At 40.9% G+C, this 57,671-nt stretch carries 48 protein-coding genes (1 of these 48 running past the window's edge); 13 read left to right on the top strand and 35 right to left on the bottom strand.

Going from position 1 to position 57,671, the window contains the following annotated elements:
* From HMPREF9969_RS02865 to HMPREF9969_RS02815, 11 genes are all read right to left on the bottom strand, one after another.
* A protein-coding gene (locus tag HMPREF9969_RS02865) for a DUF3108 domain-containing protein (RefSeq protein ID WP_009434330.1) crosses the window boundary here: on the bottom strand, positions 1-28 show its start. The gene continues 782 nt to the left of window position 1, outside the view; only the first 28 of its 810 coding nucleotides appear in the window; it begins with the start codon at positions 26-28; its stop codon lies off the left edge, out of view.
* Positions 29-578: 550 nt separating this feature from the next.
* Positions 579-1,625, bottom strand: a complete 1,047-nt coding sequence (locus HMPREF9969_RS02860; RefSeq protein WP_009434359.1) for a ribonucleotide-diphosphate reductase subunit beta — start codon at positions 1,623-1,625, stop codon at positions 579-581.
* Positions 1,626-2,013: 388 nt separating this feature from the next.
* Positions 2,014-4,536, bottom strand: a complete 2,523-nt coding sequence (locus HMPREF9969_RS02855; protein WP_009434326.1) for a ribonucleoside-diphosphate reductase subunit alpha — start codon at positions 4,534-4,536, stop codon at positions 2,014-2,016.
* A gap of 635 nt (positions 4,537-5,171) precedes the next feature.
* Positions 5,172-6,014 (bottom strand): prolipoprotein diacylglyceryl transferase, encoded by an 843-nt coding sequence (lgt, locus tag HMPREF9969_RS02850; protein ID WP_009434387.1) that lies wholly within the window; start codon positions 6,012-6,014, stop codon positions 5,172-5,174.
* A gap of 18 nt (positions 6,015-6,032) precedes the next feature.
* Positions 6,033-7,136, bottom strand: a complete 1,104-nt coding sequence (gene ychF, locus HMPREF9969_RS02845; RefSeq protein ID WP_009434352.1) for a redox-regulated ATPase YchF — start codon at positions 7,134-7,136, stop codon at positions 6,033-6,035.
* 265 nt (positions 7,137-7,401) lie between these two features.
* The gene (locus HMPREF9969_RS02840; protein WP_009434376.1) at positions 7,402-7,869 is read right to left on the bottom strand and encodes an HU family DNA-binding protein; all 468 of its coding nucleotides are present in this window, start codon (positions 7,867-7,869) and stop codon (positions 7,402-7,404) included.
* A 205-nt stretch (positions 7,870-8,074) separates the two neighbouring features.
* The gene (locus tag HMPREF9969_RS02835) at positions 8,075-9,673 is read right to left on the bottom strand and encodes a hypothetical protein (RefSeq protein WP_009434372.1); all 1,599 of its coding nucleotides are present in this window, start codon (positions 9,671-9,673) and stop codon (positions 8,075-8,077) included.
* A 49-nt stretch (positions 9,674-9,722) separates the two neighbouring features.
* Positions 9,723-9,938, bottom strand: a complete 216-nt coding sequence (locus tag HMPREF9969_RS02830) for a hypothetical protein (RefSeq protein WP_036894786.1) — start codon at positions 9,936-9,938, stop codon at positions 9,723-9,725.
* 702 nt (positions 9,939-10,640) lie between these two features.
* Complete coding sequence (gene rnc, locus HMPREF9969_RS02825; protein ID WP_009434392.1) at positions 10,641-11,702, bottom strand: ribonuclease III; 1,062 nt, start codon at positions 11,700-11,702, stop codon at positions 10,641-10,643.
* Positions 11,692-12,954, bottom strand: coding sequence for a beta-ketoacyl-ACP synthase II (gene fabF / locus HMPREF9969_RS02820; RefSeq protein WP_009434334.1), 1,263 nt, complete (start codon positions 12,952-12,954; stop codon positions 11,692-11,694). The genes rnc and fabF overlap by 11 nt, the downstream gene beginning before the upstream one ends.
* 90 nt (positions 12,955-13,044) lie before the next feature.
* Positions 13,045-13,281, bottom strand: coding sequence for an acyl carrier protein (locus HMPREF9969_RS02815; RefSeq protein ID WP_004347843.1), 237 nt, complete (start codon positions 13,279-13,281; stop codon positions 13,045-13,047).
* A 931-nt stretch (positions 13,282-14,212) separates the two neighbouring features.
* Between HMPREF9969_RS02815 and HMPREF9969_RS02810 the strand changes: the two genes are divergently transcribed.
* A complete protein-coding gene (locus tag HMPREF9969_RS02810) occupies positions 14,213-14,818 on the top strand; it encodes a DUF4254 domain-containing protein (protein WP_009434364.1) in 606 nt (201 codons plus the stop codon).
* Positions 14,819-15,023: 205 nt separating this feature from the next.
* Here HMPREF9969_RS02810 and HMPREF9969_RS02805 read toward each other — a convergent pair whose 3' ends face one another.
* On the bottom strand, positions 15,024-16,004 hold the full coding sequence (locus HMPREF9969_RS02805; RefSeq protein WP_009434340.1) for a ketopantoate reductase family protein: 981 nt from the start codon (positions 16,002-16,004) through the stop codon (positions 15,024-15,026).
* A gap of 114 nt (positions 16,005-16,118) precedes the next feature.
* Here HMPREF9969_RS02805 and mutS point away from each other — a divergent pair, with 114 nt between their 5' ends.
* Complete coding sequence (gene mutS / locus HMPREF9969_RS02800) at positions 16,119-18,779, top strand: DNA mismatch repair protein MutS (protein WP_009434346.1); 2,661 nt, start codon at positions 16,119-16,121, stop codon at positions 18,777-18,779.
* Positions 18,780-19,823: 1,044 nt separating this feature from the next.
* Here the strand turns inward: mutS and HMPREF9969_RS02790 are convergent.
* The 11 genes from HMPREF9969_RS02790 to HMPREF9969_RS13265 form a co-directional block, all read right to left on the bottom strand.
* Positions 19,824-20,420 carry an aminotransferase class IV family protein gene (locus HMPREF9969_RS02790; protein WP_009434411.1) on the bottom strand — a complete coding sequence of 199 codons (597 nt, stop codon included), beginning with the start codon at positions 20,418-20,420 and terminating at the stop codon, positions 19,824-19,826.
* Entirely contained in the window at positions 20,404-21,393 is a 990-nt protein-coding gene (locus HMPREF9969_RS02785; protein WP_009434407.1) for an aminodeoxychorismate synthase component I, read from the bottom strand. The genes HMPREF9969_RS02790 and HMPREF9969_RS02785 overlap by 17 nt, the downstream gene beginning before the upstream one ends.
* A gap of 46 nt (positions 21,394-21,439) precedes the next feature.
* A complete protein-coding gene (locus tag HMPREF9969_RS02780; RefSeq protein ID WP_009434335.1) occupies positions 21,440-22,078 on the bottom strand; it encodes an NAD(P)H-binding protein in 639 nt (212 codons plus the stop codon).
* A 56-nt stretch (positions 22,079-22,134) separates the two neighbouring features.
* Entirely contained in the window at positions 22,135-23,199 is a 1,065-nt protein-coding gene (locus HMPREF9969_RS02775) for a sensor histidine kinase (protein ID WP_036894783.1), read from the bottom strand.
* A 183-nt stretch (positions 23,200-23,382) separates the two neighbouring features.
* Positions 23,383-25,317 carry a 4-hydroxy-3-methylbut-2-en-1-yl diphosphate synthase gene (locus HMPREF9969_RS02770; RefSeq protein ID WP_009434415.1) on the bottom strand — a complete coding sequence of 645 codons (1,935 nt, stop codon included), beginning with the start codon at positions 25,315-25,317 and terminating at the stop codon, positions 23,383-23,385.
* A gap of 125 nt (positions 25,318-25,442) precedes the next feature.
* Positions 25,443-25,949 carry a 5-(carboxyamino)imidazole ribonucleotide mutase gene (gene purE / locus HMPREF9969_RS02765; protein WP_004383071.1) on the bottom strand — a complete coding sequence of 169 codons (507 nt, stop codon included), beginning with the start codon at positions 25,947-25,949 and terminating at the stop codon, positions 25,443-25,445.
* Positions 25,950-25,992: 43 nt separating this feature from the next.
* Positions 25,993-26,610 (bottom strand): membrane protein, encoded by a 618-nt coding sequence (locus tag HMPREF9969_RS02760; RefSeq protein ID WP_036894795.1) that lies wholly within the window; start codon positions 26,608-26,610, stop codon positions 25,993-25,995.
* 29 nt (positions 26,611-26,639) lie between these two features.
* Positions 26,640-28,154 (bottom strand): RNA polymerase factor sigma-54, encoded by a 1,515-nt coding sequence (rpoN, locus tag HMPREF9969_RS02755; RefSeq protein WP_009434366.1) that lies wholly within the window; start codon positions 28,152-28,154, stop codon positions 26,640-26,642.
* 48 nt (positions 28,155-28,202) lie between these two features.
* Positions 28,203-28,850: a hypothetical protein gene (locus HMPREF9969_RS02750; protein ID WP_036894777.1), complete on the bottom strand. Its 648-nt coding sequence runs from the start codon at positions 28,848-28,850 to the stop codon at positions 28,203-28,205.
* 86 nt (positions 28,851-28,936) lie between these two features.
* On the bottom strand, positions 28,937-31,114 hold the full coding sequence (locus HMPREF9969_RS02745; protein ID WP_009434343.1) for a TonB-dependent receptor domain-containing protein: 2,178 nt from the start codon (positions 31,112-31,114) through the stop codon (positions 28,937-28,939).
* Positions 31,115-31,246: 132 nt separating this feature from the next.
* Positions 31,247-31,369, bottom strand: coding sequence for a hypothetical protein (locus tag HMPREF9969_RS13265; RefSeq protein ID WP_255346210.1), 123 nt, complete (start codon positions 31,367-31,369; stop codon positions 31,247-31,249).
* A gap of 208 nt (positions 31,370-31,577) precedes the next feature.
* On the opposite strand from HMPREF9969_RS13265, the gene HMPREF9969_RS02740 reads away from it, so the two are divergent.
* The 6 genes from HMPREF9969_RS02740 (at position 31,578) to HMPREF9969_RS02715 (ending at position 40,142) form a co-directional block, all read left to right on the top strand.
* A complete protein-coding gene (locus HMPREF9969_RS02740) occupies positions 31,578-34,490 on the top strand; it encodes a leucine--tRNA ligase (protein WP_009434362.1) in 2,913 nt (970 codons plus the stop codon).
* Positions 34,491-34,559: 69 nt separating this feature from the next.
* On the top strand, positions 34,560-35,546 hold the full coding sequence (locus HMPREF9969_RS02735; RefSeq protein WP_009434354.1) for a YitT family protein: 987 nt from the start codon (positions 34,560-34,562) through the stop codon (positions 35,544-35,546).
* A 13-nt stretch (positions 35,547-35,559) separates the two neighbouring features.
* A complete protein-coding gene (locus tag HMPREF9969_RS02730; protein WP_009434381.1) occupies positions 35,560-36,141 on the top strand; it encodes a non-canonical purine NTP diphosphatase in 582 nt (193 codons plus the stop codon).
* Positions 36,142-36,154: 13 nt separating this feature from the next.
* Entirely contained in the window at positions 36,155-37,051 is an 897-nt protein-coding gene (locus tag HMPREF9969_RS02725) for a glycosyltransferase family 2 protein (RefSeq protein ID WP_009434331.1), read from the top strand.
* A 24-nt stretch (positions 37,052-37,075) separates the two neighbouring features.
* The gene (locus HMPREF9969_RS02720) at positions 37,076-39,094 is read left to right on the top strand and encodes a hypothetical protein (RefSeq protein ID WP_009434379.1); all 2,019 of its coding nucleotides are present in this window, start codon (positions 37,076-37,078) and stop codon (positions 39,092-39,094) included.
* A 73-nt stretch (positions 39,095-39,167) separates the two neighbouring features.
* Positions 39,168-40,142, top strand: coding sequence for an acyltransferase family protein (locus HMPREF9969_RS02715; RefSeq protein WP_036894774.1), 975 nt, complete (start codon positions 39,168-39,170; stop codon positions 40,140-40,142).
* Positions 40,143-40,363: 221 nt separating this feature from the next.
* On the opposite strand, the gene HMPREF9969_RS02710 is transcribed toward HMPREF9969_RS02715, so the two are convergent.
* The 6 genes from HMPREF9969_RS02710 to polA all read right to left on the bottom strand — a co-directional run bounded on the left by HMPREF9969_RS02710 (position 40,364) and on the right by polA (position 48,122).
* A complete protein-coding gene (locus HMPREF9969_RS02710) occupies positions 40,364-42,364 on the bottom strand; it encodes an Ig-like domain-containing domain (protein ID WP_009434382.1) in 2,001 nt (666 codons plus the stop codon).
* Positions 42,365-42,443: 79 nt separating this feature from the next.
* Positions 42,444-43,955, bottom strand: a complete 1,512-nt coding sequence (locus HMPREF9969_RS02705; protein ID WP_009434396.1) for a GH3 auxin-responsive promoter family protein — start codon at positions 43,953-43,955, stop codon at positions 42,444-42,446.
* A gap of 382 nt (positions 43,956-44,337) precedes the next feature.
* A complete protein-coding gene (locus HMPREF9969_RS02700; RefSeq protein WP_036894771.1) occupies positions 44,338-44,556 on the bottom strand; it encodes a hypothetical protein in 219 nt (72 codons plus the stop codon).
* Positions 44,553-45,029, bottom strand: coding sequence for a DUF3990 domain-containing protein (locus HMPREF9969_RS02695; RefSeq protein ID WP_009434384.1), 477 nt, complete (start codon positions 45,027-45,029; stop codon positions 44,553-44,555). Before HMPREF9969_RS02695 ends, HMPREF9969_RS02700 begins: the two co-directional genes overlap by 4 nt.
* Entirely contained in the window at positions 45,026-45,253 is a 228-nt protein-coding gene (locus HMPREF9969_RS02690) for a DUF3791 domain-containing protein (protein WP_009434337.1), read from the bottom strand. Before HMPREF9969_RS02690 ends, HMPREF9969_RS02695 begins: the two co-directional genes overlap by 4 nt.
* Positions 45,254-45,359: 106 nt before the next feature.
* The gene (gene polA, locus HMPREF9969_RS02685) at positions 45,360-48,122 is read right to left on the bottom strand and encodes a DNA polymerase I (RefSeq protein ID WP_009434391.1); all 2,763 of its coding nucleotides are present in this window, start codon (positions 48,120-48,122) and stop codon (positions 45,360-45,362) included.
* A gap of 94 nt (positions 48,123-48,216) precedes the next feature.
* On the opposite strand from polA, the gene HMPREF9969_RS02680 reads away from it, so the two are divergent.
* A complete protein-coding gene (locus tag HMPREF9969_RS02680) occupies positions 48,217-49,197 on the top strand; it encodes a polyprenyl synthetase family protein (protein ID WP_009434367.1) in 981 nt (326 codons plus the stop codon).
* 389 nt (positions 49,198-49,586) lie between these two features.
* Here the strand turns inward: HMPREF9969_RS02680 and deoC are convergent, their stop codons facing one another.
* The 6 genes from deoC to mnmG all read right to left on the bottom strand — a co-directional run bounded on the left by deoC (position 49,587) and on the right by mnmG (position 55,987).
* Positions 49,587-50,534 (bottom strand): deoxyribose-phosphate aldolase, encoded by a 948-nt coding sequence (deoC, locus tag HMPREF9969_RS02675; protein ID WP_009434414.1) that lies wholly within the window; start codon positions 50,532-50,534, stop codon positions 49,587-49,589.
* 55 nt (positions 50,535-50,589) lie between these two features.
* On the bottom strand, positions 50,590-50,925 hold the full coding sequence (locus HMPREF9969_RS02670) for a nucleotide pyrophosphohydrolase (protein ID WP_009434394.1): 336 nt from the start codon (positions 50,923-50,925) through the stop codon (positions 50,590-50,592).
* Positions 50,925-51,377, bottom strand: a complete 453-nt coding sequence (gene dtd / locus HMPREF9969_RS02665; RefSeq protein ID WP_009434393.1) for a D-aminoacyl-tRNA deacylase — start codon at positions 51,375-51,377, stop codon at positions 50,925-50,927. The genes HMPREF9969_RS02670 and dtd overlap by 1 nt, the downstream gene beginning before the upstream one ends.
* A 34-nt stretch (positions 51,378-51,411) precedes the next feature.
* Positions 51,412-53,244, bottom strand: coding sequence for an excinuclease ABC subunit UvrC (uvrC, locus tag HMPREF9969_RS02660; RefSeq protein ID WP_009434408.1), 1,833 nt, complete (start codon positions 53,242-53,244; stop codon positions 51,412-51,414).
* Positions 53,245-53,467: 223 nt separating this feature from the next.
* Positions 53,468-53,998 carry an adenine phosphoribosyltransferase gene (locus HMPREF9969_RS02655; RefSeq protein WP_009434410.1) on the bottom strand — a complete coding sequence of 177 codons (531 nt, stop codon included), beginning with the start codon at positions 53,996-53,998 and terminating at the stop codon, positions 53,468-53,470.
* A gap of 117 nt (positions 53,999-54,115) precedes the next feature.
* Positions 54,116-55,987 (bottom strand): tRNA uridine-5-carboxymethylaminomethyl(34) synthesis enzyme MnmG, encoded by a 1,872-nt coding sequence (gene mnmG, locus HMPREF9969_RS02650; RefSeq protein ID WP_009434416.1) that lies wholly within the window; start codon positions 55,985-55,987, stop codon positions 54,116-54,118.
* A gap of 224 nt (positions 55,988-56,211) precedes the next feature.
* Here mnmG and HMPREF9969_RS02645 point away from each other — a divergent pair, with 224 nt between their 5' ends.
* The 4 genes from HMPREF9969_RS02645 (at position 56,212) to HMPREF9969_RS02630 (ending at position 57,637) form a co-directional block, all read left to right on the top strand.
* Positions 56,212-56,559: a type II toxin-antitoxin system RelE/ParE family toxin gene (locus HMPREF9969_RS02645; RefSeq protein WP_036894768.1), complete on the top strand. Its 348-nt coding sequence runs from the start codon at positions 56,212-56,214 to the stop codon at positions 56,557-56,559.
* On the top strand, positions 56,525-56,833 hold the full coding sequence (locus HMPREF9969_RS02640) for a helix-turn-helix domain-containing protein (protein ID WP_009434344.1): 309 nt from the start codon (positions 56,525-56,527) through the stop codon (positions 56,831-56,833). The genes HMPREF9969_RS02645 and HMPREF9969_RS02640 overlap by 35 nt, the downstream gene beginning before the upstream one ends.
* 235 nt (positions 56,834-57,068) lie before the next feature.
* Positions 57,069-57,260, top strand: a complete 192-nt coding sequence (locus tag HMPREF9969_RS13130; protein ID WP_009434406.1) for a hypothetical protein — start codon at positions 57,069-57,071, stop codon at positions 57,258-57,260.
* A 164-nt stretch (positions 57,261-57,424) separates the two neighbouring features.
* A complete protein-coding gene (locus tag HMPREF9969_RS02630; RefSeq protein WP_036894766.1) occupies positions 57,425-57,637 on the top strand; it encodes a hypothetical protein in 213 nt (70 codons plus the stop codon).
* Positions 57,638-57,671: the final 34 nt, after the last annotated feature.

Genomic DNA, 57,671 nt, shown 5'->3' with positions numbered 1-57,671 from the left:
AAACTATATAAATCTTAAAGTGTTTCATCTTAACCAGTTTAAAAGTTCAATTTATATTATATATATTCTTTATTTCTTTTATTGAAAGATAAAGAATGATTTAGTATGATGGGCTGTGGATTGGTGCAGAACTTATCTTCTCTTTTCTTGTTAGATTGCTTATCAACTTGAGAAAGATACTTATTAAAAAGTTATTCGTACTTCTTTTGATTGATACTCAACCTTTATTATGAGTTATCCACACTTTCCACAAGTGGTGCAAAGATAATAAGTTTATATCTTTTTACACTGATAACTTGTGTAAAACTTATCTAAAATGCCGTTAATAACTATGTGGATATCCACTAAGAAGGGGATCTCTACTGAGGGATGTGGATATCCACAGGGTTATAAAAGGGTTATGAAATGTGTTTTCAACATAGTTTTCAACAGTTTTGTGGATAACTTTTCCTACTTATGAGGATTGTGTTTTTAGAAAGATGAGATACGAGTGATTGCTTTTATATACAATCATTCGGGCAAATCAGAATAGCTGACTTGCCCGAACGATAGGTGTAATGAATAAATTAAATAGCTTTTTAAAGGTCGTCGATAAGGGCTGTACTCTTTGCATAAGCCGTACTTCTTGCTTCAAAGAAGTCGGTTTTCACCATATTAGCGTTAGAGTATTGCCCCACCCACTGCATGTTTTCTGGTTCTTTCTGATTGTCTGGATAGAGGAAACCAAAGCCCAATCCTGACCAACGAAGGTTACCGAGATAACGAATATAATCTGATACCATCTGCGAGTTTAGACCCTGCACTTCATTTCCAATAACGTATTGTCCCCATGCTATCTCTTGGCGTACTCCCTCGCGCATCATATCCTCGTAAATCTTTACCTTTTCTTCGGTGAACATATCAGGTTCCTCCTTCTTTAATTCGAGGATTATGCTTCTGAAGAGCCAGAGATGCGTGTTTTCGTCCCTATTGATGTATCGAATCTCTTGAGCAGACCCCGACATCTTACCATTTCTACTGAGATTATAGAAGAACATAAAGCCACTATAGAAGTAGATACCTTCGAGGATGAAGTTAGCAATTAAGGTCTTCATCAAGCTGAATTTATCGCGCTTCTCATGGAATTCATTGTAACAATCACCGATGAATTTATTGCGATTCAGCAAGTGTTCGTCCGTTTTCCACTGATAGAGAATGTCGTTTCTTTCCTCTGGAGAGCAGATAGTATCAAGCATATAACTATAACTCTGACTGTGTATGCACTCCTGAAATGCCTGTATATGCAAGCATAGATTCACCTCGTTGGCAGTAATATACTCACTAACAGTTGGCAAGTTATTACTTTGCAAAGAATCGAGGAATACCAAGAAACTAAGAATCTTATCGTATGCTGTTCGTTCGGCTTTATCCAATCGAGGATAATCCTTGAAGTCCTGCGAAAGATTAATCTCTTCGGGAATCCAAAAGTTATTCATTGCCTGACGATACCAATCACTAACCCACGAATACTTCATGTTGTTGAAGTCATTCAGATTGGTTGTATTACCGCCGATCATGCGTCTTAAACGCAAATCCACATCCCCTGAAGGGTTAAACAGGGTGTTTCGTTTTAGTTTATCTTCCATTGCTTTGAGAAGTTATGAATACTTCTTTTTTCTTTATCTATCATTAATAAATACATTTGTCTTCACTCCCTTTCATTCCTTTTCACTCCTGCTTACTCCTAAAATATGTAATACTTTTTCATTGATTGATTATACCTTTCAGATGAAACGAACGTACTTTTCATTAAAAACGGAGGTACATTTTACCAAAAACGGAGGTACGTTTTACTAAAAATGGATATACGTTTTATTAAAAACGAATATACGTTTTTTCTCGATCTATTATACTTTTCATAACACGTTAACTGTTAGATAGTTACAACTGATGGTTGTTGATGACATAAATGCTTGTTTTTATGATGAGAATCATCCGTTAGATACAAATAAAATGTAAGTTATTTTCGAAAAGTTAAGATGCACAACTCTCACATTCCTCCACCTCTAATGACTTACTTCGAACGTAATAAATCGTCTTTACTCCGTTCTTCCAAGCCAATAAGTACAGGTCGAGCACCTGTCGCATGGTGAAGTCGTTGGTGATATATAGGTTCATACTCTGCGCCTGGTCAATATGACGCTGGCGAACACCAGATGCCTTTATGCTCCACTTCTGGTTGATTAGATATGCACTCTTATACATCCAATAAGTTTCGTCAGATAGTTCCGGAGCAACGCGGGGGAGCATACTTCCTTTCTTTTCCTCTAAGAAGAATCGCTTCATAATAGGGTCTAATCCAGCCGTAGTTCCTGCAATTATACTAGTGCTACTGGTCGGTGCAACAGCCAATAGATAAGCATTGCGCATACCCTGTAAAGCCACTGTTTTGCGCACTTCTTTCCACTCATCACTATCGTAACCACGCTTGTCAAAGTATAGACCCGTTTGCCAGTCGCTACCCTCAAAGTACTGATAACTGCCCTTCTCTTTGGCTAGATTAGAGCTAGCAAGTATCGCCGAACGATTGATAGTTTCGAACACTTTGTCCATAAATTGTAGGTGTTCTTCACTCTCCCACTTTATTCTTCTCTTAGCCAAAGCATGGTGATAACCGCTAATGCCGAGCCCTATTGAGCGATATTTCTGATTAGTTATTTCTGCATAAGGAACGGGATAGAAGTTAAGACTGATCACATTGTCTAATGCGCGAACTATCGTTGCTACCTTCTCTCTCATCTGTTCTTCATCCTCCAAAGGAAGGCGTCCTAGAGAAAGACTGGCTAGATTACAAACGACGAACTCACCCGGTTTGGTAGTTGTGACAACAATCGTTTCTCCGTCCTTCGTTTCGATAGTCTTCGATACAGTCTCTATAGGTGCCATGTTCTGCGCAATCTCAGTGCAGAGGTTAGAACAGTATATCATGCCCTTGTGGTGATTAGGGTTTGCGCGGTTAACTGTATCTCGATTGAATGTGAATGGAGTACCAGTCTCGACTGCAGAACGTAGAACCAATCGGATGATATCCTTGATACTTATCACACGACGCGTGAGTCTTTGGTCGTTGACACAATCGAGATACTTGCGTTCCCACTCCTCTCCGTAACAATCTTCAAGGCAATATCCTTTGATGCGCATGATCTCATTTGGACAGAAAAGATACCAATTCTGATCCAAGTTCTCATCCGCCATCTTCCAGAAAAGGTCAGGATAACAAACGGCTGGGAAGATGTCATGTGCTTTCATGCGATCGTCTCCGTTATTCGTGCGAAGTTGTAAGAACTCTGGTAAGTCCTTATGCCATACATCCAAGTAAACCGCTACTGCACCTTGGCGCATACCCAACTGATCTACCGCAACTGCCGTATCGTTAACAAGTCTCATCCAACGAATTACACCACCAGCAACGCCTTTGAATCCTCTGATATTACCTCCTGTGGCACGCACCTTACCAAAGTACATACCCATACCACCGCCGAATTTGCTTACTTGTGAGAAGTTATCCAAACTGCGATAAATGCCATCAAGGCTATCAGGAACGGTGTCGATGAAGCAACTTGATAGCTGATGATTAGGCTTGCGAGCATTCGATAGTGTTGGAGTTGCCATAGTAACTTCTAATTTACTAAGCATGTCATAGATGCGATGAACCCACATAAGGCGGTTCTCTTTCTGCTCTGGCATGGCAAGATGAAGGGCTATACCGAGATACATCTCCTGTACTCTCTCTATGGCTTTACCCGCATAGTTCTTGATGACATAACGCTTTAGAAGAAGATCCAAACCCGAATAATTCAATAGTTTGTTACGCTCTTCTTTGATAAAGGTAGCCGCTTCATTGATTTCCTCTTCAGTATAGTTCTGTAGGATATATTCACCATATAGACCTTCGGAAGTCATGTATTTCAACTTATTGTAGAAACCATCTATTCCAATTTCATCTTCCTGTTTCTTTATCTTCTGTTCAGCCCTATATGATAAGATGCGAGCCGATATCATCTCCCATGCAGGAGCTTCAGGAGTGGTCAATTCTACGGCAGCTTTGATAAGAGTGTCTATAGCTTCTTTATGCGACATACCCGGTTTGCAAAGGTTAGCAAACTTCTCTTGAAGAGTCACCATACTATATACACGCTCTCTATACTCACGTGCCACGTCTTGCAGAACAGTGGTTAATTCCGTATCATCAGCCATTCGAGCGATGTCATTGATAGCCTTTCTCTGCTCGTTGCGCTGGTATCTAAAGAGGATGAAGTTCTTTGCTTCGTCATAATGACCGTGCATCATGAGATGCTTCTCCACCTGATTTTGAATCTCTTCAACGGTTCTTTGGTCTGGATTATCAATGATAATCTGCTCAACCTCAGCCACCATTGCGGCTATCTCTTCGTCCTTTATGGTCTTACCAGTGCTGATAAAACTCTTCTTAATGGCTATCGCTATCTTGTTGTTATTATATCTTTCCGATTCGCCATTACGCTTTATTATATCCATTGAATCTATTTATAAGTTTTCTATTTTAATCTACTTTTAATCGAATGAACAACGAGTATGTTCTTAATAAACAATTATTTATCAAATAGTTATAATTAATTTGCCATTTTGATATAGGCAAAGTTACCAAAAAAAAACGATAGCGTGTTGTCTATAATGTATAATTTTCAAGTCTTATAGAGTTTTAATAGTTATCTATTTTATGTGTTTCTCGATACTTAAAAAGTTGTTTTTTAAAGCCAATCTATAGCTTGTTTTTATCCTTTATATTGTTGCTTATTAAGGATGTAATTATTTGTTTCCTTTGAATAATGAGCTTCTTTTCTTTCTATTAATGCCTGTGTGTAATCGAGATAGAACTTCCCTAAATTGAAGAATACTTCTTCTTATGCTAATAAATAAACTAAAAGAAGAAAGAAAATAGGCAAGAAGAAATATAATAATAGATTAATTTATAGATTAAGAAAGGTTCTCCTCTACCCTATTCGAATATTTTTAATTGTAAAGAAGATTATTTCTTGTTTCATAGAATAGTGTTTGTTATAATAGAAAAAGGCATAAAAAAAGACTATTCCAAATATCAACTATGGTGTATTTAACCGATAGATTGATATTTAGAACAGTCTCTAAAAGTATTATACTTTGGTTGGTTTTGCTTTAACGGAGTGCCTGATAGCTCCTAAACCTATTATAATGAATGGAATACTAAGTATCTGTCCCATATCAATAGGAAGACCTGCTTCGAATGTTTCTTGCACCTCTTTGGTGTATTCAATGAAGAATCTAAAGGTGAAGATAAGCGTTAGGCAGAGACCAAAGAAGAGTCCTGTACCCACTTTCTCAGGGTGGCGTCTATATATAAAGTATATGATCGCGAAGAAACAAATGTATGCTATCGCCTCATAGAGTTGCCCCGGATGGCGTGGATAAGTATCAACTTTATAGAAAATAAACGCCCATGGCACATCAGTAACCTTACCGATTATCTCTGAATTCATAAGGTTTCCAAGACGAATAAACGTTGCTGTGAGCCCTGAAACAATCCCAAAGAAGTCGAGAACAACCCATGTTGGCATCTTCATACGGTGTATGTAAAGGGATAAACCAATGAGCATTCCAATGACACCACCGTGTGATGCGAGTCCTTGATAGCCTGAGAAAGTCCATGAACCATTAGCTAAATGCTTGATAGGGACAATCATTTCGATGACATGATCCCATGAAGTAAGGAAGTATTCAGGCTCATAAAAGAGGCAATGACCCAATCTTGCACCTGCAAGAACGCTTATGAACATGTAAAGGAAGAGTGGTTCAAACTTCTCATCAGGGTAATTATGGCGTTTATAGAGCCACTTCATCATGAAGAAGCCGAGTGCTAAACCAATCAACCAACACATTCCATACCATCGAATACCTGCTGAACCAATATGTATGAGATACTCGTCTGGTCTCCAAGCAATATAAAGTAACGTATTCATAGTGATGTGAGTTATTGCTTATACATTGAATCGGAAGTGCATGATATCACCATCTTGTACAACATATTCCTTACCTTCTATGCCTAGTTTACCTGCTTCGCGGATAGCTGCCTCAGAGCCATATTTAAGGTAATCTTCGTATTTGATGACCTCAGCACGTATGAATCCCTTTTCAAAGTCGGTGTGAATAACACCTGCACATTGTGGTGCTTTCCATCCTTTATGGAATGTCCATGCCTTCACCTCCATCTCACCTGCAGTGATGAAAGTCTGTAAGTTGAGGAGATGATAAGCCTTATTGATAAGACGATTCACACCACTCTCTTCCAAACCAAGCTCTTCGAGGAACATTTGCTTATCCTCATAACTATCGAGAGAAGCTATGTCTTCCTCTGTCTTAGCAGCTATAACCATTGCTTCAGCCCCCTCTTCAGCAGCAATCTTCTCAATCTGTTTGCTGTATTCATTGCCTATCTTTGCGCTAGACTCGTCTACATTGCAAACATAAAGGACTGGCTTAGTGGTTAAAAGGAAGAGATCGTGTGCTGCTTGTTGTTCTTCTTTGCTTTCGAACTCAACGCTACGTGCATTCTTACCCTGCTCTAGTACTTCCTTATAAGCTTTCAGTACAGATACAAGAATCTTAGCATCTTTATTGCCAGTAGCTGCTATCTTCTGTTGTTTTGCTAGTTGTGACTCTATCGTTTCAAGGTCTTTTAACTGCAACTCAGTATCAATAATTTCTTTATCTTCTATTGGATTAACAGCCATACCACCTTCTCTTACAACGTTATCATCCTCAAAACAACGAATAACATGTATGATGGCGTCACATTCACGGATGTTACCAAGGAACTTATTACCGAGTCCTTCACCCTTAGAAGCACCCTTTACAAGCCCTGCAATATCAACAATCTCGCATGTAGCAGGAACGATTCTTCCTGGATGAACAATCTCTGCTAACTTATTGAGGCGTTCGTCTGGAACGCTAATTACACCGAGATTCGGTTCGATAGTACAGAACGGGAAGTTAGCTGCCTGTGCTTTGGCACTGCTTAGACAGTTGAAAAGAGTAGACTTACCAACGTTTGGTAGTCCTACTATACCACATTTTAATGCCATGTTCTAATAAACGTTTATATCTTTGATGCAAAAGTACATAATTAATTCGAGACTAGCAAATAGGTAGTAATGATAGGTTTTTAATATAAAAAGCATAGGAACATACATGTTGTTACACATGTTACGTCCCTATGCTTCTGTCTTAAACGTATTCTGTCCTAATTGTCTAGAGCAATGTTTTTCATTAAGCACATCCCCTCCTAATGCTTCCCTCTCCATTCCTTCCCGTTAGGCACATCCCCTCCTTTGGCTTGGGGAGGCTTTCCTATCCTGCCACTGGTCCAGGGTTCTCTTTACTCCCCTCTCCATTCGGAGAGGGGGCGGGGGTGAGGCTCTTTTTCTTTCTTGCAGGATTATCCACATCAACTTCTATCTTCTTCAGCGCATCCGTAACGGCTGATTTCCAACGAACAAGGATGCGGGGACGCTTCAAGGATTCAGCGGAGACTTCCTTTACATCGTCAATCAACTTTGAAGGTATTGCAACTCGGAACGAGAATAAGTCACCAAGGTCTAGCGAACCACCAAGGCTAATCACCTCAATAGCAATATTACGCAGGGTGATAATCACGTTTCTTACATCTCCCTCACTCAACGAAGTTTCGCGAACAATACGGTTAACAAGCCAATCAGCTGAAAACTTCATCGGAGCTTTCGGCACAGCATTATACGCTTTCTGACCTTTTTTCGGACCAATCTTGTGAGTGGTCTCAACTACCTTGAATGAAATCATACAATAATAAATTTAAGTTTTAATAAATATGGAGCCTCCCCTTTCAGCAAGACTCCGTTAGTTATATTTTGCTTCGTCTTCTATTCATTATATCAAGACCTTCCTCTTCATTATATGAAGACCGTTGCTTTGATATAAGGAAGAGCCTCCTCTTGATATAAGGAAGACAAGGCTCCTCATATAATGAATACAAACACCATCTAACTTAGAATGGGCAATATTCATCTTCGTTAGAAGAACTAAACCGAGTGACTCCTCCATTCCTGGGAGTGGGGAAAACTCTTACTATATTAGCTTTAATAAATAAAATACATACCTTATCCATATTGCCAGAGGTTGTACTTGACCAGAAATCACCAATTATGCCTGGGCTCAAAAAGGTTCTTGCTGGATCATTATTATAAATACCTAATGTCGGGAGATAAAAATAATCACTAAGATTACTTGGTATACCAGTCGGTACACTATTGTTTGTATATCCAGCATCTGGATAAAATGTAGTTGTATTATAATCAGTACCATTAGGAGCTGCCAGCTTCAAATCAGAGACATTTTTACCATTCTTTGAAGCAATTGCACTCTGTTTTAAGAACCACATTCCTCCAACATATAAATGATCCATCGTTACCCAAAGGGTAGTATTATCCCAATAGGGTTCTCCCTTCTCTGCATACCAACACAATTCATTCGAATTTGGACAATCCTTTGCACTGTGTGAAGCTGTACCACTGGCTATATCATTGTAATTGCGTGATGTACCACTTTGAGGAATATGCGTTGGATCACTTTGCCCATTAACTATCGGCTGGAAACGTAATGCTGTATTTGGATTATTCCATTCATAACCCTTCCAATAAGGATCTACTGCATCCCACATATAATACTCATTACCATGGTAAACCTTAATTCTCATATCAGTCCTTACTGGCGTATTCTTACCAGCATCAAAGGTTACAGAAGGATATGTCCTCTTTATAGTTCCAGAAACATTAGTTACAGCATCGTGGAGAGTATACTCTATCGTTACGTTGCTGTAAGTACCTGGTTTGACAACCATTGTTGCTGCATTCTTTGTGTAAGTAGAAACTTGAGGAATAGAGAAGTTGCTTAAGTTTAATTCTACACTATTTGAAGTACCTGTTGGGTTGCTCAAAGTACCATCATCTGCTAAATCAAATGTTCCTGCTAAATGATCAGATGGATTAGAAGTTGAAATACGAATCTTCTGAATTACTCCTCCTATTTTCCCTTGTGTGTTATATGGCATAAAGGTAACATACGCTGCCTTGTGATTCAGTGTAAAGGTATATTTTCCGCTACCTGTTGCATCTGCTACACCAAAGTCACCATCTTCTGCAATATGGGCAGCATCGTTAGGAGTGCTTTGCGTCTGTGAAGCCTTAATGGTTACCTTGTCTTGTACGCCATTCTTACCAGTATATCGCACCTTGTAAGTACCATTAGAATATGTTCCTTCAACCCAGAACTTCGCTTTGGCTGTTGTTGTGCTGCCAGGTACTGCTGCTATTCGATTAGCAATATCGTCTTCTGAGCTTTGGTGATAAGTATTGTTGTCATCTTTTACCCAAATCTTATCGTTTGCTGTCCAATAGAAATCAAGTCCACTGCCAGTATAGGTAGCTGATGTGCGCGTAGCTGGTTCCGTTTCTGATGAGAACACTGTACCTGTCTTTGGTGTGTCCTTACCTGCTGTCTTATCTGTGGCTGTATCATCGCTGGCGCAACTGCCAAGGGCAAGTGCGGTCAACAAGAGTGTACCGAAATAAATACTTTTCTTAGTCATTATCATTCTGTTTTAATTTAGTTGTTAATTGGAAAGAAATCTTTGTTTATTATTCCCATCCTGTTTCTTCATTCTCATCCTCTTCCTCAAAGAAAGGGTTTGACTTTGCGCTTAAGCCTCCGCTATCACCTGCTGAAGCGTGACCACTGCCACCACCACTGCCAGTACTCTCAAACGATGTGCCTCGCATTAATTCGTCTTCTGCTAGTTCAAGCCACGTGCATTGAGGTGCACAATAGGCTTTTCTTTCATTTGTTTTCTCCATTTACCTGATTTAAAAAATAGTTATTATTAATGATTCTCACTTGCTTTACTTCGTGTCACAGAGTTCAAGAGAGGGACGAAAGCATAAGAAGAGTTGTTAAAACAATGAATTATCTCCTCCTCTTGATGCTCTGTGGCACTATGTAAGTTTGATTTTATACTCGAAAAAATTGCTATATTTTGCGTTTTAGCGGTCTTCAAAAATGGTATAAAAAAGCGAACAAAGGAAACTCCTAGAGGTCCTTTGTTTACAGGGGTTACGGCACGCTTCGCGCGCGCGTATGCGAGAAGAAAAAATGTGTTATTGTACGCTAGGTGCGCATATTGTGTGTGTGTGTGTGTGTTAGCAAATTATTTGGATTGACCAAAGATAAAGTGCAAAAAGATGCAAAGAATCGGATAATTCTTTGCAGTACTTCATTCACTTGATATGTTATTGCTAATTCTTTCACGGCGGCAAAGGTAAGAAGATAAAATGAAATGAGCAAGGAAAAGAAGAAAAAAAGCCTCAACACTCGACCCAACCAGCCTCACCCCCGCCCCCTCTCCGAATGGAGAGGGGAGTAGAAAGTACTGTTTGCTAGGGATGAATAGGGATTCATTGCCTATGAAAGAGAGGTTGTAATATGTCATTGAAAGATATGTCTTTCTGTCATTTTGTCTAAGATTAGAAGCCCTCTTTCTTCTTAATTCAGCATAGTTTTTATTCTTCGAAAGCTTGTGATTCTGCTGCCGCAATAATACTCTCTTTGTCTATTTTTTGTGAATGAGAGATACCCGAGAGATCGAATTCATCGGCCTTAGAATCTTCTTCCTGTTGGAAAGAAGCATTTTCTTTTGTCTTCTTATTGTCTGCGGCGGATGTTTTCTCATCGAATACTTCTGTATAGAAAGGCGTTTCCTGCTTTTCTTTTTCTGTATCTGAACTTACGATGAAACTCATGTCTTGCGATGTTTCAGGTACATTTAAGACGGGTTCTTCTTCCATCTTTGTGCGGTTAGCCTTAGCTGAAAAGATCTCTTCAATGAACTGTGGTTCACGACGAAGACGCTGAAGAGTGAGTTTAGCAGCCTCTTGCTGTCCTTCTTTCTTTGAGTATCCACGACCCTCACCACATGCAATCTCTTCCATAAATACTTGGAAATGGAAAGTAGGACTGCCTTGTTTGTCCTTCTCATGTTCGATGAGTCGGAACTCCATATTGACCTTATTCTTCTGGCTCCATTCGATGAGCTTTGACTTAAAGTTCACTTCTTTATATGCCACCTTATCTATATTAATGAGTTCACCAAGAATCTGCTTTCTCATAAACTCCATACAAGCATTGTAGCCATGATCGAGATAAAGTGCCCCAACAAGTGCTTCAAATGCATTTCCTCCCATATAACTATTGTGAGAAGAAGAGTGCCCATTAGAGAGAATCAACTGATTGATTCCCATCTCTTTAGCCAATCTGTTGAGTGTATCACGTTGTACAATCTTGGAGCGTGTATTGGTAAGAAAACCTTCACGCTTATATGGGAAATGCTCGTAAACAATGTCGCCAACAATAGCATCAAGTATTGCATCGCCGAGAAACTCGAGTCGTTCATTGTTTACAGGCTTTCCCTTTGCATTACGACGTGCTATACTCTTGTGCAAAAGAGCTGTCTTGTAATAATCGATATTGTGGGGAATAAAGCCAATGATATGGTACAAAGACAAATAAAGCTCCTTCTCCTTGCGGAAAGGGAGCTTTATTCTATCAACTATATTATTCAGCATATTTCTTGAATATGACACAAGCATTGTGACCACCAAAGCCGAAGGTGTTGCTGAGTGCAGCACGAACTTCACGTTTCTGAGCTTTGTTGAACGTGAAATTTAAGTTGTAATCCAGCTCTGGATCATTATCATTTTCTTCGTGATTGATAGTTGGAGGAACTATATCATTCTGCACTGATAATACACAAGCCATAGCTTCTACAGCACCAGCGGCACCGAGTAAGTGACCTGTCATACTCTTTGTAGAAGATATGTTGAGCTTATAAGCAGCTTCACCAAATAAAGCTTTGATAGCCTTAGCCTCTGATATATCACCTACAGGAGTTGAAGTTCCATGAACATTGATATAGTCAATATCCTCTGGCTTTAAGTTTGCATCATTCAAAGCAGACTGCATTACAAGTTTAGCACCAAGTCCCTCTGGATGAGAAGCAGTGATATGATGAGCATCAGCTGATTCACCTTCACCAACCATCTCTGCATAGATCTTAGCACCACGAGCCTTTGCATGCTCTAATTCTTCGAGTATCAAACAACCAGCACCCTCTCCCATTACGAAACCATCACGGCTTGCTGAGAATGGACGAGATGCGTGTTCTGGATCATCATTGCGTGTTGAAAGTGCATGCATAGCATTGAAACCACCTACACCACAAGCACAAATAGCTGCTTCTGCACCACCGCTAACAATGATGTCAGCCTTTCCTAAACGAATCTGATTAAATGCTGATGCTAATGCATTAGTAGATGAAGCACATGCAGATGTCGTTGTGTAGTTAGGACCATGGAATCCAAAGTGGATTGAAATCTGTCCTGCTGCGATATCAGCAATCATCTTTGGGATAAAGAATGGATTGAATTTAGGACCATTCTCAGGGTGTTGTGCATAATAGCTAACCTCGTCTTCAAAGGTTTTGATACCACCAATACCTACACCATAGATAACGCCAACCCTATTTTTATCGATTTTCTCCAAGTCAATGGCTGCATCCTTAACACCTTGTATAGCACTAATCATTGCTAATTGAGTGTACCGATCAAGTTTGCGAGCCTCCTTGCGATCAATGTATTCGTTGATGTTTAGGTTCTTAACCTCACATGCAAATTGGGTCTTGAACTGTGTTGTATCGAAATGTGTAATAGGTGCAGCACCACTTTTACCTGCCAGCATATTCTGCCAAGTCTCCTCTGGAGTGTTACCTATAGGAGTGACGGCACCAAGACCTGTTACAACTACTCTCTTTAATTCCATGCGTTGAAATATAAGTTAAAACAAGTAACCTAAAAAAAAGCCAAGCAAAACAAAGTGCTTTGCCTGGTGCTTTTTACATATAGGCTAAACTTACTTAGCGTTTTCCTCAATGTAAGAGATTGCATCGCCAACAGTAGCAATCTTCTCAGCCTTATCGTCTGGAATAGAGATACCAAACTCTTTCTCAAATTCCATGATGAGCTCTACAGTATCCAAAGAGTCTGCACCAAGATCGTTTGTGAAGCTTGCCTCTGGCTTAACCTCTGCCTCGTCAACACCAAGTTTATCTACGATAATAGCCTTTACTTTTGATTCAATTTCTGACATAACTGTAAGTTTTAAATTGTTTAATATTGATTTCTAAATTCTAAAATGCGCCTGCAAAGGAAATATAAATTTTCCATGTATGCAAGTTTTTGATGTAAAAAAGCACTTAATTATGCACAACACCCTATGGTTTGTGCATGTTTTTCTATGATTTATCACTTTATCTTGCGTCTCTTCAAATAATTATCTCATATCATTCAAATATTACTTATATTATAAGGTAAATTACTTTCAACCTTTCTTTTGCTTAAATTCTCTACATGAATTATGCGATAATAACTTATAAAGATAAGTTTATTCTCTATTAAAAAAACTTGTGTTTGGACTCAAGTTGGTTTGAAAGTTAGCCTTCTTTTATGACCTTTACATCTAAAGTCAACTTCATTTAATCTATTTAAAAAGCTGAGTTTATTTTTATTTTTGGATACTGTCATATTTAATATTTGTAGTAAGAGCTTATTTCTCAGATGTTTGTAGGTAGATAAAAGTGTGATAGTGATGACGGGAAAATTAAATTATCTTTTATAGATATTGTTCTTATTTCTCGCTTTTTAGACTTATTGTTATGTTCTTTTCTTGTATTAATACCATTTACATCTATTATATATATGAAATGTGAACATGCTATATGTAAGATGTAGATATGCCCTTTTCAATATCTAGAGATGCTTTTCTTGTATAAAGAAGAGCCTTTGTTAATTAGTAAGCAAGGTTCTCTAATATTCTTAATAGTTTGCTAGGTTATTGATAACTATCCTCTTATAAGCATGAGAGAATTGTTATCTACCTTATATGAAATATGCTCTTGTTATAGTTTTTGTATCCAACTCCTCTTTCTTTCAAGTCTAGTGACGTTAAAAACGTCCGTTTTATTTTGTGCTTTAAGTATTTTGCTTTATATTTGCACAATAAACAAAAAAGTAATAACCGAATGTCATTTACAGAACATTGTAACGAGATCTTTAATCAAGCTATTCGTGATTATCATGTCACAGATAATGTTGATACCCCGATTAATAATCCTTATGACAGAGAGTCGATAGAGAATCGACTCTATTTGAAATGCTGGATTGATACTGTTCAATGGCATTTCGAAGATCTTATCCGTGACCCACATATCAGTCCAGAAGATGGTATGAGTCTCAAACACAGAATAGACCGTTCAAATCAAGATCGTACAGATCTTGTTGAACAGATAGACTCTTATTTCCGTCAACTCTACTCTGATATAACGCCTTTACCAGATGCTACTATTAATACAGAGAGTCCTGCGTGGGCGGTAGATCGCCTCTCTATCCTTGCATTAAAGATATATCACATGAAGGAGCAGACCGAGCGTAAAGATGCATCAGAGGAGCATATAAAAAAGTGTAAGTCGAAGTTGAATATCCTTTGTGAGCAACAGAAAGATCTTAGTTTGGCTATTGATCAGTTGCTTGATGATATTCAGCATGGACGAAAATATATGAAGGTTTACAGGCAGATGAAGATGTACAACGATCCTTCAACGAATCCGATTCTTTATAAAAAGAAGTAATGATATATTGAAAACCAGCATAAGTGACAAAAAAGAGACCTAAAATTGGTCTCTTTTTGTCGTATAAGTCGAAATATTCCTTTTCATTAAAATAATTTGTTCGTGATAGCTTTTTAGGAAATAAAAGGATAGAGATAAACTTATTATTAGATATCATTTAGAGGTTTAAAGTTGCTCTTTCCCTTCCTTATAATTCTTTTATTCTTTATTTAATTATTCTCGTAACATCTTCAAAATATTGATAAAAAGTCGGAGCTGGAACATTATTTATTTTTCCTTCTTTATATACGCTATTGCAAATATACAATAAGTCATCAATGTTTCCATGCAGTTCCATAATCCTTCTTGTAAGATTGTTTGTGGCAAACATACGTTTCATGAAAATGGCAGAAAGTTGAGCTGGTAGTTTATATACCCATAACTCATTTCTGTAATATTTCATATTAATACCACGTGAAGCAGCTATTTTTGTTGTCTCACGAATAGTTTTAATCGTAGTTGCCAATAGCTTTAGAGAATTCATAAGTTTATGAACTGATGCTATACTGTCATTTATGTCTCCATTTTTACCTATGACAGAGATAACTGCAGCGTTGATAGCCATGTGTATCCATATCCATTCCAACATGTCATAAGGGTTTTCAAGTTTGATGTTAGAGGATTTAAATAGATTAGAAATAGCCTCATAATTTGATATGGTTGTCTTATTTTTAGACTCTATCATGAAATGATCGAATAAACAACAATCAAGTTCAGCTTTAGTAGCAAGCTCTTCTTTTTTTATTTTTATGCAACCTCCAGCAACGGGAAAGCCTAAGATATAATCATATCCTTGCATAATTTTATCAAAATATTGCTTGTCATACCATAGATTACAGCATAAGAGTATTGTGCCTTTGAATGCTTCTTTTTGTAGTATCTCCATCACATTGGCAATCTTCCCTTGTGAGATACTTACGAAAATCATGTCATATTCTTTCTTTGAATGTGGATTTACTGTATATTCTTTTTTGACTTGAATACCCTTTGATGATTCTCTTCCATCTAATAATGTAACTTCAATATTGCTTATATATTCCTTATTACTTCCTTCCCGAATATAATGTTCAACATTGTGTCCAGCCTCTTTAAACACAGAAGCATAAGTTGTTCCGATAACTCCTAATCCTATAATTAATATATCCATGTTTGTGTTTATTTTAGACAAAGGTAATTAATTATTTGGGCTTTCCTCCTTATTTTTGTAATTTTGTAAGTCTAAGGATAAAATAGAAACAGACTTAATAAGGAAGTAAAAGATATGGCAAAAGACGATAAGGGACTAACCCCAATGATGAAACAGTTCTTCTCGATGAAGGCACAACACCCTGATGCAATGTTACTCTTTAGGTGTGGTGACTTCTATGAGACGTATGGTGAAGATGCTGTGGAGTCAGCTCGTGTACTTGGTATAACCCTTACTCGTCGTAATAATGGGGGACTTAGCGGTTCTATAGAGATGGCTGGTTTTCCTCATCATGCCCTTGACACCTATCTACCTAAGCTCATCCGAGCTGGTAAAAGAGTTGCTATTTGCGATCAATTAGAAGACCCTAAGAAGAAGCGAGAGGCTATTAAGGGCAAAAAAGGCTTATCCGCAATGGATAAGATGGTGAAACGTGGTATCACAGAGTTGGTTACTCCAGGTGTAGCTCTTAGTGATAACGTGTTGAACTATAAGGAGAATAACTTCTTAGCAGCACTTCACTTTGGTAAAAGTGCATGTGGTGTCAGTTTCTTGGATATATCAACTGGTGAGTTCCTAACGGGTGAAGGAACCTTTGACTACGTCGAGAAGCTGTTTGGAAGTTTCCAACCTAAGGAGGTATTGTTCGATCGTTCGAAGCGAAGAGACTTCGAACGTTACTTTGGAACACGCTTATGTACGTTTGAGATGGACGATTGGGTCTTCACTGATCAGACTGCTCGTCAAAAGTTACTAAAGCACTTTGGCACTAAAAACCTTAAGGGTTTCGGTGTTGAACACTTGTCTAATGGTGTGATAGCAGCAGGTGCTATCCTGCAATACCTTGACCTTACGCAACATACACAGATAAATCATATCACCTCATTAACGCGTATTGAAGAGGATAAATACGTACGAATGGATCGCTTTACGGTTCGTTCTCTAGAGCTGGTAGCCCCTATGAATGAGGGTGGATCGTCTCTTCTTAATGTCATCGACAATACTATCACCCCTATGGGTGGGCGTATGCTGCGACGTTGGGTGGTCTTTCCTTTGAAAGATGTAGCGGTTATCAACGAACGATTAGACATCGTTGATCATTTCTTCCGAGCCTCCGATTTTCGTAACAACATTGATGAACAATTCCACCAGATGGGTGACTTAGAACGAATCATATCTAGGGTAGCTGTTGGAAGGGTTTCTCCACGTGAGGTGGTACAGCTGAAGAATGCTTTAAAGGCTATCGAACTAGTGAAAGCAGAATGCCTTTCTACGAATAATAAGTCGTTGAATAGGATAGGAGAACAGTTGAATCTCTGTGCGAGCCTACGTGATCGTATAGAGAAAGAGATCAATGTTGACCCACCACAACTAGTTGCTAAAGGGGACGTGATAGCGTCTGGATATGATAAGGAATTGGATGATTTACGTTCAATTCGTGATAATGGAAAGCAGTATCTACTTGAGATACAAGAGAAAGAGATCGCACAGACGGGCATAAGTTCGCTTAAGGTGGGATTCAATAATGTGTTTGGTTATTACTTAGAGGTGCGTAATACCTTTAAAAATAAGGTTCCTGAAGATTGGATTCGTAAGCAAACACTGGCACAAGCAGAGCGTTATATCACACCAGAACTTAAGGAGTATGAAGAGAAGATACTTGGTGCTGATGAGAAGATATTGGCTCGTGAGGGGCAACTCTTCATGGAGTTGATTCAAGATATGCAGTCTTTTATCCCACAGATACAGGTTAATGCCAACCTTGTGGCACATCTCGACTGCTTATTGTCATTTATGAAGATAGCCTTACAACAGCATTATGTGCGCCCGACAGTGGATGAGTCTGATGTCCTAGATATACACCAAGGGCGTCATCCTGTTATAGAGACTCAGTTGCCAATAGGCGAACAGTACGTTCCTAATGACGTCAAGTTAGATACCGAACATCAGCAGATTATGATGATAACAGGTCCTAACATGGCTGGTAAATCAGCCCTTTTGCGTCAAACAGCACTGATCGTTCTCTTGGCGCAAATAGGTTGTTTTGTTCCTGCGGAGCGTGCGCGTATTGGTATAGTAGATAAGATCTTCACACGTGTGGGGGCTTCCGACAACATCTCACTAGGTGAGTCAACCTTTATGGTAGAGATGACTGAGGCTGCAAATATCCTCAACAATGTTACGACACGTTCGTTAGTTCTCTTTGACGAGTTGGGTCGTGGCACCAGTACATACGATGGTATAAGCATTGCATGGGCGATAGTTGAGTATCTACATGAGCACCCTAAAGCACAGGCTCGAACGCTCTTTGCGACCCATTACCATGAATTGAATGAGATGGAGAAGAACTTCTCTCGCATCAAAAACTATAATGTATCTGTGAAAGAGGTAGATGGTAAGATCATCTTTCTTCGTAAGTTAACACGAGGCGGAAGTGAGCACTCTTTCGGTATTCATGTTGCTGAAATCGCTGGTATGCCACGCTCAATAGTAAAGCGGGCAAACGTTATTCTAAAGGAGTTAGAGGCTGATAATTCACAAGTGGGAAGTGTTGGTAAGACTGCTATCGAGCATTTGGAGAAGAGTAGGGAGGGCGTTCAACTCTCTTTCTTCCAGCTTGATGACCCTGTACTTACGCAGATTCGTGATGAGATTCTAGGGCTGGATGTCAATAACTTGACGCCTGTTGAAGCCCTTAATAAGCTCAACGACATTAAGAAGATACTGAACGGATAGATTCGTAATAAGCACTTATAATATAAGCCAATACATACTGGTCTTGCATAAACTGGCGTGTATTGGCTTTTTTATGTGTTATAGTTTGATGAAAAATAGGGGTAGGATCCCATTTATAAGAAACCACATTAATATAAAGGCAGCCATCACTGCATCATTTCCCCATAGTGTTTTCTTAAAGTGTTTGAGTACTTGTTCTCTCCTGTTATTACGTTCGTATAGCTTAGAGATGATATAGTTAGCTGTTAGAAAGACAATCAGAAAAGCTATACAAAAGTCCCATTTGGGGCTTATTACGTATATATTTAGCTTGAAGAATAAAATCATCAAGGGCATAAAAAGCGGCAGGCAAATCATAAATGGACCATCCATTCGCCCTGTGTATTTATGTTCTCCGACATAATAAAGGTAATCAATAAAGTGGTAATGTATCCTCTTTTGCGGTATTCTCATAGGATGAAACTATCTATATTATCAGATGTTACGATTGTACGAAACTATCTGCCTGATTCGTAAATATGCTCTTGTTGCATACAAGGACAAATATAGCTATTTTGTAATGGACAACAAAATCTTTATAAGATATTTGTATTGCAATACCAAAAAAACATAAGATTTTTGTATTCTGGGGTTTTTACTACTTTCTAGCTCATGGTTTCCTCCTTTCTTCTTTACTTGTTATTCTGTTCTATTTGTATGTTTTTAAGTCTGCTGCAATTATCTTTCTTTCTGCAATACAGGCTCTGTCTCTTCTCTTAAAAATGCCATATAGCAATGCAGCTAATAGGCTTGTATAAGATATGAAAAGCCTTTTAATGATAGCGTAAAGGCTTATTTATATCATAGATAGACTCTTTGATAATTAAAGAATAGACTAATAATAAATTATAAATAGATTGATAATAGTTATTTTTTAGTTTAATAATTTAATTAAAACAGGGTTTCTTTGTGAACAGACAGGCGTTTCTAATGATTTAATAGCTGGTGTGCTGTAGGATAGGGGAGGCTCTTCTTGTATGGAAAAGAGCCTATATCTCTAACGTTCTAACCTATGATCTTGTTTACTGGTAAGACCACCTCGCCGAGTTCCATCATAGCATTGAAGAGGCTAATCTGCTTGTAGTTAGGGAGGTCGGAAACGAGGAGTTCACGCTCTTGTAATAGTCCTTTATCCAGCAAACTCTGCCTCATAGTACCTCGAAGGAGTGGGGTAGAGGGCGTAAACCATTGTTTGCCATCATAGAGAGCCACGTTTGTATAAGAGGTATCAGTGATGTGGTTATTGCGAATAATCAATATATCGTCACATTCGCCTTGCTTTTCTTTGAGTTGATTAAGGGCTGACCGATCCACACTCTTGTATCTGTAATCAATGTCGTCAGCCGTGACAAGACGTAAGGAGTGGATATTCTTGCGTGTGTAAGGCGTACAGCTAATGTCATGAATACCAGCCTCATCATATACAAAACGCAGCTTAGCAAGCCCTGAAGGAGCCTTTATGCCTTTGAGAACATCATTAAGGAGTAGGGGAGTAGGCTGTCCGAACATCTCTAATCGTGTTTTGTTCATTCGCTGTTGATGGTATGCAAGGTTGCAGATGTGCCCATCCACAACCCTTAAAGACTCAATATATTGGCACATAAACCTTTTCTATTACCTCGTTGTATTCGTCATCATTATTGCTCTGAGCCGTTATACCGCCCCCAGCCTTATAGTAGTAATGCCCTTGCTCATCCTCATCTATGAAGCGAATCATCACTGCACTATCCAGAGAACCATTATTGTAACAACCCATCACGCCCGTATAGAAGTCTCGCTCATAGCCTTCCGCCTCATGGATAATCTCCATGGTTCGCCGTTTAGGAGCACCTGTTATTGATCCAGCGGGCAGTAGACGGAAAAGCAAACTACCAATTTCTTCTCTGTAATTAGCAGCGAGTTGTCCTGTAATCTCCGAACTCGTCTGCAATATTTGTCCTTTATTTGTCGCCAAACGGTCGATGTATCGATAGCGAGAAACGCTTATCTGATTGGCAATCATACCCAAATCGTTGCGGATAAGGTCGACAATAGTGGCGTGTTCTGCCGCTTCTTTCTTGTTATTCATCAGTTTTCTCCTTGCGTCGGGGATGTTGGCATCAATCGTTCCCTTCATTGGATAAGAAGAGATAACGCCCTTCTCATTGATACGAACAAATATTTCGGGAGAGAAACAGACGAACTTTCCCTTCATCCAACAGCGATATAACGCCTTTGAACGTATGAAGATGTCATGCAAAGAGAGGTTTGTTTGGATGGGAATCTTGCATGTTAGGTTGGCAAGATAGCTATCTCCTTTCCGTTCATAATGCTTGATAAGGTTGATACGTGGCTCATACTCTTCCCTTTTGAGGGCTTCGATATGCCATTCAACAGCCTCTTGGTCATAGGATTCGTTTGTTGGAATGTTGTTAAAAGAGGGAAAGGAACATAATAACTCCGTAGGATCTATATCACAAGTTTCGGCTATGTATGCTCCATTGGCTTCATAGTTAATGATGAAGACAAAGTCTTTATTCTCTTTTGCTAGTCTGTTCATGCACTCTATGGCAGACTCCCTATTGTATAATCTCATGCCCTGTTTTTCTTTGGAATAGTCTTGTGTTGTATGGAAAGAATCGCTATTTATCCATGGAAAACATATCTTTTGCCTCAAAGACACCTGATTGTTTGCTCTTTGCCAATTCAATCATACAATGTGCTACAAGCTCTGTTTTCATGGGGCGTTGGCTCATGAATAGCCCGAAGCGATTGAGATATTTAAAAATAGAAACAGCTATTTTCTCACTCGTCTTAGTGGTGTTCTTGCGTATTAACGAGGGTGGTCTGAGGATGGAAATCTGCTGGTAAGGTAATTGATTAACGGCCTCCTCTAGTTCACCTTTCATCCTTGGATAAAAGAAATGAGCCTTTGGATTTGCCATAGCAGCCGATACGAGGATGTAAGCCTTTACTCCCTGTTCTGCAGCAGTGCGTGCGAATTGATATTGATAAGTGTAGTCTACCTTGTATTGAGCGTCCTTTGAGCCAGCAGTCTTGCGTGATGTTCCCATGCAAGAGAATACGATGTCGCCATGAATCTGTAGTCTCCAATTATCCGGTTGGTCAAAGTCAACGATGTGCGTCTTTACTTTCTTATGCTGAATCCCTGCATCTCTTCTTACGAAGAGGTCAATCTCTTCAAAGGTGTCATCGCTGATGAGCTGCTGAACAAGGTCTTTTCCTACGGCTCCAGTAGCTCCTAATATGATAGCTTTCATACTTTGTTTTTATTGTTCATATTGGTTATTTGCACTCAAGATATAGCCTTCTTTTATTATTTATAAGGTGTGATAGTAATCTTGGTGCGGTAGGTATTGCGGTCAATTACCTGTTGTATCGTATAGTGTTCGGGGTATATTAACTCTAACCGACGGCACATATTCTCTAGTCCAATGCCTTTCCCACTCTTGTCAGTGGCGTTCTTTGGATAGTTACTATTCTCTGATAAGAAGATGATGTCACCATTCTCTTCAATGATAGAGATGTGTATAAACGATGGTTTACTTGCACTGATACCATGTTTAAAAGCGTTTTCAACAGGCGTAAGGAATAACAATGGGGCTATTAATAGCTGTGAGTTCTGAATTGTGAACTGGCTGGTTATCTCTACATTAGCCCCCGAACGAAGGCGCATGAGGTTGATGTAGTTCTTGATAAAGGCTATTTCGCCTGTTAAACTCACCTCTTTTGGTTGCGTAGCATACAATGTGTAGCGTAATAACTCTGATAGTTGACCTATCGCCCGTTGTGCATTTGCAGGGCTAGTCTGCGTTAGTGACGCTATATTGTTTAGTGTATTAAAGAGGAAATGAGGGTTAAGTTGGTTCTTCAACCAGGCTAGCTCAGCCTCTGTCATCTTCTGTTTCTGTTCTCTTAGCTGTCTTTTCAATGCGTTGTGACGTATATAATACCGCACAAAGATGGCTGCTACGACCATAGCATAGTTGAGTATCATCCATAGAACACCGAACTGATAGAATCCAATTCGGGTGGTTTCGGAGGGCAGTGTGGTGTTATATATATTGAAAAACTGCTTGTCCCAGAGGATAATAAACACTAAGTTGATGATCCAGAAAGTCCATTGTTTGATTCTATCTTTTGCTTCGAAGAAGTAAGGAACAAGTAGATAGAAATTGATCATGAAGACAATTAAGAGCAAGAAGAGTACTAAGGCGTTGATGCGAATTGACTCTTGAATGGTGTTGATATCATGTTCTAGGAGCATGGTGACCAATGTCCAAATGGAGACAAGAGCTGCATATACGCCTACCTGTGCGCCTAATATAGATAGATTGTAGCGTCTCAGGTGTTGTATCATAAACCTCTTTAGTACCTTCATGATGCAAAGATAGACTTTTAAAAGGAAAGATACAAGCGTTTAATATACTACCTTTTTACTTTATCAACATTATTACTATTTTTAACACATACGCCTAATTTGCTCTATACAAGTGCCTTATACATGATGAATTCATTACAAAAAGCCCCTTTCAAGGGGCTTCTCTTGATGATGGGATAGCTATTACTTATTCTTTTCTGCTTGGTCTGCTTTTATCAAAGCAAGTAGATGCTCGACCGCTTCCTCTTCTGGTATATTATGTTCAACACACTCTTGTTTACGATAGAGACTCACCTTCTTTGGTCCAGCACCAACGTATCCGTAGTCGGCATCAGCCATTTCTCCAGGTCCATTAACGATACATCCCATGATACCCACTTTAAGTCCTTTCATGCCTTTAGTGGCTTCTTTGATGCGAGCAATGGTGGTTCTGAGGTCGTAGAGGGTTCGTCCGCAGCCTGGACAAGAGATGTATTCGGTTTTAACCATGCGTAATCTGCCTGCCTGAAGAATAGCGAAAGCAGTCTGTTCCACATCTTCCTGTGCTAAATCTCCATTGTTCATGAGCCATAAACCATCGGTGAGTCCATCCATCATGAGTGCTCCCATGTCCGCAGCAGCTTCTAGTTGGAATTGCTCTTTGGGTCTAACTATTAACGAAGTAGGCGTATTGGCTGGTTGTATCGGTGCATCCGTCGTAGAGTGTTGATACATCTGTGCGAAGATAAGAGGGTTCTTCACCCCAGCAATCATCAGTTGATGAGCCAGTGCGCGTTGGTCTCCAAGGCGGTTCTGATGGTTAGTCATGCAGATAACAACTACCTCTGGATGAGCTTTCAAGCATGCTAAGAACTCCTCGGAAGGTGTTCCGAACTTCAAAACAAGGAACTTCACATCCTTATTAATTGCACTGATGAAAGGCATACCAGTAACTGGAAAGATGGGATAAACGTTCTCCAACGATTGACAACCACTATTGGCAAGATTCATATAGGCATCATAATCGAGGATATACCTTTGTTTCTTCTCTTGTTTCTCTGGTAGTTCGCCCTGCACATAGATGTAGTCTGGACTCGGCAACTCGGCTGATGAAACCTCAACAGCAGCTTGTTTAGGGTGACGAGTAGCAATGACAACGGGCACGTTATCGCCTCCTATGTTACCAGCAGGCACTGTCTTACGACGTACAGGACGCAAATAATCAAAGCCAGTATAGGCTTCTCCTGGGATAAGAAGATGTTTCTCGTGACGGCGAAGATACCATGCAAGGTACTTGGCAACGGGTATCTCACATTCAGGTTCCTCACTTAACGATACGCGAATGGTGTCTCCTATGCCATCAGCAAGCAATGCGCCAATACCAACTGCACTCTTAATACGACCGTCTTCACCCTCTCCAGCCTCGGTAACACCTAAGTGCAATGGGTAAGTCATGCCCTCTTTCTCCATCTCGGAAACTAATAATCGGACAGAGCGAACCATCACTACGGTATTAGAAGACTTGATGGAGATAACGACATCATGGAAGTTATACTTGCGAAAGATGCGTAGGAACTCCATACAACTTGCCACTATGCCCTCCGGAGTATCGCCATATCGATTGCGAATGCGGTCTGATAAGCTACCATGATTTACTCCTATGCGTACTGCCGTATGGTTTTCTTTACAGATATTGATGAATGGAACGAGTCGATCCTCAATCTTCTTCAACTCCTGCGCATACTCTTCATCAGTATATTCAAGCTTTTTGAATGTTCGAGCAGGGTCCACATAATTACCTGGATTGATACGTACTTTCTCTGCATAGAGCGCTGCTACATCTGCAACATTCGCATTGAAGTGAACGTCGGCACACAGAGGTGTGTTGTAACCAGCAGCTCTCAACCCAGCATTGATATGTTGTAAGTTCTCTGCCTCACGCTTTCCTTGTGTGGTAAGGCGCACGAGTTCGCCCCCAGCATCAATGATTCTTTTGGCTTGAGCCACACTTCCTTCTGTGTCATCAGTGGATGTTGTGGTCATAGACTGTATACGAACTGGATTCTCACCACCGATGTTCAATGCCCCAACATGGGCTACCGTGGTCTTCCTCCTGGCATAGTTAAATAAATCAATCATTGTCTTTTATCTTCTTAATTCATACCCCATCACTCAAAACTCATACCTCTCTCTATGCTTAGTAAGTAATTCTAACAATCATGAAGGATGAGTTTTGAATGATGAGTTACGGCTAATAAAGTTGCTTAGCACTTATACTTATAGTCCTGAATGGCTGCTAGTTCCTTATTAGCCTTCTCTATCTTTTGTCCTAAAGACGCCTTCCAGTTATCGATCTTTTGTGCAATAGCATCGTTACCAAGCGCTATCATCTCTGCAGCAAGTATCGCCGCATTCTGTGCGCCATTAACTCCTACGGTTGCAACAGGTATCCCTGGAGGCATTTGAATTATCGATAACATCGCATCGAGACCATCAAGCATACCCTTGATAGGCACTCCGATGACTGGTAATGGGGTTGATGCGGCAATGACACCAGGTAAGGCTGCTGCCATACCAGCACCTGCGATGATAACTTTTACACCTCTTCCCTTAGCTTCTTTAGCAAAGGTTTCAACGGCATCAGGCGTTCTGTGTGCTGAAAGAGCATTCACTTCGAAAGGAATCTCTTGCTGTTCTAACCACTTACAAGCCTTTTCCATTACTGGTAAGTCGCTTGTCGAACCCATGATAATACTAACTAATGGCTTCATATTTAATTCTTGTTTTAGATGAGTTGATGCTTATCTCGTTTACTTATAAGTTTATAATCGTAAGGAAGGAACTGATGATACCAAGGAAGAAACCCGATGTCACTTGTTCTAAAGTGTGCTGTCTTAGAATCATCCTACTGCTTCCAACCATTCCAGAAACTATCAGTGTAAGGCATAGCCACCACATTGGATCAAAGTTATACATCAATGAGAAGGCTATCAAAGAACCTGTTACTCCACCAATAGCTGCCGTATGCGTCGATATTTTCCACCATATATTAATGATGGCGCAGAGTATCTGTATGACCAGAGCAACTATGAGTATCGAGGTCAGCATGTGCGGTAGATGAAGTAAGTTCATGATGTAGAAGCACGTAAAATAGCACACAATGGATAATATATAAGGTACTACTCGCTTCTCTTTCTGCCCTAATTGTATAGGAGTCCACCCCTGATACTGACGGTAGAGATGGATAAGAATGGTGGGAAAAAGCACTGTAAAGGCATAAACCAATAGGATATAAGAGAGCTTAGCTTGCCACGGGAACATGCTAAGATAGCTGAAGGTAAAGATAGCAAGAATGCCTACTACGGGTAAGTAAAAGGGTGTGAGCACCATACTCACTACTCTTGCGGTTAATATAATATTCTTTTCATTCATCTCAAATGGTTCTTCTAATACCTTTACAATCATTCTTTTCTAAGCCTTGCAACCGGTAAGCCCAGTTGTTCTCGATACTTAGCAACCGTGCGCCGAGCAATCGGGAAGCCCTTTTCCTTTAGTTGTTTTGCTAATGCGTCATCGCTAAGAGGCTTACTCTTATCCTCTTCCTTGATTAGATCTCGCAGTGCTATCTTGATCTTCCGAGTAGACATTTCCTCGCCATCAGTGGTTGTGTAGCTATCAGAGAAGAAGAACCTAAGTGGGAAAGTGCCCCACTTTGTTTGCGCATACTTGATGTTGCTCACTCGAGAAATCGTCGAGATATCTAGTCCGGTGCGGTCAGCTATATCCTTAAGAATCATTGGCTTCAATTCAGCCTCATCCCCGTCTTGGAAGAATTTACGCTGAATATCAATGATAGCACGCATTGTTACTTGTAGAGTATGGCGTCTTTGCTTCACTGCCTCAATGAATCCTTGTGCCTTATCAACCTTCTCTTTGGCATAAAGCAAGGCTTCCTTCTCTTGTCGATTCATACCCGCTTTATTGTTCCGATAGGCTGCCAGCATCTCATTAAAGCTCGGTGAGACGTGTAACTCAGGTAGATTACCATGATTAAGACTAAAGGTAATGGTGCCATCATCCTCTGTTTCGATGATAAAGTCAGGTGTTATCTGTTGCAGGTTACGCCCTTGTGTTTCCCCCATAGACGCTCCCGGCTTTGGATTTAACTTGCGTATCTCCTTTTGCAAGGTCTCCACTTGAAGATCAGAGAGCCCCATTGCAACCTTAATCTTATCCCAATGCTTCTTCGTGAAAGCATCGAAATGGCGTGTGAGAACCTGTTTCACATATTGATATAACTGTCCGTTGCGTTTCCACTCGCCGTTTTCAACCTTTCGTTCTACTTGTAGTAACAAACATTCCTGCAAACTTCTGGCACCGATACCAGCTGGATCAAAGTCCTGCAATAGCTTTAGTACATCCTCAATCTCCTGTGTTGTAGCATCAATACCATGGTAGATTGCAAGTTCATCACTGATGGTGTCCAAGTCTTTCCGCAGTAGTCCATCATCGTCCAAACTACCAATAAGATACTCCAGAATATCCCTTTGCCGTTCAGTTAGCTCCAGTTCGCCCACTTGCTCATTGAGTTTATCGATAAAGGAAGTGGTATCTCCGTAAACAATCTCCTCATAGTCAGCATTGTTGCGTTGCTGTCTTGAATCGTAAGTCGGCAAGTCGTCATCCGATTGCATACGTTCCAAAGCAGAGTCAAGGGCGTCTTGTCTCTCCTCACGTTCCTGTTGTGAGTCGAAATCATCATCCTCTCTCTGTTCTACGGAATCGTTTGTATCAATGCTATCAGACTCCTCTCCGCCTGCTTCTAACGCTGGGTTATCATCTAACTCGGCGTTCACAGACTCTTCCAGTTCGGTGAGTGGCATCTCTAAGAGCTTCACTTGCAACATTTGTTGCTGTGAGAGACGCTGCACCTGTTGCTGTTTTTGGGTCTGAATCTGTACTTGTTCTTGTGCCATTACTATACCTGAATTACGCTACAAAAGTACTAAAAAAAAGCATGAAAATCACTGGAAGTAATCTTTTAATTGTGCAGCTAGGGCAGAAAGTCTATCTGGGTTATCATTACCATATCGGTTCCATATATCCTGACAAGGCAATAACAGGGGTGTAATCATTAGTTCTTCGCGATTGAGATAAGGGTCACAAAACTGAAAGGCATCCATTACCTCCACCACTGAATGGGCCTTTATCTTCATCAACTTAGCCATTTCTCGTATCTCGGGAGTCTCTTCTACCATCGTGATAGGCGTCAGTCGGAAGTAAAGATCTAATATTATCACGAGCATGAAAGGTCTCAATTCATTATAACCATCTATTGGAAGGAAGTCATGCTCAAATGTTTCCCTTAGTTGCACACCATTATAAAACTCCTTCGCTTTGCCGAATCCCTTCATTGAACGCAGTTTCTTCACATCCTTATTGAGCTTGCGTGTGTTCTCAGCGTAGGTTTCCCAGATAAGTTGTAACACTGGTGTGTCACGGTGGCGCAGCTTGAATTGCTGTTCATAGAGGCTCTTTGGCGGTATATGAAGTTCCAAACTAAGCTCTACCAACGCATGGGAATACATTGGCTTCATGCCCTCCGGCTTCTTTAAATACAGCTGGAGGAGGAGTAACCAGTAGTCGTCAGACCATAAGGGATGTGTCGCCATATATAGAAAGGAGTATCTTTGTTTTTCGCAAAGATACTCCTTTTTATATTAATAAGCAAATTTTTGCTCACTTCTGATAGCCCTCTCTATTGCTTCGTACCGCCCACTAAGTCATCATTCTTTATGCTCCTATCAACTTTCTTCACGTTTGCACGCAGCTTTCCGAAGTTCCATGAGAGGCTAATACCGAACTCTCTTGGCTTATCCCAAGACTTTTCTTGACCTATAAAGTCTCCTTTCACGGTACGCGTGTTATACTCCTGTCGTTTCGTGAAAGGCATTTTGCTATAAAGTGTAAGGGTGAGTTTATCTTTGAGGAAACGTCTGGTAAGATTGAATACATAGTTGTTCCAGTGTTCCCCATATAGGTAAGGCGTATATACAGGGCGTCCGAATTGCACATAAAGGTTCGCCTCGAAAGTCAATTTCCATGGTAACTTCTGTTCCACATCGAAGTATATATCCCCCCAGCAGCCCCTGTTCTTTATCGAAGGAGAGGGGATGCTGATTCGTGAATAATTAACCGAACCATTCAAACTAAGGCTCGTTCCCGTGAAAGGTTGCCATTGCATGTAAGAAGAGACACCCAGACTTCTCTTCTTCATAACGTTATCGTATGTTGCAACAATATCCTGTCCATCAGTGTAACGGGTTCCTGTTATATCGTTATTAGTGAAGGAGTAATAAGGAGTGAAGCTCCATGTCAGTTTCGGAGTGATTAATGTATAGGTCATTTGGAGCTTCTGGTTATGACTACTTCCTAAGTTGGCATTACCATAAGATACATAGTTTGGTGTGCGAACAACAGCCGGATTAAGATACTTGATACCAGGTCTATTGATGCTTGTACTATAACTGAACTTTAGCGTTTGGGCGTCTGTTATCTTGTATTGAACGCTTGCGGAGGGCACCCAGTCATAGAGATTGGCATGGAAACCGGTTGCGCTTCCATCTGGAAACTCGGCTTTCATGTAGCTATACTCATATCTCAAGCCAGCTCGAGCAGACCAATTACCAGCCGTAAAGAGGTAAGACAGATAGGCAGCAGCCACCTGTGTGTTATGCTTAAACTCCTTGTCTTCGTTCGGCATAGAGCCTGTGTAATCTGTACGTGTGTGACTGTTATTGTTGCGAAGGATGTATTTTAGACCGCTTTCGAGCTTATGCTGTTTACCAAAGGGGCGCACGTAATCCAGTTGGAAGGTGTGTTCCGTGAATCGCTCACGCGAGTGTAAGTCACAAGCAGTGTAGTTGAAGGGTGCATTCACAAGGTTACTTAACTCTATGTGATTGGTCTTCCTATTTCGTGTAGCAGCCAACATGTAAGACAGTGTGAGCACTTCTCCATCCAAGTGAGTCTTGTGCTGATAGTCTAATCGCCCTCCGATGTTGAAATAAGAGTAGTGAGGTATCGTTGTGGATTCATCATATTGATAGAGAAGATGGTTGTTCTTGTCCCATCGTTTATAGTTCGATATAATCGTATTGCCCACCTTATAACCGAAAAGAGAGGCCGATGCAGTCAAGAGATTCAGTGAGTCAAGCTCATAACTGGCACTGACGTTACCGATATGAATGTTCCCACTCGTGGCGTGGTGACTCTTTTCAAGAGATTTCTCACCCGTCTTGAGGTATGTAAACGAGCTTTCTACCTCTCTTTCCGTTTGCTTCCCTGCCTGATAATATTCCATGTAGTTAATGGTAGTAGTGAGCTTTCCCACCTGCGTAGTGAGCGTTGTTCCAAGTCCAACAGAGCCGTATGAACTTACATTTGTTTGTATATTGCCTGATAATCCTTGCATGCGTACATTGCTCATCGTTACGATGTTGAGTATAGTTGACGTCCCTTCGGCATCATACTTAGCACCGGGATCGGTGATAACCTCAATCCTCTTGATGGTAGAAGCAGGCATTGCTTTCAGTATCTCTTTGAGACTTTGCCCTGCAAAAGCAGGGTCGGGGTGCCCGTTCTTATATACTTTGAAGTTCGTAGAACCTTGTACTTTGATATTGTCCTGACCATCGACAGTGACGAAAGGAACCTTTTTCAGCACCTCTAACGTGTTCTTCGTTTGTGCCGTCACATCGTCTTTCACGTTGTAAGTCAGCTTGTCAATATCATTCTTAATCAGCTGTTTTTGATGCGTCACAACGACTTCTTTCAACTTTTGCGTCTTCGTTGTGTCACTCTTAGTGGCTTCTTGTGCCGATAAAGGGGTTGTCAAGAAGAGGATTATTGATAGTAGGATGGCGTTTCTTCTCATAATGGTATCCTTTCTAAGATATAGTTAATAATCGGAGACAAAGATATGTTTTTTCTTTCAACTTGTCAATAGTTACTACTTGTTTTTTTACGTTTTTTTACCTTTCCCAACCCCTCCCAAGGAGGGGAGTGCCTAACGGAAGCCAGCAAGGGGACGGCAGGTCGGGGTGTAACGATGCAATGCCTCGTTAGCTGTAACAGCAGGGGTAAAGACAAAGAGACGCCTTCTTTGTTTTGAAGAGGGCGTTTCTTCCATGCGAAGAGGGCGTTTCCTTGATGTGAAGAGACGCCTTTTTTGTTTGTAAATAACGCTATTCACTCCCCTCTCCATTCGGAGAGTGGTTGGGGGTGAGGCTTTTTTAGTGTTTTAATCGTTGGTCGTTAAGCGAATTAAAGACCGGTAAATAGCATTAGTATCGAATACTTTTTGTAAATTTGCACATTAGTTATAACAAGTGAAAAGAATGGAATACAACTTCAGAGACATTGAGCAGAAATGGCAACAGAAGTGGGTTGATTTGAAGACTTACAAGGTTGTTGAAGATAAGAATAAACAGAAGTTCTACGTGCTAAACATGTTCCCTTACCCATCTGGGGCAGGCTTACATGTGGGTCACCCGTTGGGTTATATAGCCAGTGATATATATGCTCGCTATAAGAGACTCAATGGTTTTAACGTCTTAAACCCTATGGGTTACGATGCTTATGGGCTCCCCGCAGAGCAGTATGCCATACAGACTGGACAGCACCCAGAGGTTACGACGAAGAAAAACATAGCCCGTTACCGTGAGCAACTGGATAAGATTGGCTTCTCATTTGACTGGGATAGAGAGGTAAGAACGTGTGACCCGCATTATTACCATTGGACTCAATGGGCATTCGAACAGATGTTTAACTCCTATTACGACAATCGTTTGCAGAAGGCGCAACCTATTTCTCAACTCGTAAAGCACTTTGAAGAGGAGGGAACTCTCAATCTCGACGTGGCTAAAAGTGAGGAGTTTGTATTCTCAGCACGCGACTGGATGAGCATGGATGAGCATGAGCAACAGGAGAAACTGATGAACTATCGCATTGCTTACTTGGGTGAGACGATGGTGAATTGGTGCCCTGGTTTGGGTACAGTGTTGGCTAATGACGAGGTTGTCAATGGTGTTAGCGAGCGTGGCGGATACCCAGTTGTACAAAAGCTGATGAAGCAGTGGTGCCTAAGAGTGTCTGCTTATGCCCAGAGACTATTGGATGGTTTAGAGAAAATAAACTGGTCTGATTCTATTAAAGAGACCCAGAAGAACTGGATAGGACGCTCGGAAGGAACAGAGGTGGAGTTTAAGTATGTTACTCCAAATGGTTCTGAAGGGCAGAAAGAAGGAAAGTTTACCATCTTCACAACGCGTGCTGATACAATGTTTGGCGTCACTTTCATGGTTCTTGCACCAGAGTCTGAACTCGTAGCAGAGCTTACCTCGGATGCACAGAAAGCTGAGGTGGAGGATTATCTGGCTTATGTAAAGAAGCGAACAGAGCTTGAACGAATGTCAGATCGTAAGGTGACGGGTGTCTTCTCAGGCTCTTATGGTATTAATCCATTCACTGGTGAGCAGCTTCCTATATATGTGTCTGAATACGTATTAGCGGGCTATGGCACTGGAGCAATTATGGCTGTGCCTGCTCATGACAGCCGTGATTATGCCTTCGCAAAGCACTTTAACTTGCCAATCGTACCTCTGATTGAGGGCGCGGACGTGTCGGAAGAGAGCTTCGATGCGAAAGAAGGAATCGTTATTAACTCTCCTGCGGAAGGCAAGGAGGCTGCTTTGGAGGGTTTCTCTCTCAATGGGCTCACGGTGAAAGAGGCTATCGCAAAGACAAAGAAGTTTGTTAGTGAGAGAGGAATCGGACGTGTGAAGGTGAATTACCGACTGCGTGATGCCATCTTCTCACGCCAACGCTATTGGGGAGAACCATTCCCTGTCTATTATAAGAAAGGGATGCCTTACATGGTACCAACGGACTGCTTGCCGTTGGAGTTGCCTGAGATAGATAAATATGAGCCTACTGAGAGTGGCGAACCACCATTGGGTCGTGCGAAGATGTGGGCTTGGAGCGAGAAAGAAAACAAGGTTGTTGATAAGTCATTAGTAGATGATGAGACCGTATTCCCGCTTGAGTTGAATACAATGCCAGGTTTCGCAGGTAGTTCGGCATACTATCTTCGCTACATGGATCCGCATAATAACGATGCACTTGTGGGTCGCGAGGCTGATGAGTATTGGCAGAATGTGGACTTATATGTGGGTGGTACCGAGCATGCCACTGGTCACTTGATATACAGCAGATTCTGGAATAAGTTCTTATTCGATATTGGTTGCAGTTGTAAAGACGAACCATACGAGAAGTTAGTGAACCAGGGTATGATTCAAGGACGCTCTAACTTTGTTTATCGAATCAATTCCGATGACCACTCAAAGGCTCCTGTCTTTGTTAGCTTAGGGCTGAAAGACAAGTATGAAACGACTCCTATCCATGTCGATGTGAATATTGTTCATGCTGATGTACTCGATGTTGAGGCTTTCAAGGCATGGCGTCCTGAATACAAAGATGCCGAGTTTATCTTCGAAGATGGTAGTAAGTCGGCTGATAGAACATCGAATGATAGTACCGCAGGTAATGCTGTTTACAAGTGTGGTTGGGCGATAGAGAAGATGTCAAAGTCCATGTTCAACGTTGTCAATCCAGATGATATTGTGGAGCAGTATGGCGCTGATACACTTCGTCTCTACGAGATGTTCTTAGGTCCGGTAGAGGCTAGTAAGCCTTGGGATACCAATGGTATTGATGGATGTTTCCGCTTCTTAAAGAAGTTCTGGAAGCTTTATCAACAGGAACTGAACGATGAGGAGCCATCGAAGGAGTCGTTGAAGAGTGTGCACAAGCTTATCAAGAAGGTGACAGGAGACATCGAGCAGTTCTCTTACAACACTGCTATTTCAGCGTTCATGATATGTGTTAATGAGCTAAGTCAGCAGAAGTGCGCTAACAAGGAACTGTTGAAAAAGCTGGTAATTGTCATTGCGCCATTTGCACCACACATGGCAGAAGAGTTGTGGGAGCAGTTGGGTGGTGAGACAAAGAGCGTTTGTGATGCCACTTGGCCAGCTTGGGACGAGTCTTACCTAGTGGAGAATGAGGTGCAACTGACAGTTTCTTTCAATGGTAAAGCACGTTTCCAAATGACTTTCCCAGCTGATGCTACAAAGGAAGACATCGAGAAGTGCGCATTAGCAGACGACCGCAGTAAGCATTACATAGATGGTAAAACAATCGTAAAGACCATCGTTGTACCTCGAAAGATTATCAACATCGTTTGTAAGTAACTAATATCTAAACCAGAGAGGATGTGTGTTTACACTGCACACATCCCCTCTATATACCTTTTAAGACCTATGACTATTAATCAACAGCTTATCCGTTCAGAAGCAAAGGATTATCTCTTTCTTACGATGGGACTGCTTCTTTATGCCGTTGCCTTCACTATCTTCCTCCTTCCTTATGAGATTGTTACGGGTGGAGTAACGGGTATGTCCGCCATTGTTTACTATGCAACTGGATTCAAGATAGAGAACACTTACATGATAATCAACATCTCCCTGTTGGTTGTCGCACTAAAGATTCTGGGCTTCAAGTTTATGATGAAGACCATATATGCTATCTTCGCACTCTATTTCATGCTGAAGTTTGCACAAGACCTGATGCCTGTTGATGCTCATGGACACTTCATTAAGGTGCTTGGGGAGGGGCAGGATTTCATGTCATTGATTATTGGCTGTTGTATAACTGGTACTGGTCTTGCCATCGTCTTCTTAAATAATGGAAGTACGGGAGGCACTGATATCATCGCAGCATGCGTCAATAAGTATCGCGACATATCGTTAGGACAAGTGTTGATGGGCGTCGATATATTGATAGTAGGTAGTTGTCTCTTCTTCCCGCAGTTTGGTTCTATGGTCGACCGATTGCATAAGATGGTCTTTGGATACTGCACTATGTTCATCGAATGCTTCATGCTTGACCATGTAATGAACATGAGAAGGGAGTCAGTACAGTTCCTTATCTTCTCATGGAAACATGAGGAAATAGCCAAAGCTATCGTCGATGAGACGGAGCACGCCCTTACTATACTCGATGGACATGGTTGGTACACAGGCAATGACATGAAGGTTATATGCTTACTAGCGAAGAAGAACGAGAGTAAAACTATCTTCCGTCTTATCAAGATGGTTGACCCTACAGCCTTCGTAAGCCAGAGTTCGGTCATAGGAGTGTATGGCGAAGGCTTTGATCAGATAAAGATTAAGGCAAAGAAGGATAAGAGGAAGCAGATAGAGAAGCTGCAACAAGCTGCTGAGAGTGTGCCTGTAAACAAAGAATAAATGGCTTTTTGAGATGAAAATAGTATTTGCAACGAATAATAAACATAAGTTAGAAGAGATCAAGGACATCTTAGGTAAGGACTTCGAGATTGTTTCTTTGGCTGAAATAGGCTGTCATGAGGATATTCCAGAGACGGGTTTAACATTGGAGGAGAACGCTCGCCAAAAGTCAACCTACATCGTTGAGCATTACAACCACGATTGTTTTGCGGATGATACGGGGCTTGAGGTGGATTCACTCAATGGTGAACCAGGTGTTCATTCAGCCCGTTATGCTGAAGGAACTGACCACGATAGCGAAGCAAACATGCGTAAGTTGCTATCGAAGATGTCGAATGTTAAGGATCGTACAGCACGTTTCCGCACGGTTATCTCATTAATCATTAATGGTGTAGAACATCAATTTGAAGGGCGTGTCGAAGGGCGTATTGCAACCGAGAAACATGGTACAGAAGGCTTCGGATATGACCCTATTTTCATTCCAGAAGGCTATGACAAGAGCTTTGCAGAGCTTGGCGAAGAGGTGAAGAATCAGATTTCTCACCGTGCAAGAGCCGTTAAGAAGCTCGCAGAATACCTTTCCTCATCTTGCTAAAGCATTCCTCTACGTGCTATCAATACTCCTTCCTGTTTATAAATGTAGCTGTGTGGCTTTGGTAACAGAGCTACAACGGCAATGTGTGGAGTGTGGTATTGCGTATGAGATCATCGTGGCTGACGATGGGACAATGGCTGATACTACGAATCAGTACATCGTTGAGTGTAACAAAGTCATTGGTCAGTTAGAGGGCGTGCGGTATATTATAAGGCTGGAGAATGTCGGTCGGTCAGCCATTCGCAACTTCCTTTTCTCGCAATCAAAAGGTGATTGTATTCTCTTTATAGATGGTGATTTATCCCTTGATAACCCCGATTTCATTCGTAGATACACGCAGGCAGAAGGTGATGTGGTCGTTGGTGGCATCAAAATAGGTGGCAATCCAGAACAATGGAAAGGGAATCTTAGATATAAATATGAGTGTGCTTTCGAACGAAAGAATAGTTTGAGTGATAGACAGAAGAGACCTTTTCAAAGTTTCCGCACTACTAACTTTATGGTAAAAAGAGCGGTCTTTGTCCAACACCCATTTGACGAGAAGCTCACTCATTATGGTTATGAAGATGTATTGTGGGGTAAGGCTCTTGAAGAGAACGGGGTTCAGATAACCCATATTAATAATCCCATAACCCTAACCGACTATGAGAATAACACTTTGTTTATAGATAAGACGGAGGAGTCTTTACGAACTCTTTATGAGTACCAGATGCTATTGAAAGGATATTCTAAGTTGTTAGAAATGAAAGATAGGATGGTACGATTTCATCTAGTGAAGGCTATTCTAATAGTTCATAAATTGTTCGGTGAGAAGGTAAAGATGCTTTTGCAAGGCAATAAACCAAGCGTCTTTCTGTTTAATGTATATAAGCTCATGTATTATATAAGCCTTGAGCAGCAAGCAAGATAATATTCATTTCGACAAGAACCCACTATGACAATAAAACGAATTATCCTATCTTTTATCATTCTCATATCCTCTCTCTCTGCTTTTGCAGGAGGTATTGGGACATGGAAGTCTTACCTTTCTTATGCCAACATACAATGGGTTGAGCAAGGAGGCAATCGGTTATATGTACTTGCATCTAATGCCCTTTACACCTATAATAAGGCTGATCAAAGTATTCAAACATACGATAAACAGAACGGACTAAGCTCTATTGACATCCGATTCATTGGTTGGAACGAAGTTGCCAAGCGCCTTGTTATTGTCTACGAAGACAATAATATCGACCTAATGGACGCTAAGGGGAACGTTACGAACGTACCCGACTATTACTTAAAGGCTTTGACTTCCGACAAGACTATCTATAGTATTGATATGAATGGGGCTTATTGCTATCTCTCAACAGGCTTCGGACTTGTCAAACTCAATGTTGCTAAGGCAGAAATAAGCGATAGTTACAACCTCTCTTTCCCGGTTAATTATAGTTATCTGGATGGTTCTTATATCTATGCCGCAAGCCAGTCTAATGGGCTATATCGTGCTCCGTTAACGGCAAACTTGCTCGATAAGAACAACTGGACACGGGTTGGTGGCTATGTGGCAAGACCTAAGACGATGGCTGTAAACCTCCTTAATCAAGCGAAAACATTGAGTCCCGGAGGTCCAAAGTATAATGGTTTTACCTATATTCAATACCTTAATAACCGCTTATATACCGTTCCTGGTATGTTTAAATCAGGTTATGGAGATTCTAATACACCTGGTGCTGTACAGATTCTACACGATGATGAGTGGACGAATTATCAAGAGAATCTATCGTTAAAAACGGGCTATGACTATCTTGATAACAATGTTCTTGCAGTCGATCCACGCAATGCTAACCATGTATTTGTTGGTGGAAGAACAGGCTTATATGAGTTTCTTGGTGGGCAGTTAAAGACTTATTATAACAAAGACAACAGCTTGTTACAAGGCGCAATGGACCGAGGACGAGAGTTAGGAAACAACTATGTGCTTATTAATGGACTTTGTTTCGATAATAAAGGAGACCTTTGGATATTAAATAGTCAAGCCTCCAGAGAGAATCTCTTGCGTCTTTCGGCTGATGGACAGATGACTTCTTTCAGTAAGCCAGCCCTTATGAAGGATGGAGTAGGGGGCTCAGTCCTAACAAGTATGGTCTTTGATAACCGCAACAACTTATGGTTCTGTAACGATCACTGGGGCTATCCGGCTTTGTTCTGTTACCAACCAGCAACCGACAAGTTGCTTTCTTTCACTCGATTTGTCAATGAGGATGGTTCAAACTTAGACTTAGTACCCCATAGCGTGACACCTTTGTCGAATGGAGATGTGTGGGTTACCACTACTATAGGACCACTTCTCTTGTCTCGTTCGGCTATTGATAACCCTGAAACAGCCGTTTTTACGCAGGTAAAAGTGCCTCGTAACGATGGTACCAACCTTGCCGATTATCTTCTGTCGGGCATTGATGTCACCTGTATGGCTATTGATGGAGGGGGCAGGAAATGGTTTGGAACAAAGGCAAATGGTGTTTATCTCATCAGTGCCGATAATATGACACAGGTGAAACACATCCTCTCTTCAAATAGTCCGCTCCTATCGGATAATATCCTTTCTATCGCTATCAACAACGCAACAGGCGAAGTCTTCTTCGGTACGGACAAGGGTTTATGCTCTTACATGAGCGATGCGACGACACCATCCGACCAACCAAGTGAGAACAAAACATACGCTTATCCAAATCCAGTTAAGCCCGGTTATACAGGTTCAATCACCATTGTTGGACTCTCAATGAACGCTGATGTGAAGATTGTCACTACAAATGGTGTACTCGTTGCAGCAGGTACTAGCAATGGTGGTAGCTTTGTTTGGGATGGCAAGGACAAGTTCGGTAAACCTGTTGCATCGGGTGTTTACATGGTTGAAAGTGCTGATGAAGACGGCAACAATGGTGTTGTTTGTAAGGTGGCGATTGTTAGATAGAGAGGAAATATTAGTGAATTTATAATAATCTGACTATAAGGACACTGATAATGGAGGGGTGTCAATAGAGCAAATGATGGTAGAGAGGGAACGTTGGATAGACATGCTGCGAGGTTTCTGTATGTTGGCAATATTGTTAGACCATACTGAAATCTATTATACAGGAGGTAACCTTATTCCTTATGATTGGTATGTTTCGAATGTTCTAATCGTCTTTTTCTTTCTGTCAGGATACCTCATGTACAAACAGCAAGGCTTTTCTTTGAGGCACAAGCTGACTTCGATAGGGCGCAGTCTACTTCTTCCTTACTTTCTCTTTACCATAGTTTTGGCACTTCCGAAAGCCTTTGTACATGGTCATAGTATAGACTGGGAGAGTTTATTATTACCTATCTTGACAGGTCGAGCCTCTTGGTTTATAGCTGCCTTAATAGTTTCTGAAGTTGTTTTTAGCCTTTTCTTGTGGATAACTCGTGGAAAAGTTATACCCTTATTCATTCTCTCTTCTTGTGCTTTTGTTGGTTCGGTACTTTTAACGAAACAATCCACTGCTTATCCTTGGTGTATCAACAATGCCTTGCAAGCAGTCCTTTTCCTTTATATCGGATGGTTTTATCAATGTCGAAAAGATGTTTTCAACCATATCAACACACCATTATTCACATCATTCCTCTTTATATTTCTTATAGTAATAAAAGGTTATGCAACGTGCAAAGGGGTGCATACGATGATATACCCAATGGGTATAGACTCTTATTTCATCTTCTTTCTTGATATGTTAACGAGCATTTTCTTACTTGTCAATGTTTGTAAGCAACTGCCAAGATGTAAGCCTTTAGAGTGGGTTGGAGCGCATAGTATTGTTTATTATTTCGTCTGTGGAGGTGTTCCCCTTTGCTTATCTTTAGCACTTGAGAAGGTGGATTTAGGCTATCATGGAGCTTATTATAGTGTACTGATAGCCTATGCTTTGGTCTGCATAGTGGCAAGCTGTATTGTAGCAATCGTCTATCGCTACTTGCCATTTATGCTTGGAAAGCTTCATTAAGCCCTTTCTTTACCTTGTATGAGGCTATAACTGTTATAGACGTATAAACTCACAACAAATGAAGAAACGCCCTTTTGAGGGCAAAGAGAGCCTCTCCTTGATGCAAAGAAAGCCTCTCTTCAAATTGAAGAAAGGCTCTCTTTGTTTTTTAAAGCTGGTTTTCTCTTATTTCTTTAGTTATTAAGAGGGGGTATAGATGAGGCTTAGGATTGGGTGAAAATCTACTTTTTAGGCTCAGACCTCTTATCCTTTACCTTCTTAATCTTTACCTTCCCTTGTAGTATATCTTCGCTTGGGAGATCTATACCGAGGCTGCGGGCACGCTCCAGATTGCGACTCCTTGCCTTACGCTGCGTATCTGCCTTCTGCTTAGTAATTGCTCCAGGCTTCTGTTGATAGAGCGGTAGAAGGCGTGGATTCCACGTTCCTTGCACATCACGTTTCGCCTTGCACTCTATGGATTTGGGGTAGTAATACACCGCCTCAGGCTCTCGCTGCGTTGCATAATCACCTCCGTCCCACTTGCCGTTATCGTTATCATCGACAATGAGACGCATGTAGTACGTGCCAGGCTTGATGTAGTAGAAGGTCGCCTTATCGTCTTTTGCGATTGTTTCCCTTACTGGTTTATCGCTTTCGTTGAGCAGTTGTACGAGGCAGTTCTTGCCCTTCATACCCTCAAGAGACATCACCAAGGTGCCATACTCATCAATGGAAGGGATGCGAATACCCTGTTTGTACTTCTTAGAAAGCCTCCCGTAGATATCCGTGAAGGCTGCTGAATCAAGCTCCAAGCTGTATTCTTTGCCCGTATCCCACGCACTGACGAGTTGTAACTGACGTGGTTTTCCGGGTTCAGTACCCAACTGGTACTTCGCTCGATACCATGAGCTGTCCACCTTCTCATAGAGTTGTATCTTGGAAGTATCGATCTTCTCTATTGGAGCAGCAATCTCGAAGGATAGATTCTGGTCTGGACTCATCTGCGACGGGACGTTATATTTCACATCAAGAGGCTTTGCTGGCATTGCTGTCTCATACGCTTTCCCACGTTCCTTAGCCTTATCTTGCTTCTTTTTCCACTTGTCGTATTCCTCTTGTTGGCTCTTCAAGCGCTTTGCATAAGGTGTTTTGGCGAGTAGCTCAAGCGTCTCGGTCTGTGGAACAAGCCTCCCCGTGCTGTCCGTCATATTGTAAGTCATCTTCATACGTAGGGTGTCTTGATTGATAAGCGCAGAGTCACGAAGCCAATAAGTAATGGTGTCTTGGTTCATACTTGGCTCTTCCAAGAAGGCATCCTTAGCGTTGAAATTCAGTGGGGTAAGCTGTGGTAGGCTCGCATCTCCATAGCTAAAGAAGAGCGTGAAGTGGTCTGCATCCTTTCTTTCTGCCTTTATGAAGTATCGATCTGTTTGTACAGCTGTGAAGGCAGAGAGCGTTACGTCGTCTGGAAGAAAGTGGGTGTAAGGCACCTGCTTAATGTCTTTGATGTGCAAAGAGTCCGTCCATAGCGTGTCTTGTCGTATGTCCGGCTTCCACGAAGGCATGATAACTTCAGGTGTGAAAGCAATCTCCTCACTCTTTTGATTGTACATGTAATTGCCGTCCGCATCCTTTAGTGCATAGATGCGATAGTCTCCTTTAGCAACACCACGTATCACAAAGTGCCCCCGACTATCGGTTCTTGAGACGCGCAACATCGGTAGTTTCTGGAAAGCAGTGTCACTCTGATTGCTGTAAAGACCCACAAGTATCCCCTTGATAGGCTCCAGATTCTCTGCTTCCAACACATAGCCAGATACTTCGAGAGTATCAATATGATCGCCAGTAGAGAAGCTGTAAGTGTAATTACCTAGTGGATTGCCCTCGTTGTTATCGGAGATTGCATCCGAGAAGTCGATAGTGTAGGTTGTATTCGGCTGTAGTTTGTCTTGCAAAGCGACGGAGATATGCTTGCCTTGAGCCTTTATCTCTGGTGCTTCTAGCTGTGGTGGAGACACAACAACCTTCTCTGATGCGTTCTCTAACTTGATGAACTCATCGAAAAAGATGTTCACTTTCTTACTGTTTACATCGGTTGCTCGATCAGAGGGAGAGGCTCCAACGACCTTAGGAGGTGTCTCATCAAACCATCCACCATCGGGTTGTCCCATCTTAGCACACGACACTAACGATAGGAGAAGGAGGGTTATAAGACTATATGCGAGTGTTATTTTCTTCATATCTTATTGAACTTTTATAGTCGATGAGGGGCTTATGCCGAGCATTCTATGTGGGTATTTACAATCAAGAAGAGCGTATTTACTGGTTCATTGTCAGTAATTCTTCAAGATTAGAACGGCTGTTTGACAAGCGAGGAATCTTGTGTTGACCACCGAGCTTACCCTTTGTTTTCAGCCAATCATTGAAGAGGTTCTTACGAGCGACAATGATTTCGAGGGGCTGAAGGGTCACATTATGATAGCGTTTAGCCTCATAATCGGAGTTGATCTCTTGTAGTTTGTTATCGAGGATAGTGGCAAACTCTGCAATAGACGCTGGTTCTTTTGCAAACTCAATGAGCCATTGGTGTCGGCACTTAGCCTTTGCATCCATATAAATAGGTGCTGCGGTATAGTCTAATATTTGTGCTCCTGTAGCCTTACAAGCGGCATCGAGTCCCTTTTCAGCATTGTCCATGATGAGTTCCTCACCAAAGGCATTGATGAAATACTTGGTTCTTCCGGTGATAATAAACTTATAAGGACGGGTGGAAGTAAACTGTACTGTGTCGCCAATCTCATATCTCCAAAGACCGCAAGAGGTACTAATCAGCATGGCATAGTTGCGTCCAACCTCTACACCAGATAGTGGAACGATGTTTGGATGATCGTTTCCAAACTCGTCCATAGGCAAGAACTCGTAGAATACTCCATAATCAAGCATGAGCGACATACTGCTATCTGAAGGGTCATCCTGTATTCCGAAGAACCCTTCCGAGGCGTTATATGTCTCCATATAGTTCATTCCCTGCTTTGTAATAAGCTGTTCGTATTGTTCTCGATAGGGTGTAAAAGCAATGCCACCATGGAAGAATACCTCCAAATTAGGCCATACTTCTTCAAGATGTTGTTTACCACTTAGCTCCATAACACGCACTAATACGGATAGCATCCATGATGGTACACCAGAGATATTAGTGATGTTTTGCGTAAGAGTTTCCCGTGCTATTCGATCGCGTTTCACCTCGAAGTCACTCAATAGAGCAGTCTCTTTCTTGGGTACACGCACGATATTTGCAAGTGGATTAATATTCTCTATGAGTATTGCACTTAGGTCTCCAACAAGGGAATTGTGCAAGTTGTAGTTGGGAGAATGACTACCACCAAGGATCAAACCTTTGCCATTGAAGAGTTTACTCTCAGGGTGATTACTAAGGTAATAAGCGATTACATCCTTACCTCCTTGGTAATGAATGGTTTGCAGTCCTTCGTGAGTTACAGGGATAAACTTGCTCTTGTCGTTTGTAGTTCCTGATGACTTAGCATACCATCTAACCACTCCTGGCCATAGAATATCACGTTCTCCATGACGCATTCTATCGATGTCGTCCTTCAGTTCTTCATAGGTATTGACGGGCACGTTATGCACGAAATCGTCATAAGAAGTGATGGTTGAGAACAGATGTTTACGTCCGTATTCTGTATCTTTAGCCCGTTCTATAAGGTATTCCATAACCTCCTGCTGGATAGCTTCGCTATCAGTAGTATAGCGTTCTAGCTCCTTGCGGCGTGGTTGGAAGTATAGTTTGTTTACTAAACTAGTAAGACTCATTCAAATTTCATTGCTTGATTAAATTGCAAAAGTACGCCAAAAATGCTATATGTTAAGGCTTTTCTATCTTTTTAACATTGCAATATGCAGTCTAAAAAGTGGTTTGTTCGTGTTTTTCACGTTGTTATTAACACGCCATTTAGCCGTTTCTAAGGATTGGAATGGTTAACGGAAAGTCTCCTAAAGTTCCTCTGAAAGAGGGGATGTAAAGCCCCAATCAATCTCGCAAGTAGGGGAGGAATAGTTAACGGGATATTGTACTATAAAGAAGGAAAGGCTCTCCTCGATTCGAAGAGAGCGTTTCCTTGATGCGAAGAGAGGCTTCCTTTGATGCAAAGAGACGCCTTTTTCAAATCGAAAAGGGCGTCTCTTTGGTTGTCGCTTATTGCATTTTCCCTGTTAGCAATTCCTTGTTAAGATAGTCATAGACGTATCCAGTACTCTGGAAATAAAGCCCTGTTCGGGTGTCTTTGAGCTTTTCGTATGTGTCAGAATTATAGAGAGTATCAACTGCCTCTTGCATATTCATGTCCTTATCAGACATGAGTTTGAGAATGAGGTCACGTGTTATACACTCAATCATATAGTTTGTTTCGTTCATAAGCGTTTAAGTAGTTGGATGGACTGTTGGGTTCCGAAGAAGTATTGAAAGGTTATTCCTTTCATGTACTTCAGCCTTTCTAGGAAAGTTTCGAAGGTTATCTCTTGTTCTATATAGCGTCTGATCTGTAATCCGACACGGTCATTTGCAATTGGACCAATGACAATATCATAGTCATGTGTACTTCCACCATCTGCAGAGTTGCGGTTGGCAAAAACGAACTCAGCCCATTCCTTGGTATATCCTTCAAATCTTTTGACCTTTAGGTTGGGGTTATCTAATTGCTTTTCGTCAAACTCATAGACATTTAAAATAGGTTTACCACCATTGGTAAAGGTCTTATATTCTGCCATCTCAAGGGCTTGTTGCTTGTCAGCACTTAGGTAGAAGCCTTTACCAAAGTCCTTGTTTGGTTTGGACTTAGCAAAGTCTATGACCATTACTATCTGATTGGAACCATGGTATAAGGTCATACTAATGCTCCTCCTTGCCTTTGACAGAATGTTATTAAGTCATTGATAACGTCTCGAAAGCTCTGCGTGTGCATTACACCATAGAACCGATCAACGAGTTCAATAGCCTTATATCGTTTCAAATATCTATATGCTTGTTTGTCAGTGAGATTCTTTCTTTTTGCAAACTCACTGATGATAGCAACGAAATATTCCGCTTTGTTCTTTGTTTCTTCCTTATCCATAACTCTGTTTTAAGCTATAAATACTAATGAAAATAACCCTTAATTGAAGAAGTTAAGTTTGCTTTTAGTACCATTCTCCTTTGATCCTGAAGAATTGGAAAGAGCCTTAATGTGCTTCTAACCAGTTCTTTCCCCAACCAGCATCAGCTATTAGTGGGACATTGAGGGGATAGGCATTCTGCATCTCTTCGAGGACTATTTTCTCCACCTTCTCACGCTCATCTGGGTAAACAGAGAAGTTGAGTTCGTCATGTACCTGTAGTATCATCTTTGAGCGGATACCCTCTTCTTTGAATCGATTCCATATCCGCACCATAGCAACCTTTATAATGTCTGCCTCTGTCCCTTGTATTGGTGCGTTGATAGCATTGCGCTCATCGAAACCTCGGATGGTACCATTTCGACTGTTGATATTCGGTAGATAGCGGCGACGATGGAACAAGGTTTCTGCATAACCTTTGCTTCTTGCAAGCTCTTTCGCATGTTCCATGTAGGCTTGAACCTTAGGGAATGTGCGGAAGTAGTCCTGTATCAACGCCCTTGCCTCATTGTTGGGTATCTCCATTCTTTGGGCTAATCCAAAGGTAGTTATACCATATATAATACCAAAGTTAGCCTGCTTAGCCTTCTTTCTCTGTGCGTCCGTCACGTCATCAAGAGCCTCATGCCAGATCTTAGCCGCCGTCGCCCTGTGTATGTCATAACCCTCTCTAAAGGCCTCCATCATATTGTCATCCTCTGATAGATGAGCCATGATTCGCAGTTCAATTTGGCTATAGTCAGCTGAAAAGAACATACATCCTTCCTCTGGAATAAAGCACTTTCTAATCTCTTTCCCATCGTCTGTTCGCACTGGAATATTCTGTAGGTTAGGGTCGCTGGAGGATAGTCTTCCCGTTGCAGTTAACGCCTGGTTGAAGGAGGTATGGATGTGTCCTGTACGAGAGTTAATCAGTTTGGGTAAGGCTTCTACATAGGTACTTAGCAACTTCTTCATACCTCTGTAGTTCAGAATGTTACGTACAATAGGATGTTTTGATTCGATACTCTGCAACACTTCCTCACTAGTGACATATTGCCCAGTCTTGGTCTTCTTGGGCTTATCCATAATCTGCATCTTACCGAAAAGGATGTCACCTACCTGCTTTGGACTCGATATGTTAAATTCTTCACCAGCCTCTTTAAAGATATCCACTTCATATTGTCTCATACGTTCCGTGAATATCTTTGATGTTTCTTTTAATGCTTCCGTATCAATGCGAACACCGGTAAGTTCCATGTCAGCCAGTACACGAACAAGGGGCATCTCAATGCTCCAGAACAACTCTTCAACATTGAGTTCTTTCAGCTTAGGAGCGAGTACATTCTTTAGACGTAAGGTGATGTCGGCATCCTCTGCGGCATATTCATAAATCTCAGAAGGACTTAAGTCGCGCATATTCTTTTGCTTCTTTCCTTTCGAGCCAAGCAAGTCTTCAATGTGTATGGTTCGATATCCAAGGAGTGTTTCAGCCATGTAGTCCATGTTGTGACGAAGTTCGGGTTGGATAAGATAGTGTGCTATCATCGTGTCGAACATCGCTCCTTTCAATTCCACCCCATAGTTGCTTAGTACCTCATAATCGTACTTGATGTTCTGACCAACCTTTAGAATCGACTCGTTCTCATATACTGGTTTGAATATTGCAACACGTTTCAAGGCTTCTTCGCGATTCTCTGGAATAGGGATGTAAAAGGCTTCCTTTTCCTCAACAGAGAAGCTCAAGCCCACCAACTCAGCACTAATTGCATCGGTAGAAGTGGTTTCTGTGTCTAAACTAAGCGTTTCTTTTGTTAAAAAAAGCTCACATAAGCGATGCAAATCAGCCTCATTATCAATGAGTTGATAGTTGTGTTGGGTCGTTTTAAGGCTCTCAAAACTCTCGTTTTTTGCTTCGCTTGGGTTATCGGGCGCAAATTCTGCAAATAAATCAAGCTGATTTTCGACAACTTTTGACTTCTCTTTGTCTTTGTTAAGAAACTTGTTAATAAGTGTCTTAAACTCTAATTCTTCAAATATCGCACGTAGTTTCTCTTCATCCGGTTGCTGAACTTTCATTTCATCTAGTTCCAACTGTAATGGAACGTCCGTACGGATTGTTGCAAGGAACTTAGATATTTTGATGTCTTCAACGGCAGCTTCGACCTTATTCCGTAGTTTCCCTTTTATCTCATTAGTATGAGCAAGCATATTATCAATGCTCCCGAATTGATTAATTAACTTCGCTGCAGTCTTCTCACCAACCCCTGGACAACCCGGAAAGTTATCTGCTGTGTCACCCATCAACGCCAAAATGTCTATGACTTGGGCTGGGGTAGGGATTCCATACTTACTTTCTACCTCCTTTTCACCAAGTGTTTCGTAACCTCCGCCATGCTTTGGACGATACATGAAAACGTTTGGTCCAATCAGTTGACCATAGTCCTTGTCGGGAGTAAGCATAAATGTATCGATTCCATCGGTGCCGAATCGGGTTGCAACAGTACCTATGATGTCATCTGCCTCGAAGCCATCTACCTGTAAGATAGGGATGTGCAATGCCTCTAATATCTGTTTGATTATAGGGACTGAGAGCTTAATGTCCTCCGGCGTTTCCTCCCTTTGCGCCTTATACTGGGGGTATGCATCGTGTCTGAAGGTCTTTCCATGATCAAAAGCAACAGCTATGTGCGTTGGTTTCTCCTTAGTTAACACTTCATTTAAGGTGTTGCAAAACCCCATAATAGCCGATGTATTCAAACCTTTAGAATTAATACGTGGACTGCGAAGTAGTGCATAATAAGAGCGAAAGATTAGCGCATAAGCGTCGAGAAGGAACAGTTTTGCCATAAAGTAAATATGTAATTTTTAGCTGTAAAAGTACTAAAAATATTCCATAATATGCGATTTATTGACTAAATTTGTATCAAATTTGAAGTCAATAATGGATACCCTTTCACTAATAAAGCAACCGATTGAGACAGAATTAGTCGATTTCATCGACCTTTTTAATCATGCTCTCAACCACGAGGATGGGCTGTTACAGGTGGTTTTGAACCATATTAAGCAGCGCGCAGGAAAGCGTATGCGCCCCATCCTTATCCTCTTGATGGCTAAGAACTTTGGTAAGGTCTCACGTGTAACACAGCATGCTGCAGTTGGTTTAGAGCTCCTTCACACGGCATCACTTGTCCATGATGATGTGGTGGATGAGGCTGCTGAACGTCGAGGGCAGGCTAGTGTGAATGCTGACTACGATAATAAGGTGGCTGTGTTGGTTGGTGATTATGTGCTATCAACGGCACTTTTGCACGTTAGTTACACCCATTCAGAGATGATAGTGCGCCGTTTAGCTGAATTGGGGCGCACTTTAAGTGATGGAGAAATACTCCAGTTAGCTAATATACAGAACAAAGAAGTAACAGAAGAGGTATACTATAAGATTATAGAACGTAAGACTGCGGCTCTCTTCGAGACCTGTGCTGCGATTGGAGCAGAGTCTGCTGGCGCTACAGAAGAGCAGGTTGAGGCAGCAAGACTATTTGGTAAAAACCTCGGAATAGTGTTTCAAATCCGTGATGATATCTTCGATTACTATGATTCGGAGGTTGAGATTGGTAAGCCAACAGGCAATGATTTTGCAGAAGGTAAGCTCACTTTGCCCATCATATATGCGTTGAATGCAACGCAAGATGAGGACATGATGAGGTTAGTTCATAAGGTGAAAGCACATAATGTGACGCATGAAGAGGTGGAGACCTTAGTTCGGTTTGCAAAAGAAAATGGTGGAATAGAATATGCGGAACGTCGTATGTGGGACTTCCATGCCGAGGCACAGCGATTTATCGATCAATATGTTATCGATGAGAATATACGTACCTCTTTGCAAACCTACCTTGATTATGTCATCAAAAGAAAGAAATAATGATTGGTTAGAGTAGGTTGATTGCAATATAAATAATGCTTATCAAACTTACAAACAGGCTATTTTATAAGTTCTAAAGACGCCCTTTTTCAATGGATATAACAATTTGTTATCTTGAAGAAGGGCGTTTGGCATTTTGAAAAATAATTTATTTATAAAATGATAATAGATTAATAATACTAAATTAATAATCTATTTTTTAAATCACAAAAAGCCTTTTTCTAGTTTTAGGGAATGTTTTCTCTGATAAAGGTAAGTGTTTCTTGCTGTTTAAAGAAGTGTTTTCTCTTATGGTATAGATGTATGGCTGGAATAGAGAAATGGGCTGCAATGAAAAATCCCCACGCCTTTTATGAAAGGGTGGGGACGTTATATGTTATGCTGTCAGTCTAGAAGAACTTAGTCTCTGAACCGATGATCTCACTAAGAAGAAGGTTTGTCAATCGACTTGTACCCATCCTAAACCAATAATTAGTAAGCCATTTTTCGCCTAGAACCTCTTTAACTATAGTGTAGTAGATAACAGCGTCCATGACTGTATTAATGCCTCCTGCGGGCTTTAAACCAATCTGTATACCCGTCTTCTTGTGGTACTCCTTGATGGCTTGACAGAGTACGTAAACGGACTCGGGAGTAGCACTAATCTTCTCTTTACCCGTACTTGTCTTTAGATAGTCAGCCCCGGCGTACATAGCGAGAACTGCTGCTGTCTTGATATCGCGTGCATTGCGGAGGTCGCCGGTCTCTAGGATTACCTTCATAGGAACGTCCCCACAGGTCTGTTTCAGTTCTCCGATGGTGTCACAAACTCCCTCATAATCACCAGAAAGGAACTTACCTACAGGCATGACAATGTCTATCTGCGTTGCACCATCCTTGATGGCAAGTGCCGTCTCAATGGTTTTTACCTCAAGAAGAGCTTGTGATGAGGGGAAGTTACCCGTCACATTCGTAATGTCAACACCATCTACTTCGAGGCTATCAGCGATGAGCTTCGTGAAACAAGGGTATGCGCAGACAGCTGCAACATGTGGAAGATCAGGGTATTCACTATCGAATTTATTGACTTTCTCTACCATTGCGAGTACTTTCTCTTCGGTATCTGCTGTGCTGAGAGTGGTTAGTTCGACGCTACCAAGCAAGAATTTCTTTACTTCTGGATTATCATTCTCTGATACTTTCTCTGCTATAATCTTTGTTACTGCAGCCTTTACATCCTCATCAGTAATGTTGAGGTCGTATTGTTCTAAAGCCTGATCGTACTCACTCTTCTCTACAATTCCATTCGCTTTCTGCGCTTGGATATCCTTTGAAACGGTGTCTTTAATGATTCCCATATTATTATTTTATAATTGTAATGTAGATGTTTTATTTATTAGTTAGAAGTTGGTTTTATACTTGATTATCAGTAAGTTTTGGGTTGTTCTTATGTCTGTCTCTGTCACGTGACGTCTTCTTCTCAAAGCTGCGTTGTAGTTCTTCGGTGAGATTAACGCCTGTTTGGTTTGCAAGACAGAGTAGAACCCACAAAACATCAGCCATTTCCTCTCCTAGGTTGGGCTTTTCTCCTTGCTTAAAGCTTTGGTCTCCATAGCTTCGAGCTATGACTCTTGCCAGTTCTCCGACCTCTTCTGTAAGACAAGCCATATTTGTTAGTTCGCTAAAATAGCGTACTCCATACTGTTTAATCCACTTATCTACAGCCTCTTGTGCCTCTTGTATTGTCATTATTCTTTGTTTTTAGTATCCATACAAATGGTTACTGGTCCATCATTTAATAGTTTTACTTTCATGTCGGAACCGAATTCTCCCGTACTAATAGGCTTTCCTAATGCTTCGCATAAGGTCTTGCAGAAGTAATCGTAGAGCGGAATTGATAGCTCATGAGGGGCTGCGTGTATCCAACTGGGTCGGTTTCCTTTCTTGTAACTAGCCATGAGTGTGAACTGAGATACAACTAGGATCTCGCCTTTGATGTCCATAATACTACGATTCATTATACCTTGTTCATCATTGAAAATACGAAGTCCTATAACCTTATTCACCAACCAGTTAGCATCCTCTTCAGTATCTTCTTTGCCAATACCAAGCAAGATAAGCAGTCCTGCTTGTATGCTGGACTTCACCTGTTGACCAATGGTTACGGATGCTTGAGCCACTCTTTGTATCACAATTCTCATACGGCAAATGTACAATATTTATTTGGTTCTCTGCTTATTCAGCGTGGAAATAATTGTAGATAATGCTAGCTTTGCTTGCACCTATTATATTTGTAAGTAATTGAATATCAGCTTCTTTTATGTTATTTACGCTCTTCAGTTTCTTTAATAACATGTCCTTTGTCTTCGGACCAATACCTTTTATATCATCTAACTCGCTGTGTAACTGATGTTTAGAGCGCTTACTGCGATGAAAAGAGATTGCATATCGATGCACTTCGTCCTGTATTTGTGTGAGAACTCGGAATAGTTCACTCTTCACGTTGAGTGCTACTACTTGCTGTGGGAAGCCAAAGAGAAGTTCATTTGTGCGGTGTTTATCATCCTTGGCAAGTCCAGCAATAGGGATTTTGAGGTGTAATTCATCTTCAATAACCTCTCTTACCACTTCCATTTGACCCTTACCACCATCTGTAATGATGAGGTCGGGGAGGGGAGAACCTTCTTCTTGCATACGTGTATAACGTCTTCTAACGACCTCCTGCATGCTTGCATAATCATCAGGACCGACCACTGTCTTTATGTTATATTTACGATAATCTTTTTTGGAAGGCTTCATGCCCTTATAAACAATACATCCCGCAACAGCATCAGAACCAGAGATATTGGAGTTATCAAAGCACTCTATTTGATAAGGAAGCTTTGGTAATTTAAGTTTCTCTTGCAGTTCTCGCATTAAGCGAGTCTGTTTCTGCTGTGGATTTAGCTTTTCCGATTGTTTTAATCGATCGAATTTATATTGCTTGGCATTCATCTCTGATAGTTCTAGAAGGTGCCATTTATCACCCCGTTTAGGTATGACGAACTCTGCATCTTTTATCTTAAAATCAAGATCAAAGGGTACTATAATCTCCTTAGCTGTGCTTTTGAAGCGAGCACGAATCTCTAAAATAGCCACGTTCAAGAGCTCTTCATCGGTTTCATCGAGCTTTCTCTTGTATTCATAAGTGAAACTTTGATTGATTGCGCCATTCTTAACATGAATGTAATTAACAAATGCGTTCTTTCTTGTATCATCATCCACGATTGTGAAAACATCGACATCTGTGATAGTATAATTGACTATTTCACTCTTTGCTGCAAAGTTTTCGAGAGCAAGGTAGCGCTGTTTACAGAGTTCTGCATCCTCAAACTTCAGTTCTTCTGCATATTTCTGCATTTTTAATCTGAGCATTTGTTGTACGTTACGAGTGTTTCCTTTTAATATTTCTCGTGCTTGCTTGATAGCTTCTTGATAGTCTTCATAGCTCTGTTTGTTGATACATGGGGCACCACAGTTATGTATATGGTATTCTAAGCAAGGCTTATATTTACCCTGTTCTATGCCCTCTTTTGTGATTGGATAGCGACATGTACGTGGTTTATAAACCTTTTTTATAATCTCTAAAATGGCATTCATACTACCAATATGGCTGTAAGGACCATAGAATGTGCCATAATGCTTATTAATTGTACGCGTCTTGAATATTCGTGGAAAATATTCGTTTGTTACACAGATGCTCGGATAAGTCTTCCCGTCCTTAAGTAATACGTTATACTTTGGTTTGTATTGTTTAATGAGTTGATTCTCGATTAGTAAGGCATCTTCTTCTGTATTGACAACTGTGTAAGTTATATCATGTATTTTAGAAACTAGTACCTTTGTTTTGAATCTATCTACCTCTTTGTGGAAATAAGATGATACACGGCTCTTAAGGTTTTTAGCCTTTCCTACATAGATTATTGTATGTTCTGAATCATAGTATTGATAGGTTCCGGGCTTCTCGGGGAGGCTCGAAACAATACTCTTTAAATAGGCTAATCGCTTCAAGTTATCTTCTTTATTCATTTTGTGTAACTGCTTTGTTTAAAGGTCTTTTAGTCTGTTTTGTTTCACGTGGAACGTTAACTATGCTACGTGTGTCGTATTTGCTTTATAAGGACAGAACTTGTTCTTTTGTTTTGCTTGTTGCTTATTAGACGTCATAATGATTCCTGAAATAGAAAAGGAGCAATCCTCTTAACTGGATAGCTCCTTTCTTTTCTTTACTAACTAGATGATTCTTGATTGATTAGAATTGGAGCAAAGATGTGATTTCTATATCTTTGTCGAATTGTTTTCGGCTATCAGGAAATTCGCTATGGAGTTCGATAATGAAGTTACAATACACCTTTTTAGGATTGAACTTCTTAACAAGGTCGCATGCAGCCTTCATCGTTCCACCAGTAGCAAGGAGGTCATCATGGAGCAAAACAACGTCATTCTCGTTGATAGCATCCTTATGAATCTCGATCGTGTCTACACCATATTCCTTCTGATAACTTTCCTGAATGGTCTCACAAGGAAGCTTACCAGGCTTACGGCAAAGTACGATACCAGCACCCAAACGGGTGGCAACGGCAGAAGACATGACGAAGCCACGACTCTCGATACCCACGATCTTGGTTACACCCTTACCTTTATAGAGATCAACCATCTCATCAGTAATTTCCTGAAGAGCTTCAGGTGACTTGAATAGGGTAGTCACATCACGGAAGTTAACACCCTTAATAGGCCAATCCGGGATACATCTCAGGTTGTCTAATAATATTTTTTTATTCATTTTCAGTTTGTTATATAGTTTTGTTTTATGCTATTGTTTCACGTGAAACAGGTATCTTTTTAACCTTTAGGGGTGTTCCTTTTATCCACGTGTTAGGACTTATTTGTCCAAAGAAAGTTATCTTCCCATGAGCACAAGCAGTACATTAATGTCGCTTGGGCTCACTCCTGGAATACGACTTGCTTGCGCGAGCGTCTCCGGTTGAATCTGTTCTAACTTCTGTCGGCACTCTGTAGAGAGGTCGTGTAGTTCACTATACTTGAAGTGTCCTTTGATTTTAATGTCTTCAAGACGTCGCATTTTCTCAGCAAATACATGCTCACGATCGATATAGCCTTTGTACTTTAGCTTGATTTCAGCAGCCTCTGCAATCTCTTCTTTACGGTTAGGCGAAGCCTCAATTGCCTCTTTAAGGCTTGGAATAACAGCCGAAAGGTTCTCAAAATTGACCTGTGGACGTGCCACAAGGTCTACTATCTTCGTTGCTCCCTTTATAGGAGATGTACCCAAATGTTCCAAGAAACCGTTTACAATATCAGGCTTAACAGAAGTGTTGTTACAGAAATCAAGGATACGATTGATGTGCTCCTTCTTTTGCATCCACCAGTCATAACGGTCCTGTTTGGCTATACCTATATTATAAGCACGCTCCGTCAGACGTGCATCCGCATCGTCTTGGCGCAAGAGAATACGGTATTCCGCACGCGAAGTAAACATACGATAAGGTTCATCAACACCCTTTGTTGTTAGGTCATCAATAAGAACTCCTATGTAACTTTCGTCTCTCTTCATAATGAAAGGATCCTGTCCTGCGCAGAGTAGGGCAGCGTTAATACCAGCAACAATGCCTTGTCCGCCAGCTTCCTCATATCCCGTGGTTCCGTTAACTTGTCCTGCAAAGAACAAACCATCAATGATTTTTGATTCAAGTGAGTGTTTCAACTGTGTTGGATCAAAGTAGTCATACTCGATGGCATAGCCCGGACGATAGATCTTAGCATCTCGTAAGGCTGGAATCTTGTGTATTGCTGATAGTTGAATGTCCCAAGGCATACTTGAAGAAAAGCCATTCAAGTACATTTCATTCGTATTCGTTCCCTCTGGTTCGAGGAAGAGTGGATGGTTATCTTTGTCTGGGAAGGTCACAAGTTTCGTCTCTATCGAAGGACAATAACGTGGACCAGTACTCTGAATCTGCCCATTAAAGAGGGGAGATTCTGCCAATCCGCTACGCAAGACATCGTGTACTTCTTCGTTCGTGTTGCATGTCCAGCATGGTAACTGCGGTAAATGGCGGTATGAACCATAGAAAGAAAACTGGTGATAATCGCTTTCTCCAGGTTGTGGTTCCATCTCTTCAAAGTGTACGGAACGACGGTCTATGCGCACTGGAGTTCCGGTCTTCATACGTGCAGACCGAATACCATGGCGTGTAATACTCTCTGTAAAGTTGTGAACAGCAGGTTCTGCACATCGTCCACCCTCCACCTTTCGCTTACCAATGTGCATGAGTCCATTGAGGAAAGTTCCAGCGGTGATAATAACCGTGCGTGCATATAGGTCTATTCCCCATATTGTCTTGATACCCAGTACTTTATTGTTCTCAACAAGTAGTTCGTCTGCTTGATCTTGAAAGATATCGAGGTTGTCTGTATGGTCAAGTATCGTGCGCCATTCCCAGATAAACTTACCACGATCGCATTGTGCTCTTGGACTCCATACGGCTGGTCCTTTTGATCGGTTCAGCATACGGAATTGAATCGCTGTAGCGTCGGTCACCAGTCCCATATAGCCTCCGAGAGCGTCAATCTCTCTGACTATCTGTCCCTTAGCAATGCCTCCGACTGCTGGATTACAGCTCATCTGACCAATCTTATTCATATCCATTGTTATCAAACAAGTCATTGCACCCATGTTGGCAGCTGCTGTAGCAGCCTCACAACCAGCGTGTCCACCGCCGATAACAAGTACGTCATACTTGAATTTCATCTTTTTCCTAACCTAGTACAAGGGCACAATATCCCTAATTTAAAACGTCACAAAAGTAAGAAATTAAATCGAATTATGAGGCTTTTGTTGGTGGAAAAAGGTAATCCAAACATCTACTTGTAGCTTTTGTAGACATTTGAGGTGTAATTGCATCTTGTTTCGTTTATATTATTAAAAGGTAGAATAAGTTGCTTAATATAGAAACTTTTTATTATCTTTGTGGCATGGAAAGGAAGATAAGGACGTATGGAGGATATTTCCAAGCATTTATCAAGACGTTGGACGATAAAGTTCTGCGCAAGATAGATTACATTCTTCAACTACTGAAAATACGAGAAAGGCTTTCTACTAAGTTTATTAAGGCAATTAAAGATGGCTTGTTTGAGTTGCGGATAGAGTATGAGGGCAATATATATCGAGTGTTTTTTATCTTTGATGAAGGACAGGTCGTCGTCCTTTTTAATGGATTCCAAAAGAAGACGCAAAAGACACCAAAGAGTGAAATAGATAAAGCTTTAAAAATAATGGAGGCTTATTATGCAGACAAACAATCACAAAATATCAAATTATGATGATGTATTAGACATCAAATATGGTAAAGAAGGTACAGAACAACGTGCGAAGTTTGAGGAAGAAGCAAAAGCTTATTATGCTTCACAAATCCTTTTGCAAGCGCGTAAGGAAGCAAAGATGACACAGAGCGAACTTGCGAAACAGGTGGGAACAACGAAGTCTTATATCTCCAAGATTGAGAATGGTGTCGTTGAGCCAGGTGTCGGGTTGTTCCTCCGTATTATTAGTGCACTTGGTTTCCAGTTTGATATCTATCGCCCTTTAGGTGTTTGATAATTCTTATTTGGAAAGGATGAGACTTAAAGGAGTTATAATGTAAGAAGTTAAGCCCAATATTCTTTATATTATATTGGAAATCTTAGTATTAGCTTAACTGCGTATAACTCCTATATCTCTCTTAATTCCTAATCTTTTTAGAATCAAATCCACTTTTTTCTATTTATCTTTGCTCTTTTTCGATATTTCTTCTTACCTTTGCGCCCGTTGAGTGAGAATTAACTTATTAATAATGATGTTACAAACAACGAATTTCAATCAAGCTAACGTTTGCGCCTTATATAATAAAGGTGTAAATGCACGTGCTATTGCGTTGGATTCTTTAACATCTAAAAACGAGAAAAAGGTTGCAAATTATTTGGTAGTTCCAAATAATTGTATACTCTCTCTCTCTCTCTCTCTCTCTCTAGTAGAGCAGGCGTAAATTACACATTTTTTCTTCTCGCGTACGCGCGCGCGAAGCGTACCGCAAACCCTGTAAACAAAGGACTTCTAGAAGTTTCCTTTGTTCTTTTTTTGTGTCCGTACCTAAACCGAAATATAGAAAAATTAAGCACGAAATAACAACTATTTTTAATCAATAAAACAATGGAGAAAAGGAAACAAAAGAGGAGCTATTCTGCACCTAATTGCGTAATAGTTCAGGTAAACGAAACCACTAATTTAATGGCGGGGTCTCCTTTTAATGGTCAGCACAACCCAGCAACACCTGGAGGAACCATCAGCAGTGCTAAGCAAGCACCAGCATGGCAGGGAGCTGACAATGAGAACGAAGACGATTTTTCCGCTTGGGAAGACTAACAGAGAGTTATTAACAAAGAGAACTAAGTAAAAA

It is taken from the genome of Prevotella sp. oral taxon 306 str. F0472 (assembly GCF_000257925.1).
GTDB lineage: Bacteria > Bacteroidota > Bacteroidia > Bacteroidales > Bacteroidaceae > Prevotella > Prevotella vespertina.
Note: the sequence above shows the minus strand (reverse complement) of the source record. Positions and strands in the feature narration are given on the sequence as shown.

Coding starts and splice junctions, on each gene's coding strand:
- HMPREF9969_RS02860 (WP_009434359.1), bottom strand. CDS start 1,625: ATGGAAGATAAACTAAAACGAAACACCCTGTTTAACCCTTCAGGGGAT.
- HMPREF9969_RS02855 (WP_009434326.1), bottom strand. CDS start 4,536: ATGGATATAATAAAGCGTAATGGCGAATCGGAAAGATATAATAACAAC.
- lgt (WP_009434387.1), bottom strand. CDS start 6,014: ATGAATACGTTACTTTATATTGCTTGGAGACCAGACGAGTATCTCATA.
- ychF (WP_009434352.1), bottom strand. CDS start 7,136: ATGGCATTAAAATGTGGTATAGTAGGACTACCAAACGTTGGTAAGTCT.
- HMPREF9969_RS02840 (WP_009434376.1), bottom strand. CDS start 7,869: ATGATTTCATTCAAGGTAGTTGAGACCACTCACAAGATTGGTCCGAAA.
- HMPREF9969_RS02835 (WP_009434372.1), bottom strand. CDS start 9,673: ATGACTAAGAAAAGTATTTATTTCGGTACACTCTTGTTGACCGCACTT.
- HMPREF9969_RS02830 (WP_036894786.1), bottom strand. CDS start 9,938: ATGGAGAAAACAAATGAAAGAAAAGCCTATTGTGCACCTCAATGCACG.
- rnc (WP_009434392.1), bottom strand. CDS start 11,702: ATGCTGAATAATATAGTTGATAGAATAAAGCTCCCTTTCCGCAAGGAG.
- fabF (WP_009434334.1), bottom strand. CDS start 12,954: ATGGAATTAAAGAGAGTAGTTGTAACAGGTCTTGGTGCCGTCACTCCT.
- HMPREF9969_RS02815 (WP_004347843.1), bottom strand. CDS start 13,281: ATGTCAGAAATTGAATCAAAAGTAAAGGCTATTATCGTAGATAAACTT.
- HMPREF9969_RS02810 (WP_009434364.1), top strand. CDS start 14,213: ATGTCATTTACAGAACATTGTAACGAGATCTTTAATCAAGCTATTCGT.
- HMPREF9969_RS02805 (WP_009434340.1), bottom strand. CDS start 16,004: ATGGATATATTAATTATAGGATTAGGAGTTATCGGAACAACTTATGCT.
- mutS (WP_009434346.1), top strand. CDS start 16,119: ATGGCAAAAGACGATAAGGGACTAACCCCAATGATGAAACAGTTCTTC.
- HMPREF9969_RS02790 (WP_009434411.1), bottom strand. CDS start 20,420: ATGTGCCAATATATTGAGTCTTTAAGGGTTGTGGATGGGCACATCTGC.
- HMPREF9969_RS02785 (WP_009434407.1), bottom strand. CDS start 21,393: ATGAGATTATACAATAGGGAGTCTGCCATAGAGTGCATGAACAGACTA.
- HMPREF9969_RS02780 (WP_009434335.1), bottom strand. CDS start 22,078: ATGAAAGCTATCATATTAGGAGCTACTGGAGCCGTAGGAAAAGACCTT.
- HMPREF9969_RS02775 (WP_036894783.1), bottom strand. CDS start 23,199: ATGAAGGTACTAAAGAGGTTTATGATACAACACCTGAGACGCTACAAT.
- HMPREF9969_RS02770 (WP_009434415.1), bottom strand. CDS start 25,317: ATGATTGATTTATTTAACTATGCCAGGAGGAAGACCACGGTAGCCCAT.
- purE (WP_004383071.1), bottom strand. CDS start 25,949: ATGAAGCCATTAGTTAGTATTATCATGGGTTCGACAAGCGACTTACCA.
- HMPREF9969_RS02760 (WP_036894795.1), bottom strand. CDS start 26,610: ATGAATGAAAAGAATATTATATTAACCGCAAGAGTAGTGAGTATGGTG.
- rpoN (WP_009434366.1), bottom strand. CDS start 28,154: ATGGCACAAGAACAAGTACAGATTCAGACCCAAAAACAGCAACAGGTG.
- HMPREF9969_RS02750 (WP_036894777.1), bottom strand. CDS start 28,850: ATGGCGACACATCCCTTATGGTCTGACGACTACTGGTTACTCCTCCTC.
- HMPREF9969_RS02745 (WP_009434343.1), bottom strand. CDS start 31,114: ATGAGAAGAAACGCCATCCTACTATCAATAATCCTCTTCTTGACAACC.
- HMPREF9969_RS13265 (WP_255346210.1), bottom strand. CDS start 31,369: ATGGAAGAAACGCCCTCTTCAAAACAAAGAAGGCGTCTCTTTGTCTTT.
- HMPREF9969_RS02740 (WP_009434362.1), top strand. CDS start 31,578: ATGGAATACAACTTCAGAGACATTGAGCAGAAATGGCAACAGAAGTGG.
- HMPREF9969_RS02735 (WP_009434354.1), top strand. CDS start 34,560: ATGACTATTAATCAACAGCTTATCCGTTCAGAAGCAAAGGATTATCTC.
- HMPREF9969_RS02730 (WP_009434381.1), top strand. CDS start 35,560: ATGAAAATAGTATTTGCAACGAATAATAAACATAAGTTAGAAGAGATC.
- HMPREF9969_RS02720 (WP_009434379.1), top strand. CDS start 37,076: ATGACAATAAAACGAATTATCCTATCTTTTATCATTCTCATATCCTCT.
- HMPREF9969_RS02715 (WP_036894774.1), top strand. CDS start 39,168: ATGATGGTAGAGAGGGAACGTTGGATAGACATGCTGCGAGGTTTCTGT.
- HMPREF9969_RS02710 (WP_009434382.1), bottom strand. CDS start 42,364: ATGAAGAAAATAACACTCGCATATAGTCTTATAACCCTCCTTCTCCTA.
- HMPREF9969_RS02705 (WP_009434396.1), bottom strand. CDS start 43,955: ATGAGTCTTACTAGTTTAGTAAACAAACTATACTTCCAACCACGCCGC.
- HMPREF9969_RS02700 (WP_036894771.1), bottom strand. CDS start 44,556: ATGAACGAAACAAACTATATGATTGAGTGTATAACACGTGACCTCATT.
- HMPREF9969_RS02695 (WP_009434384.1), bottom strand. CDS start 45,029: ATGACCTTATACCATGGTTCCAATCAGATAGTAATGGTCATAGACTTT.
- HMPREF9969_RS02690 (WP_009434337.1), bottom strand. CDS start 45,253: ATGGATAAGGAAGAAACAAAGAACAAAGCGGAATATTTCGTTGCTATC.
- polA (WP_009434391.1), bottom strand. CDS start 48,122: ATGGCAAAACTGTTCCTTCTCGACGCTTATGCGCTAATCTTTCGCTCT.
- HMPREF9969_RS02680 (WP_009434367.1), top strand. CDS start 48,217: ATGGATACCCTTTCACTAATAAAGCAACCGATTGAGACAGAATTAGTC.
- deoC (WP_009434414.1), bottom strand. CDS start 50,534: ATGGGAATCATTAAAGACACCGTTTCAAAGGATATCCAAGCGCAGAAA.
- HMPREF9969_RS02670 (WP_009434394.1), bottom strand. CDS start 50,925: ATGACAATACAAGAGGCACAAGAGGCTGTAGATAAGTGGATTAAACAG.
- dtd (WP_009434393.1), bottom strand. CDS start 51,377: ATGAGAATTGTGATACAAAGAGTGGCTCAAGCATCCGTAACCATTGGT.
- uvrC (WP_009434408.1), bottom strand. CDS start 53,244: ATGAATAAAGAAGATAACTTGAAGCGATTAGCCTATTTAAAGAGTATT.
- HMPREF9969_RS02655 (WP_009434410.1), bottom strand. CDS start 53,998: ATGAATAAAAAAATATTATTAGACAACCTGAGATGTATCCCGGATTGG.
- mnmG (WP_009434416.1), bottom strand. CDS start 55,987: ATGAAATTCAAGTATGACGTACTTGTTATCGGCGGTGGACACGCTGGT.
- HMPREF9969_RS02645 (WP_036894768.1), top strand. CDS start 56,212: ATGGAAAGGAAGATAAGGACGTATGGAGGATATTTCCAAGCATTTATC.
- HMPREF9969_RS02640 (WP_009434344.1), top strand. CDS start 56,525: ATGCAGACAAACAATCACAAAATATCAAATTATGATGATGTATTAGAC.
- HMPREF9969_RS13130 (WP_009434406.1), top strand. CDS start 57,069: ATGATGTTACAAACAACGAATTTCAATCAAGCTAACGTTTGCGCCTTA.
- HMPREF9969_RS02630 (WP_036894766.1), top strand. CDS start 57,425: ATGGAGAAAAGGAAACAAAAGAGGAGCTATTCTGCACCTAATTGCGTA.